Raw genomic sequence first — 42612 nt, 5'->3', positions numbered from 1 at the left:
GGGCGGAATGACGGATACAATATCGCCTTTCTAAAGTCAGATTTCACTGTTATTTCGTTTTACGAATGGCCCTGAATTCCTAAAAGGTGTGGTGACTTTTTAGTAGTGTGATCCATTTTTCACCCCAACCCCTTTTAATATGGGCGACTTTACCTAATAATATAAAGCCTTAGAGAAAGTACAAATTATGCAAGCGTTTAACGAAGTGGCCCTGTTTCCCCTCAATCCAATCCCACACACCACGCTCAACCAAGCGATTAAGCTCTTGAGTGATCGGTTCCGCTACCTTAAAGTCCATATCGGCAACCCAATATGGGAATACATCGGTGGTGTTGTAAATGCTCTCTAGCATCTCTGGTTTGCTTTTGATAAACGCATGTTCACCGTAATTCGATGCACTGTTAAACGCTGTCATGGAGGGTTCCTCAAATAGTGTGTTTGGTTCTTTTGCAATCAACTGGATTGCCTGAATACCCTTAAGACGATGACAAGGCTCAAAAGACGAAGCTTCCAGAGAAATCTTGTGACTAATTTAAATTAATCTCGCATCTCGACCACAATTTCAGTCTTGACCGAGTTCGCGATAAAGCAGTTTTTGTGCGCTAAATGATGCAGTTTGTCGAGCTGTTTGGCAGTTGGTATCTTAATGCCCGAAAACACAATGTCAGGTCGCAGAGTCACCTTAGTGACAGATGAGCGGCCTGATTCATCTTTCTCAAGTACACCAATCGCATCATCCACATAAGAGTCGATCACATACTTCTGCTTTGCAGCAATGCCCAAAAACGTCAGCATATGGCAGCTAGAAAGTGCCGCAATAAAGGCTTCTTCAGGATCAACGTTGGCCTCAACTGAAAACGGCAGTGGCACAACATGAGGAGAAGACGAAGCAGGTACAGTGATACCACCATCGAACTCCCACGTATGAGCGCGACTGTATTGGTTGTCGCTAAAGGCTTCATCTTCCACTTTTTGCCAGCGAATGACCGCTCCATATTCAGACATAATTAATTCCTTTTATATTGTGTAACGACTTAGCGGTCAGCAGGATGATTAACGCCATCATTGGTCACCACATCACCAATATCAAACGGGTTTACCCCTTCCAAACAACCGATGTTAAAACCGTATTCATTTGGGCTTGAGCGGCGTTGGTGATGGGTATAGATACCGCAGTTTGAGCAGAAGTAATGCTTCGCGGTGTTGGTATTGAATTGATAAAGCTTAAGATGCTCAGCGCCTTTCAAAATCTTAATACCATCCAACGCCAAAGAACCCACAATTGCCCCTCTACGACGGCAGATAGAACAGTCACAACGGCGCGGTTTTTCTATTCCGTTAGGTAGGCTGAGCTCTAATTCAACCGCACCACAATGGCAAGTTGCCTTATGAAAAGGTTTGATAACCGTATCTCCGACGATTTTCATTTTTATCTCCAATCACATCCTTATGTTGGTCGTATCATAACCAGTTCAATGTCCTCTGTCCGTAGCCGGGTGTTGAGTTCGAGATATCTGTCATGCGCTGCTTCTCGGCTAATCTAACTAGACTTTTCAACCAAATCGCCAAAGCGTTCAAACAGAAAATCCAAAAACAGCCGGATACGCTTAGGCTGATATTTCTTGCTGATGTACACCACATTCAAATCGGCGCTCGACACCGACATCGCGGTATTGAAGTTTTTCATGTAGCCATTAAGCAGAGTAACAAGGCGTTGGTTATTGATGTCGTCTTGCACATCCAACACCGATTTAAGCGCAATGCCCTCACCTTTTAATGCCCAGTAGCGAATCACTTCGCCATCGTCTGAAAATCGCTTCGGCACAACCGTCACCGACTTCTTCATATCATTGTCTTGGAAGTGCCATGTCTTGAGCTCTTCATTGCTACGCAGCATGGCTAAACAGTCGTGTTCGACCAAATCTTGTGGTGTTAACGGTGTTCCATGTTTAGCAAGATATTCAGGAGAAGCGCACAACACACGTCGGCTTGGTGATAAGCGTCTGGATATCAAACTGCTGTCGACCAGTTCACCATAACGAATCACGATATCCATGCCAGATTCAGCAATGTTCGAGAGGTTATCGTTCAAATACAGGTAAGGAATAACGTCCGGATACTGCTGGCAAAACTCCGAAAGAATAGGAAGAATGTACTGCTTTCCGATGTCTTTTGGCGCGGCAATTTTTAGCGAGCCTTTGACTTCTTTTACGCCATTTTGAATCAGGTTTTCGGCCTCACTGACGTTGTCTAAAATCTCCAAACATGCCTTGTGATACAACTCCCCAGAGTCGGTCAAAGACACATGACGCGTGCTTCGATTCAACAACTTCACACCATATCGCTCTTCCAACGCCTGAAGCCTTGCTGTCATGGTCGCAGGAGAAAGCCCTAACTCTCGCCCCGCCGCAGCTAACCCATGATGCTTAACAATGCTCACGAACATCGTCATATCTGAAAACTTGTCCATCCACCTCTCCTACTATTCAGTTAATCCGAATAATGATTTTATATTTTAGCCAATTATCAAATTTAGTCGAATAAATATAATGAACCATCAGCAAAACACGCAGGAATTCAGAACATGAACAACGAAATTACAAACCAAGAAAAGCACACATTCGTCATCATTGGTGGAACATCAGGTATCGGCAAAGCATTAGCAATGCAATTGAGAAACGAAGACAACACAGTACACATTGCCAGCCGACACACCGGCGTTGATATCAGCAATGAGACATCGGTTTGTGAATACTTCGAATCGATCGGTGCATTTGATCACTTGGTGATAACCGCGGGGTCATACGCTCCCGCAGGAAAAGTGACAGACGTTGCTATCGCAGACGCAAAAGCAGCATTTGATACCAAGTTTTGGGGAAGCTTAAACGTAGCTAAGCACGCCGCACGTTACATGACTCCAAACGGCTCAATCACGCTAACCACGGGCATGCTGTCGCGCAAAGTGGTTGCTGGTACTTACGTAAAAACCGCGATTAATGCCGCACTAGAGAGCGTAACTAAGGTGCTTGCCAAAGAGCTATCACCGATTCGAGTCAACGCCGTCAGCCCCGGCCTTACCATGACTGAAGCTTACAAAAACATGGACGATTCAGCCCGTTCAACCATGTACGACAACGCCAAAAACAACCTACCAGCAGGCAAAGTCGGAGAGGCTAAAGATATTGCAATGGGCTATCTATTCGCGATTAACAACCCATACGTAACGGGGTCAATCATCGACATCGATGGCGGTGCTCTACTCGGCTAACACTCCGCAAAGAAACAAAGAACAATCGTTAGGGCGTGTATGTAAACGTCCTAACAAACAAGAATTAACACAGGTACTTCACTATGAAACCAGAAGCGATCTATAAAGAAAAGATCCCATTCCAAGTTTGGATACTGACACTCGCAGCTTTTGCCATCGGCACCGCTGAGTTTGTTATTGCAGGCATCCTTCCACAAATTGCCACATCCCTTTCGATCACCGAAGGTCAAGCCGGATACCTAATCAGTGCTTACGCATTGGCTATCGTTATTGGTGGCCCGATCTTAACCATCTACCTCGCACGTTTTAACAAGAAGATGGTACTGATTGGCTTAATGGCTTTGTTCATCATCGGTAATATCTTGTCAGCCTTAGCTCCTAGCTACCCACTTCTACTTGCAAGCCGCGTTATCGCAGGCTTAGTGCAAGGCCCTTTCTATGGCATAGGTGCCGTTGTCGCGACCAATTTAGTGTCTGAGAAAATGGCAGGTCGTGCTGTTGGTCAGATGTTTGCTGGCTTAACGCTCGCTAACGTTCTTGGGGTTCCCGCAGGTACTTGGGTGAGCTTGCAATTCGGTTGGCACACCACCTTCTATACTGTGGCGGCACTTGGCACGATTGCGATGATTTCTATCCTGACATCTATCAAATCAACGGGTCACAGCGAAGCGAGAGACATCAAAACTCAGCTGTTGGCGTTCAAAAATCCAATGCTGCTTATCAGCTTGGCGATCACCGCTTTTGCTTGGTCTGGCTTCATGACGCTTTACGGCTACCTTGCACCTATCGCCATGCACATCACGGGTTACGGTCAAGAATCAGTAACTTGGATCTTAGTGATTGTTGGTGTCGGCTTAATCATAGGTAACACCTTGGGCGGACGCTCTTCAGATAAAAACCTAGGCAAAGCTTCAATGTTTTGGGCTGTCGCAATGATCGTGTCATTGGTGGTGGTTGGCCTTGTGGTAGACAACAAAATCCTATTCGTTGCAGCTGCATTTGTCTTTGGTATTGCATCATTTGCGAACGTTCCTGCTATGCAGCTTCGAGTAATGAACCACGGTGGCGAAGGCCAAGAGCTAGCAGCAACCGCGAATATCTCAGCGTTTAACTTGGCCAATGCCTTCGGTGGCTTCTTAGGCGGCATGGTACTCGACAGCCAACTAGGCGCAGGAATGATTCCATTCGCAGCCGTTGTTGTCCCAGTGATTGGTTTGTTGCTTATTGCAAAAGCCAACTGAGCTGAAAAGCCACAAAACGACTCTATCTTCAGCCCTGCGGAATCGAAATAGTGACCACCGCACGCTAAATCAATCAACACATGACCGACACAAGGTAAATACCATGAGCAAATTATTCGAAACAGCAGAACTCAAAGATCTAGAACTACAAAACCGTGTGGTTATGGCGCCCATGACACGCGCTCGTACAAGCCAACCTGGAAACGTGCCAAATGAAATGATGGCGACTTACTACCAACAACGAGCGAGTGCTGGACTCATCATCACTGAAGCGACACAAATCTCAGATGACTCTCAAGGATACTCATTCACACCCGGCGTTTACACACGCGAACAAGTGGAAGGTTGGCAAGGTGTCACCTCTGCCGCTAAAGAACAAGGCGCTGCGATATTCTGCCAACTATGGCATGTGGGGCGCGTGTCTCATCCAACCTTCCAAAAAGGTGAACTGCCAATCGCGCCTTCGGCACTGGCTCCGGTAGAAACTCAGGTTTGGATCTCTGATGAGAATGGAAACGGAAACATGGTGGATTGCATTCAACCAAGAGAAATGACCCAAGCAGACATCGATCGTGTTGTTCAAGATTTTGCTCACTCAGCGAAAAAAGCACTCGAGGCAGGGTTCAACGGAGTGGAAATCCACGGTGGTAATGGCTACCTCATCGATCAATTCCTAAGAACCAATTCAAATAAGCGCACCGACAACTATGGTGGCAGTCGTGAGAACCGACTTCGCTTTCTAATTGAAGTCGTGGATGCGGTAATTGAAGCGATTGGTGCTGACAAAGTGGGCGTACGTTTAGCCCCATTCATCACCTTCAAAGACATGAACTGCCCAGACATCGTACCAACGATTTTAGAAGCGTCAAAGGAACTGCAAGCTCGAAATATCGCTTATCTGCACCTATCAGAAGCCGATTGGGATGACGCGCCTGTGATACCTGAAAGCTTCCGTGTCGAACTAAGAGAGTTGTTCTCTAACACCATCATCGTTGCTGGCAGCTACACACCAGAACGCGCCGAAGAAGTGTTAAGCAAAGGCTACGCCGATCTCGTCGCATTCGGTCGCCCATTCGTTGCTAACCCAGATCTAGTTTCACGCCTACAAAACGGCAGTGAACTATCCGATCTCGACGGCGCCACTCTGTTCGGCGGCAACGAAAAAGGCTATACCGATTACCCAGCGTTGTAGTGGATTTTGAAGTGCTAACAATGCCTTAAGTTTTCTTTCAGGCAAAAGAAAGGCTCGCGTGACTAGTGCGAGCCTTATGCAGTTTAGGGGGTAAACCACAATCTGATATTAATTTGGGTAATTATTTAACTTATGAGCCAGTATGCACCTGTGCGCATTGATGTACTATTTTTATATGATTCATCGCGATAAATCAATCGATAAAAGTTAGAGTTTGGTCAATTTAAACCATACAGATTGAAATAATTTAGCGATCTACATCTCGAAAATCATCATAAAACCCATAAAAATCAGATCTATAGGCTTCTCATTTGCCAGTAGCCTTCACCATTGGTCGAGAGTTGGCTGTGTAAATAATCAAGCGTATCTGCGACTATTCCTGAAATGCCTTGTGGTGGGTTGAATAACAACAAACCACTGCCGATTAGGCGATCATCACCCTTAGGGTCTCGAAGGCGAAGCTCCGACTTAATCGGACTTGGCAGCAAACCATCTTTCACTGCAGTAACACAGTGATTCAGAATCAGTGAGCTCTTGTCATCCGTGTAAAGCGGGTACCAAATTAGTGCAGATACCTTATCAGATTGTTGATACGCCTTAACCAAGGCATCGATCACCGCGAGATATTCAGAATCGGTTTCATAGGGAGGATCGATAACAATCAGGTGATGATTATCGTGTTTTGCTACATCATCAGGCAGCGCTTTGAGCCCATCACCTGCGGTAATAGTGAGCTTGCTTGAAACATCAAAGTCACGTTGTAACTTCTCAATGTTAGTTTGCAGTAAATCAGCTTCATCTTGCTGAATGTCTGAAAAATAGAAACTATCTTGGCTGCGGCCTTGTTGGTAAGTGATGGCTGCTGAGCCCGGATAGAGAGAGATAAGTTGATTCGGGTTGTAGTATTCCAGCACCGACATAAAAGAAGCGAATGCTGGAGGAAGATAAGCTTTGTTTCGCCACAAGTACCCGACCCCTTCAGCGAATTCACCGGCGTGATTGCTTGGCGCTGTAGTGAGGTCATAACACCCTGTGCCTGAATGCGTGTCGATAACATTGAGGCGAGAGTGTTGCTGCATTAATGATTTAACCAGTGCACTCAATACTGGATGCTTGAGTGCATCACCGTGGTCGCCTACATGACATTGATGTCGATATTCCATTCCCTTGCCTCATTTCTACTGACGTCATATAAACATACTTCATATAATGAGGGCTTGCCTGCTCAATCCATTGTTTTTTGAAATAGCCTCTCTTTTAACTAACTGACTGACTCTTATAAAAAATAAAGCCCTTCGTCTTGCTACAAACGAAAGGCTTTGCTGAACTCACTCGTTAGTCAATGAGGACTAAGGCTGAGCGCTATCCAATTAGAAGACTTAAGCAATCAGGATACTAAGGATACTCACCCTCAACTTCTACTACTGGTTTCACCTGATAGTGACAAGGCTGCAATCCAAGTAATTTAGGTAGGGTGATGCCTACTGAAATAGAGGACCACGTACCGCTGACAATACCCACAACGAGTGCAATAGCGAAACCTTGCAGTGCCGCACCACCCAGTAGCCAAAGCGCAGATACGGTGATTAGCGTCGTTCCTGAAGTCACCATGGTGCGTGAGAAGGTCGCTTTAACTGATTCGTTAAGCAGGTTGTCAGTATCACCGTTTGGATTGCCGCGCAGCATTTCACGAACACGGTCAGCAATGATGATCGAGTCATTCAATGAGTAACCCAAAATCGCCAACACGGCCGCTAATACAGTCAGGTTGAACTCAAACTGAGTAAAGGCGAACAAACCTAAAATAAGCGTCACGTCATAGATGATCGCGGCAAGCGCACCCAGAGCCAAACGCCATTCAAACCGTACACTCAGGTACAGCATGATCATTAGGAAACACACCAATACCGCCAAGCCACCTTGGTCAACCATGTCTTGACCCACTTGAGGCCCAACCACGCTGCTGTTAAGCACTTTTACTTGGTCACTTACCGATGACAAAGCATCCACTAAGTTTGGTTGTGGGGCGTCTGTCAGTTGGCTGTAACGAATCGTCCAGCGATCCTGCTCTGCCATACCGACCACTTGAACGTCTTGTTGGAAAGCCGTGTCGAGCTTGGTTTTTAACGCATCTTTGGTTACTTGATCAGAGAGTTGAACCTCGGCAACCACACCGCCAGTAAAGTCCAAACCCCAGTTAAAACCTTTCACTGCCACCAGCATCACAGAGCTCATGAACAGCACAATAGAAATCACAGACATCACCTTACGAAGGCGAGTCATATTGCTATTTGAAAAATAGCGGTCTGAAATAGTCATTTTTGAAGTACTCATGCTTAAATCCTTACATCGTGGCGTTGGTCACGCCCCCAAACCAAATTGATGATCGCTCGTGAAGCAAAAATACCCGTAAACATACTGGTTAGAAGACCTAAGCCCAGTGTCAGAGCGAAGCCCTGAATCGGTCCATTACCAATGGTATATAGAGCCACAGCAACGATCATGGTGGTGACGTTAGCATCGAAAATTGACGAGAATGCGCTATCGAAACCACGATCGATAGAGCTAGCAAAGCTGCGCCCTTCTTTCATCTTGTCTCGAATACGCTCGAAGATAAGCACGTTGGTGTCCACCGCCATACCAACGGTCAGTACTAAACCCGCAATACCCGGCAGAGTTAACACCGCACCCGGTAGCAGCGCAATCAAACCAAACAATGTGGTCATGTTAACCACCAATGCACAGTTCGCGACCCAACCTAAGCGGCGGTACCATAGCGCCATAAACGTTAGCGTAAGGCCAAGGCCAAGAGCCAAAGCAGCAAAGCCGTTGGTTACATTTTCAGCACCCAAAGATGGGCCAATAGTACGTTCTTCAATGATGGTCACAGGCGCAGTCAATGACCCCGCACGCAACAGTAACGCAAGCTCTTGTGCGTCTGCCAAGCTGCCAGCGCCTGTGATTCTGAAGCGGCTACCCAGTTGAGATTGGATGTTTGCCACACTAATCACTTCGCTGTCTTGCTTGCTGTTGCCCGCTCTATCACGGCTGTATTCGCTGTACACCGTTGCCATTGGCTTACCGATGTTATGACGTGAGAACTCAGACATTTTCTTACCACCAGAAGAATCCAGCGTAATGTTGACTTCTGCACTGCCCATCTCACCAATGCCACTGCGAGCATCGATAATGTGCTCGCCACTCAACACTGCCTTGCGGTCGACTACCACACGGTTGCCGTCTGAATCTTTCAGGGTTTGAGTACTGCGAGTGGCATTGTCGTACACCGAATAGAACGCCAAAGATGCCGTTGCACCAATCACGTCTTTCGCAGCTGCAGGGTCTTGTACACCCGGCAACTCGATACGGATACGGCTTTCACCTTGGCGTTGAATCGATGCCTCCGTGATGCCTAGCTCTTCAATACGGCTGCGCATGATTTGCAGGTTTTGTTGAACCGTAAGGTTGCGTAGCGTTCTTTGCTCTTCTTCAGACTGAGTTAACGTTAGCGACTTGTCTGAGCGGTTACGTAGCCATTGTGGGAACTCTTGACGAATCAGCTTCTGGGCTTTTTCGAAATCGGCGTCGGTACGGAAATCAAACTGAACTTGGTTGTTCACCACTTTACCGCGGGCATAACGCACTTCGCTGGTGATCTCGTCGACCATCGCTTGAGCTTGCGCGTGATAAACCGGCTCCATATCCACTTCTAATAAGAACTGCACACCACCACGCAAATCAAGGCCTAACTGAATCGGCGCAAAACCCATGTCTGTTAGCCATTTAGGTGCTGCTGGTTCCATCGCTAGCGCAACCGTCGCGTTATCCAATAGGCGCTCATTCAGCACCTCTTTGGCTTTCGCTTGTTGTTCAGCATCTTCTAAGATCACGACTAAACGTTTGTCTTTTTGAAATGCAGATTTGGCTTGGATGCCTTCGCTCGCAAGGTATTGAGTACTTTGAGTCGCATCGATTGTCTGCTCAGAGCGATTGCTGATTTGAACCGATGCATTCTCGCCATACCAAGAAGGTAAAGCACTCAGAACCATGATGATAATGGTGGCGATAAGCACCGCGTATTTCCACTTTGAATAGTGGTTGATTTGTTTTCTTGGAATGCATTTTTTCACAGTCAAGATCTCTTCTTTTTACCAATCACCGTAAATACGTGCTCAAAAATAGCACCGGAAAATAGCACCGGAAAAAAGCAGTGAACGAGCACTTTAACCGGCTAGGTTGACCAGTTATTTACTACGATTGGTATAACTAATGTTTTGCGAACACGATCGATAGCTGGAACCAGAACAAGCTGATTGAACGGTAGTGATGCTAAAGCTGATGTCGCTATGTTTGTCTTGGTTAACTGGCGAGTTCAATGGGCACTAGGCGACCATCGATACGACCAATTTAGGGTCAAACGATTAGCTAAGAAGTTCTCGGAAATGCGAGTATTGGATGTTGCCCTCTTTCCACCCCGAAAGCCGGGAAGACGGAGAACTCACAATACTGGTCCAGTGCAGCTTGGAATCCAACAACGGCGTGTTGAAGAGCAGGGAAGCCAGTATTGAGGGGGGAGAGAAGTCAATCAGTAGATGATAAGCAGGCTCAAGATCGGCCACGCTTTCTTGCTCGTTACTGAGCATACGTCTGAAGTTTGCAGCTTGGAGGCTCGACTCAGTGTCGTGATAGTTGGAACTGTCACCAGAAGGATCGGTGCCAAACTGAGCTTTGTTGCACTCGAAGTAGCTCGACGGGTTATCCGTAGCGGCTTGTTTACACTGTTTTATCGAGGAAGATTGTTCATTCTGTGAAGATTGCTCTTGAGCCGAATGAATTTGAAATGGCTTAGAAGGGAACGAATAGCCGTTAGAGTTCACTAAGCCAAAGCTCAGTAAAAACAACATTAAGACTAATCGGGTACCTAATTTAAGCAATCTAATATCCAAACAACATTCTCGTAGATCGTCAATCTACAATACAAATGAAACGCTGTCTTGATTTAAAACATTTTTTTAGAAAATGATACGATGCAACCGATTAGGCACTCACGGCATTTAGATTTATATACCTCAAAAAGAGCTCAACAAAGCTTGGTGCATAGATATTATGAATGGTGTAAAAACAAGAAAGCCAAGCGGTGTGCGCTTGGCTTTGGGTTAAGTGTTTCTGTCTGCTTTAGGCTTTAGGCTTTAGGCTTTAGGCTTTAGGCTTTAGGCTTTAGGCTTTAGGACGCATGATGTTCTTAACCTTACGGCTATTTTCACCAAAGATGCGTTGGACAAGTTGATTCATATCTTCACGAGAAATTGAGTTAACCGTCGCTTTCACGTTAAACAAGGCTTCTACACCATAGTCGTGCAAAAGATAACGAGACACGAACCATGCTTGATCAACAACACTAGTATCTAAAGGCGTAAAGTCCGCTTCTAGTTGCTTGCCTGCCGCTCTAATCTCATCATTTGATACGCCCTTCAGAAGGTCTCCAATCACTTTATCAATCGCGACCTCTATCTTATCGGCATTTTTAGGGTCGATCAGCGCACCAATAAACCAGTCATGGCTTGTATCACCATCTTGCGATACACAGTAAGCATAAGGTGAGTAATCTAGACTTAAATCTTCACGTATGTACGCGTCTAAACGAGTAACAAGCAGGCGTTGCAGCATGTCTTCCATAAAGATATCTTTCGCCGTTTGCCCTCTTACTATTCCAGTTTGCTCGGAAGGCTCCGCAATGACTCTTAGCATGTACTCAGTGCTATTAGCCGTGTTGACCGACAAATCAATACGCGCTTTAGATGGGTGCTTGTACGCGACGTTAAAGTCAGGCACAACGGCTTTTTCCAATGGAATAGAAGCCAAGTACTGGCGAACCAGAGGTTTCAGTTCACTTGGATCAATGTCGCCCACAATAACCAGCTGATTATTTCGGAATTGACCAAACAACTGCTGATGAACGCTCTTTATCTCTTCAACAGAAACCGTTTCCACACTTTTACTATCGAGCAACACATGATCACTGTCCGCTTGATAGGTATTTTGGTTCATTGCATATCCGAACTGACCAGTAGGGCTTGCTAAGTAAGAATCTCGATTTTGAATGAATTCTTGCTTAACCGCCTCCAGTTGCTCTGGCGATACCTTGACTGATGTAACGATCGCGTTGAGTGCAGCAAAAGTTTCCGCTAAGCCATTACTGGTAAGCTTAAATTCGACGCCATGGTGAGTAAAATCGATAAACGGATAAACCTGAATATCTTCACGATCCAAATGCGCATTAAGCTCCGTTCCTGAAAAACTGCCAACACCACTTCTACCGATAGCAGCAAGAGCTAACTCTGACGCTGGATATAACTTAGGATCGAGTGCTGCCATACCACCTAAGCTTGTGTAATAAATACCTATGTCATCGCCTGCAAGATAGTCACGCATATACCACATATCGATACCATTGCTAAGCGTCCACTTTTGAACATATGGGTCTACATACATCTGTTCCACTAACTCAATATCGCCTTGCGAACTAGGAACAGCAAAAGCACTGCTGGTCACCGAAAACAACGGTTTGACACCCTTTTCGCTATAAGTTGCTTTCAAGCTCTCGATGGCTTGGGTAACCGCAGCTTTATCTTCACTTTCATTCATACCAACCACTACGAAATAGTCGCTAGAAAGCAAAGCCTTAATATTGGCATTAATCACATCAAGATCGAGATTTGCGACAAACTCTTCAAGGCTCGCTTCATAGTCTCGTTGTGATTGCACGATTTGTTCGTTCACTAAAGCCGTCGCTTTCTGGTTAGCGTGCTGTACGCTGTCCATATTGTCCCAATCGATCTCAACATTATCGAGTAAGTCTTGATAATAATGCTGTTCGCTAATTATCTCATTTTCAGAGACGCCATAATCACGCAGAGATGCCAATGTGGCGATTAGCTCCTTTTGAGTCACCTCACGAGCGCCGACAGGAAAGCCAACATCCACCAATGAATAGCGCTGATATTCCATAGAATAATGTTTGGAACTTATCCATTGAGTTGGCAAAGCCGCATCATTGAACTTGGTATTAAGTCGCTGCCTGATCAGTTGTTGTGCTGTCTCATCAAGCCAAAGTTGATGCTGTTGCGCGCGAGTGTCTACCGCACTTGCCCCTCGGTTGATCATCAAAGAGATACTTGGCGCTTCCGATTCTGCATACTCAATATAATCACCTTCATTAAAGGTGGTAATTCTTTGTTTTACTGGCTTGGGAGTTTGTCCTCGCTGCCAATCTGAAAACTTCTGTTCAATTAATGGAATGACGGTTTTTGTGTCAATGTCACCGGAGACAATCACCTCAACGTTCTGAGGTTGATACCAAGTCTGATAAAAGTTATTTAGCCCTTGGGAAGTCGCGCTGAGTACAGACTCTTTAGTACCAAGTGCATCTTGGCCTTCATACTGACCACCCTCAATGAAGTGGTCTAAAAACTGTTCTGCGAATGGCTTGTCGTCTAAGCGTGCATAACGGAACTCACCAAGAATCACACCTTTCTCTTTTTCGACTTCTGAACTTGATAGGTCCAGAGCATCACCAATGTCTCGCATCCACGTCAGGGCAGACTGTAATTGGACATTGTCAGGTAAATCTAATTGATACACAGTTTCTTGGTAAGAAGTGTAGGCATTGATATCAGCGCCAAAGCTAGCGCCTGCATCTTCGAATAGACGAATCACGTCATTTTGAGAGAAATTTTTACTGCCATTGAATGCCATGTGCTCCAAAAAGTGCGCATAACCTTCTTGTTGGTCAGTCTCTTGGAACGAACCCGCGTGCACAACTAAACGAACAGATACGGATTCTTCATGATCTGGATAAACGTGGTAGGTAAGGCCATTTTCTAGCTGACCTGATGTCCATGCCGGATCCGGCTGGATTAAGGTTTCGGTGATACTTGATGTTGAACTACAGCCAACCAAGGTGAGGCATACAGCCGCCGCTAAATAATATGTTTTCATAACAACCTCTTAATGTCATTCATCGACAATATACAGATTGAGTTAACGATTATTATTTAATATTGAACCGGATGAGTATCTTTGTGATCTAGATCTTTATTTTATAAATTGCACTCAGTTATATAAGGCGCAAATTACGAGCATTTAAAAGTCAGTAACTAGTTTAAAAGTGACAAGCTTGAAAGTGATGAATTAAAAAGTAACGAGTTTAAAGACTAACCCTAACCCAAATAAAAAAGCCAAATGACGGTGCATTTGGCTTAGGTTCGATATCTTAGATTTAAGGTTGAAAGCGACTTTTCTACAAGGTCACTCTCTCAATGGGCTTAACTTTTTGGCCTTAACAAGTTCTTCAACTGGTAGCTGTTATCTCCAAAAATTTCTTTAGCATACTCCGTCATATCTTTACTAGAAATTGAATCTGTCGTTCCCTGTAAGTCAAACAGTGCCTCAACACCGTAGTCATGAATTAAGTAACGTGAAATAAACCAAGCTTGTTGAGTAGGCTTATATTGAAGTGGCGTGAGGTCAGCCACTAGCTGTTTAGCAGCGGTTCGAGTCTCATCTTCAGAAATGCCTTTAACGGCTTCAGCAATAACTTTATCAATCGCCTGTTCAACCTGATCTAAGTTTTCAGGGGCTGTTAAGGAGCCCACCAACCAGTCGTAACTTGGCTCACTGTCTTGAGCGACCGAATACACGTAAGGTGCATAATCCAAGCCTAACTCTTCACGAACATAAGCCGTTAGGCGACTCGACAATACGCGCTGCAGCATATCATCCATAAACACATCTTTTGCTGTTTTATCCCGAGCTTGCTGGGAAATTACACGCAGCAAGTACTGACTGCTGTCTTCATTGTTGATCGATACATCTATTCGCTCTTCTGAATCCGTTTTATAAGCCACCTCATAATTAGGAGATTCAACCGCTTCTAGTGGCAATGAAGCAACATATTGGCGTACGAGGGGCTTAATTTCAGATGGCTTAATATCAGCAACGATGACAAGCGTATTGTCTCTTAACTTCTGAAAGAGTTGATGCTGTATATCAAGTATATCTTGAGGTGTAACAGCTTCAACATCTTCACTTTCCAACATGATATGACGACTACTATCTTGATAGCTGTTGCGATTCACCATCTGGGTAAACTGTCCCAATGGGGTTTCTAGGTAGGCAGTACGACCTTGCGTGAATTCAGACTTCACTGCCTCAAGCTGATCGCTGTCGATTTTAGGTTCGGTCACAATGGTATACAGTGCAGCCAAGCCTTCTGCGAGCGTCTTCTTCTTAGTGTTTATTTCCAACCCGTGATGAGTGAAGTTAATGAAGGGGTAAATTTGGATGTCTTTACGTTTCAAATGGGAATTTAATTCCGAGCCACTGAATTTACCAACGCCACTGCGATTCGAAGCTGGAATTGCCACCTCTAGCGCAGGAAATAAAGAAGGATCTAGGGCTGACTTACCACCTTCACTGGCATAATAAACGCCAACATTATTACCCACCTCAGGGTTTCGTAAATACCAAACCTCGATACCATTGCTCAATGTCCATTGCTGTAAGTTAGGATCCTCACTCACCTGAATTTGTTTCACAATGTCGCCTTGAGATTCTGGCACGCTAAACGCAGAACTTGCGGTAACGAGCAGTGGTTTGTTACCCGTCTTTTTATAGGCTTTTCTGACATCTTTTAGCTCATTCTCCATGGCTTGAAGATCTTCCTTAGAAGATAAACCTAACCCCAAAATGTAAGGGCTAGAAAGCAAATCATCTAAGTTATCATTCACGGCCTCGAGATCCGTATTCGCAAGAAACGTTTTCAAACTCGACTTATAATCAAGCTGTGATTGAACGGGTTGGTTAATCACCAATGCTGTCGATTTACCATCAGCATGAGCCACAGCATCCATTTGATCCCAGTTTAGTTGAATATCGTCAAGGTTTGCTTGGTATTGCTGAAGCACACTCGCCAACTCATATTCACTTACGCCATAATCACGCAAAGAGGCGAGAGTAGAAACAAACTGCTGCTGACTTTGCTCTCGGCTACCAACAGGAAAACTGACCGTAGTAATCGAATACCTTTGGTACTCTAATAAGTAGGGTGTTGAAAAAACCCACTGCACAGGTAACGCAGCGTCAACAAAGTCAGAATTCAACCTTTGTTGGATAAGTTGTTGAGCAATATCATCTAACCAAAGCTGATGTTGTTGCTCATGGCTCTGTGTCACTCTTTCCCCACGATCAATGACTATCCCGATGCTCGGAGGCTCGACACCAGATCCATACGCCACAAAATCTTGAGTATTGTAATCCACTGACGTGTTCTTCACGGGAACCGGTGTTGTGCCTCTTTGCCAATCAGAGAAAGTGTCTTCAATCAAAGGGATCACTTCTGCCAGTGTGATATCACCAGAGACAATCACTTCAGTTAACTGAGGTTGATACCAAGTTTGGTAATAGTTCTTTAATTCTTGAACATTCGCATTAGAAACGGATTTTTTATTGCCGATGGGATCGTTACTTTGGTAAGTCGTCCCTTCAATCAGATGATCGTAGAACTTAAACGAGAGGGGCTTATCTTCAACTCGCGTGTATCGAAATTCCCCAAGTATCACACCTTTCTCTTTTTCAATTTCAGCTTCGGACAGCAATAAACCATCGCCAATGTCTCTAAACCAAGCCAGCGCTTTATCTAGGTTCTTATTGTCAGGCAGATCTAATTTATAGAGGGTTTCTTGGTAAGAGGTATAAGCATTTAAGTCTGCACCAAAGCTGGCACCAGATTGCTCAAATAGCTCGACCACCTCATTTCCTGAAAAGTTCTTGCTGCCATTAAACGCCATATGCTCAACAAAGTGGGCGTACCCTTTCTGTTGTTCGCTCTCTTGCAAAGATCCGGCATGCACGAGTAAGCGTACCGAGACCGGTTGTTCTTGGTCAGGGTAGACATGGTAGGTTAATCCGTTATCTAACTCTCCTTTGACCCAGTATGGATCGGATTTCAATAACGTTTGTTGTTGAGGAGTAGAGCTGCAACCTAGCAATGTGGAGCTCAATACGACGACTAAATAGTATGCTTTCATAACGATCTCTTTGAAGGGCTTTCCTCCAATATATCCGATCGCAATAGCATAATAATTTTATATAAATTCAGTCATTTAAATTTTGAGAGACAATCTGAACATGCATGAAACTGTCAACTTTATAAATTACACAAGCTGATAGTCATAGGTTATAGATCGGGTGATTTCACATCCCTTAAAACTGATTTATTAAATTCCCTTAAACAGGTTTCTCACATCCCTTTAAAAAGAGCTTGCGAGGCACGGCTGATCGGTAACTTCTCTCCTTACACATAAGTCGACATCTGACCGGACAGCCCTTTCTTCACCTTATCAATAGCGGATACTTTAACCACCACCGAGCGGTGGATCTGCCAGAACTCATCAGGGTTAAGCTGCGCTATCAACTCTTTTAGTGACACACGAAGAATAAACTCCTCTAGCGAGCCGCCTTGGCCCTTTTTAAATATAGACACGTACTTGCCTTCCGCTTTGAAGTAAGCCACATCATCGACTGCGATTAGGTGGATGTCTTCCCCAACACTGGCTTTGAGCCACGTTAGATGTTTCTTCTGCTGTTGGTAAAGGGGCTGCGATAGATAAGGAGGCTGCGTTTGCTGTGACGTCGATTGTGATAACTGTTGAAGTTGAGCCATTAACGCCGTGATATCGGGCTGTTCTGGCGTAATACCTGATTGTGTTTGATTGCTCGACAGACGTACTTGAACCTTCTGACAGGTAGCGAGTAGACGCTCTTCGTTGATTGGCTTCAGCAGGTAATCCATAGCATTGTATTCAAAGGCTTTAACTGCGTATTCGTCATAAGCCGTAATGAACACAATCAATGGCGGCGAATCTAGCTTGTTGAGTTGTTTCGCTAGTGATATTCCATCCAGCTCAGGCATACGAATATCGAGAAAAGCCACGTCGGGCTTAAGCTGCTGAATACTCTGCATCGCCTCCAAACCGTTTTGTGCCTTACCGACGATCTCTAACTCCGGCCAAACCTCAGCCAAACTCTTGTCGAGATGGTGCCTTAACAGTGCTTCATCGTCTGCGATAATCGCCGTTACGCTCGGCTGTATTGCTGGGTTGTTCATGGTTAGTCCTTTAAATTCACACTGTAAATCGTCTATTTTTCGTCACTGTTCTGTGCTTTCTGGTCTGTAATTCTAAGCGGCTGCGTCAGTCAGTGGTAACAAGATCGTAGAGACTACCCCTCCCTCAGCTTGTTCAGTAATCGTTAGGCTCGCCTTATCGCCATAAAGGGTTTCAATTCTTTGACGAATATTGCTTAACCCAACACCATGCCCCGTATTCGCAGAGGGCGTTTTCAACCCAGCGCCATTATCAGCCACTTCAATTTTTAGCTGCTGGGATTGTTGAGTAATACGAATATTCACTTGGCCACCAGCGGCTTTGGGTTCAATACCGTGTGTGAGTGCATTCTCGACCAAGGGTTGAATCAAGAACGGTGGAATCACCTGCAATTCACTAATCTCGTGTGTTTCAATCGAGAACGTTAAGCGCTCCCCCAAGCGTATCTTTTGGATATTAAGATAAGCGTCTAACAAGTCGACCTCTTGTGCGATGGTCGATTGCTCGGTGCGGCTGTTTTTCAAAGTCACACGCAGCAAGTCAGTCAACTTTTCGAGCATCAGTTTAGCTTTAGCGCTATCACTCTCAATCAACACATTGATGGTCGCAAGTGTGTTGAACAAGAAGTGCGGTTCAATTTGGCTTTGCAGTTGCTTAAGCTGACTCAGCACCACAACCTTCTCTTGATCGGCCTGACGACGCTTGGCCACTTCCAATTCGTTATCAGCGCGTAGTTGTTGCTCTCGGGTATAGAAGTAGTAATAACAAACCGAACAGAAGATCACACCGAGCAAGACTACGGATTTAAGGTCAGAGATATTGGCTCCAAAATATCCGTTCAACCAATAGTGCGCGTTCAAGGTACCAAAGGTCATCGCGAACACCATTGAGATACCCACTTCAAGCGTTCGTGATGTCCTCTTGAACAACTTCACTAGGATGAAAGAAGAACCCACTGCGCTGTAACCAAAACCAAAACTGATCGCGAGGTTAACCACAAGGTCTCCGCCCCAAATCGTTTGAGTGGTGATAGCAATGACGAAACAAAACAGAGTGGTCAGCGTGAAGCTTTTAATCCATGAAAACTGACTGTTTGAAGAAGTGTTCATTAAAATCGTCCTTTGATATTTAAAAGAATCATATGACTATCGGGTAAGTTGGCGTAAGCAGAATCACTTTTACCGCCTAGAAAGCGTGCAGCAAGTTCCAAATCCAACGATGAATGGCCATTATCTAACGCCTGATAGTTGAGCCACTGGGTAGCAATAAAGCCGCCGTCTTGAGGAGACAACATGACGTCGAATGTCGGCGTGATATCTTCGAGCCAGCCATGTGTCGAATCCAAAGACCAGTGAAACATGATGCTGTGTTGAACCAAATTGGCGTGTTGATAACCTTGAGCGTAAGAACCAGCCAGTGATGCTGTCATCGGATTAACCGACAAAGACTCGGCACTTTCTATGGCACTTTGCCACTCAGAATCACTCCACGCTCGGCTATCAAACCAGTATTCCAACACCACATTGTGGCCAGTGTCATTGGCCCATGTTAATCCTACTAACGCTTGATAAGCCTCGCCCTGCTCTTCAAGATAAACCGGTTTAAGCAGTGAGTTAGGCTGACCGTAGCCAAGGCTTTGTCGTTGATAGACCACCGAGCCATGAAACTCCCAAGCGAGGTTCAACACCGACACTAAACTCGCCCCAAGCAAGCCGTGACGTACATCGTCATAATAAGCGACCCATTGATATTCGTGATCGCCCACCAGGTTATAACGACGCAGCCCAAAGCCTTGTTGTTGGTTCTGCTTTTCGAATTCATTTACGTCTTGAGAAGTCCATGACGAATCGCTGTAAAGCAGTGTCCATTCTCCCGTCATATCGAACAGTGACGCCGAGGCCACACCCGCGCCCTCTTCTGCGACAATACCCACTGGGTTTTGTCGATACGGCTTGATGATGTCTAACGGTCGATAGCCATAACCCACGCCCCAATCCAAACGAACCTTACCAAGCGTAATATCAAGATAGTGGTCACCGATTAATGAATTCGACAGCTCAACACCACCTTGCCAAAACAACTCACGCACAATGAATTCAGACTCAAAGCTCGCGTCTTGTTCTTGAGGGTTATTGCTTAGAATATCATTGGCTTTCACTGCGAACAGACCAAGCCAATTGCCATATCCAACCTCTAGATCCAGCAAGCCATTGAATGACTGACGATTATCAGACGCTAAAGGGCTGAATGGCGACTCTCTCGATTCAACGGCTTCTGCACTGAGTTGCCAGTCCCACGCCAAACTCAGGTCATCCGCTTGAATCGGGTGACTCACACAAGACAAGGCAAGTAAAGTAGCGATTGAAGACTTGATGTGGAATAGGCGATTGGAAGCTTTCATGACGCTCACCTACAGCCCAGACACGCTGTTACGCGATAGGTAGGCAGGGTTGTAATACTTGTCTTCCAAGCTTTGCTCAATCACTTCGCTATACTCAATCACGGTTTTCTTGCTTGGCTGAATCTTATCGAGCAAGGTCATCGATACCACTGTTGGTAATCCATCACGCACGCCTTCGGTAAACCAAGCTTGTTTCGCCAACTTTCCTGAACGCAGATAAAGATCCGCTTTAACTGGAAACGCTCGGTCTGCCGTTAACCACAGATCAATCGACTGGTAACTCGCACCCTTGGTTTTCGCCGTTAGCTTTAGATGATGAGTATCGAGCGTCTCGCCAGTCGGCATCTCAACTTGTTGCTCGGCAACCCACTCACCTTGGTAGTCTTCGCTCCAAGTGAGTGTCGAGATATCGCCCACCGAGGCTTCACCCAACAATTTTTGCATCGGTGTGATACGAATTGGGCGACGAGATTTCGGCATCAGTAGCCAATAATTATCTTCTATCATCAGCATCTTTTGACCAGCCTCAACGGCTGATTTAAAGACCACTAATGACTCTCGGTTTGGCCTTGTGTAGACGTTGTATTCACGGGTTTTGTCCAGTTGCTCGTCTTGATACAGCGCCACCAAAGACACTACCTTAGAGGCTTGTGCGCTGTTCAAACGATAGCTGTCTGCCTTGGCAATCATCTCAGTGACTTGTTGTGAATCAACCGCCCAGCTTGGTGTCGATACTAAAACCAGAACCAATACAGAACCTAAAACAGTGAGTAAACGAGTAAATTTATACATAAACCAGCGCCTCCGTGATTGGCTTATTCACGCCTTTGCGAGCAGAGAAATAAGCTGCCAGCGAACATATCGTCAGCACACCTAAAGTAGCGTAACCAACCAATTCTAATGAGAAGTAAATGTTGAGTGGGTAGCCTTCGGTTCGACCCGGAGGTGGTGGCATTTGGATATCAACCACCAGCAATAACACCGACACTAAGCCACTCACTAATGCGCCTATCGCGCTGCCAATCACAGCCAGCAATCCCGCCTCTTTTAAGAAGCCTGTGACGATTTCAGAGGGGTAACTCCCGAGTGCCGACAAGGTGCCGATTTCACGAGTACGTTCTGTCACCGACATGGTCATAGTGTTAAACAAAGACACGAACACCACCAATGCCATAACAGCACCCATGATGCCGAAGATCCGGTCGTAAAGATCTTTAACCTTGGTGTAGAAAAACGCGCGATCTTGCCACGGAGTGATCTCGATCTCTGTGCCTTGATCGTTTTGGCTAGCGCTATTTCGATCTAAAGTCGCTTGAACGCGTTGTTGAACGGTCGAAGTCTTGCTTGTTTCAAATAGGAACACCGACAAGGTGCTGACTTTGTCTGAGGCCAAAAGCTCTTGGGCTGTGGTGATGTGTACGTAAAGCTGACGCTTATCCAACTCAGGAACCCCTGTCGAATAAATACCCTGCACCTTAAAATCAAAAGCGTTCAAAGCACCGTCACTGGTGGTCGCGAGCAGTGTCACCCAATCACCAACCGCAACTTTGAGGTTACGAGCAAGGTCAGTTCCCAGCATCACTTGTGGCTCTTGGCTGTCGTATCTTGGAGATCTCACATCCGACAGGGTTTGCCCGCTGCGTACATCAAGGAATGGTCCTTTCATGTCGAACTCACGCTCATTAACGCCCGTTCCCATAAAGATGGTCGATTTGCTGCCGTTAGACACCAAACCGCTGAAGTAGACTCGCGGCTGCACACCACGCACATCACTGTCACCAATAATGCTCTTGGTGAGCGCTTGAACATTATCGAGACCATTGCTCAGCGGCATGTCTTCATCTTGCTCAAAATAACCGGTGTGCTCAAAGTAAGATGACCAGTATCTCGAGCGGTCGATTCTCTCAAAGATTCGTAGGTGTAAAGCCCGTAACCTCCTGCCGACGTCAGCGCAAATACCGCAATGGCGATAATCAATACCGAAAGCAGACTGCGGCGACCATTTCTTAATAAATTAAGCCACGCCAAACGCACCGAAGTTGGAAGTAAAAACGTGCTCATGCTTTGTGTTAACTTGCCCATGAGATCGCCTCCGTAGTTACAGCTTGTGGAGCTAGTTGTCCGTCGATAAGTTCAATTACTCGATCGCAGCGCTGCGCCATTCTTGGGTCGTGCGTTGCGACGATAAAAGTCGTGCCCATTTCGTGGCCGAGCTCTTTCATAATGTCGATCACAAGGTTCGCAGTGTGACTGTCTAGGCTCGCAGTCGGCTCATCGGCAATCACCAAGCTTGGGTTGTGAATCAACGCTCTGGCTATCGCAACACGTTGCTGCTGACCGCCTGAAAGGTTGTCTGGACGGTGATGAACGTAATCTCCTAGCCCAACACGCTCTAACATCTTTTGCGCTCTGGTCTGTTGTTCTTGTTTCGAGCATTGGTTCAACATCAATGGGTAAGCGACGTTTTCGAGCGCGGTCATCACAGGAACCAGATTGAAGCGTTGAAACACAAACCCCAACGACTGACGACGAAAACGTGCAGCGGCTATTTGCTCTGTCGGATACGCTTTTCCATCAATATTGATCTCGCCTCGGTAATCCATATCCAACAATCCAACAATATTCAAAAGTGTGCTTTTGCCAGAACCTGATGGCCCACACAGCGCCACCATTTCACCGCGCTGGATGTGCCCGTCGACCCCGTTTAGTGCATCAACACGTTGACCGCCCGTGACATATGCTTTGCCGATATCTTTAAATTCAATCATTTCGTTGTCCTCTTATTACCAATCCATTATCAAGCTATCGCAAGCCGCAATTGAGCTTTCACAGCTGTTATTTGGCTTTGGCAACTGTTACTTGGCTTTCGCTATTAGGGCCTTCGCCGTCATAGTTTCGATGTTGCCAGCATCAGCAGTTTCCATTTGTTCTAGCCACACCTGTGCTTGCTTGAAGTCTTCAGCACGAATCGAAGCGGTAATGGCGTAACGGTAAATCCACGAGGTCGCAGCGAAGTGTTGTTGTTGGAAATCATCTTCCGCAAGTAACGAGAGGAACAAGTCATAACCACGATCGAAATGGTTAAACATGTCTGGCAGAGAGGTGTAAGTAACGGCGGCCATTGCGCGAGTTAGGTAAGAATCTGGCAGCCCTTGAACACGAGGTTGCTCATGAATCGGTTGGTCTTCGTCTTTAAGCAGCACCAGTGATTTATCAATGGTTGATAAGCCCTTTTCGACATAATTCATCTTGTTCCAAGGTAAGAACGCATCACGCCCCATCAGGGTTTCTGTGCTGCCTAGATAAACCAAAGTCAGTGGCGTAGCACCATCTTGTTGTAACGTGTCATTCAAGCGTTCATACGCTACTTCAACCAAGTCTTCATTGCCTTGCGCGGCTTGGTTGTAGATATCAAGAACGTCTGAACTTGGGTTAGCCTGCGCCAAAGTGGGTGCGAATGAAACAAGTGCAATCAGTAATGAACGCTTAAGCAGAGAAGTGGTAGAGCCTGAATTAAATGAGTGTGAAGTAGTCATGATTTCTATTCCCTTTCAAATGTTGACGTTGAAAAGTTAACGAGAATTTGTCATGCCGTTTTATCAATGCGACGAATGGTAATTACGAGGAGTGAATGGTTGAGAGGCGGTGTGAGTGGGCAGAGAAAAATGAAAAGGGCAGTATCTCGCATTTTCAATTAACTTAAAAAATGCTGCGGGCGATTTTAAGCGAAGTGCATAACGAATTTAGCTCGATTAAATTATTAATCAAACTGATTTTCAGCTATCTTAACTACTTAATTGACAATAACGCGTTTAACAGATAATACTCACAACACGCCCTCGTTATGTTCAATTGCCATTTCGTTTTATACAAATATTAAGGGGCAAGGATGGCCAAAGACTTTTACAATAATTTGGATTTGAACCTGTTACGCACTTTCCTAGTTATTTACCAAGAAAAAAACCTTCAAAAAGCATCAACACGCCTTCATGTATCGGCCCCAGCACTAAGTAAGTCACTCAATCGACTACGTCATCATTTTGATGACCAATTATTTTTAAAAGTACCTAGAGGGTTAAGCCCGACACCATTCTCTGACAACCTGGCACAAAAGATCGCCCCAACCTTCGACACTTTGAATAATAACATCAAGTCACTTCAAGAATTTGCACCGAGTGATCTTAATGGAAAACTCACAATTGCGATCTCTCCATTTCTATTACACGCAATAGGGAAAGATCTCTTTACTGAAATTCATCAACAAGCTCCTAACGTTGAGCTTCATTTAGTTAACTGGTCAAAGAGTTCTCTAGAAGATATTTCTATAGGCACAAGTAAACTCGGCATCAATTACGACCTTCCATTATCTAGGAAAGATATTGCGTGCCAGTTGATAACCAAAGACCAGTTTCGAGTCTATGTGAGGAAAGATCACCCCATACAAGATCGCATTGAGTTTTCCGATGTTCAAAATTACCCAATTGCGACGCTTATCGCTGCCGATTGGAACTTAAAAGAATCCTTTGCTGAAAAGATTATTCGAGAGGTTGACATAACACTTCAACCGAACATCGTTTTCCGTTCGGAGCTCCCATCTGCGATCTTGGAAACCATTTCTGAAACCAACATTTTATTCCCTTCAACAGGGTATATTCATATCGAACGATACCCAAACCTTAAAGCCTTGAGCCCTATAGATACAGAGCAGAACTTAGTAAAAGACATACTGGTCTATTACCCAATAAAAGATAAAAATGACCCAACGCAACAATGGCTGCTAAGTATCATTACCCAGCTTCTCGAAGATTGGGATAAATAACCTATTTACGGTATCTGTGTAAGCAACCTCTTGAGGAAAGATGCCTTTGCGAACCACCTTGCAATCAAAACATCGCTATTAACCATTGGTTAATAGCGATGTTCCTTTTGGCCATTAGCACAAAAATCCGGCACCCATTATTCTCTTCATCAACGGCAAGAACGCCAACTTAACCGCATAGACGCGTAACTAACGTTCAAACTCTTTGAGAAGCTAATTAATGAAAAAAACCATACTAGCCACAACTATTCTTTCAATGATTTCATTCGGAACATTGGCACAACAAGTAAATGTTGTTGAAGCAAATAAGCAAACTAATGCTTTGATCGAAAATCAAATTTCAGCAATTGACGCATCGGTTCTAGCCCAGCTTGAAGCACAAGAAAGCTCTGTCGCTGTTGTCGATGGCAACTTATATCAGAAAGACAGTGAAGGCGGTTGGGCAATGGTTGGCGCGACCTCTGCGGCATTAGTTGCAGGGTTATTCAGTGGTTCTTCAAGCAACACATCGGGCTCGAACGGTTCTGACTTACCTGGTAACTTACCTAATATTGACGCTGTTAACCCAGTAGAAAACACACCAGTAAACCCAATTGAAGCAACACCAGATGCTGACAATGGCCGTCAAGTTGACCAAATTGCAGACAACATGTGGCAAGTATCGACTCACGGTGAAGTCGATGGCTACCTAAGCATTGAAAACGGTACTGTTTACGTTCGCGACAGCGACCACAACCTTGTGACGGAATGGAAACCAACACTAGATCACCCGATTCAAATCGACCCAGCAAACCCAATTGAAGCAACGCCAGACGCTGACAATGGCCGTCAAGTTGACCAAATTGCAGACAATATGTGGCAAGTATCGACTCACGGTGAAGTCGATGGCTACCTAAGCATTGAAAACGGCACGGTTTACGTTCGCGACAGCGACCACAACCTTGTGACGGAATGGAAACCAACACTAGATCACCCGATTCAAATCGACCCAGCAAACCCAATTGAAGCAACGCCAGACGCTGACAATGGCCGTCAAGTTGACCAAATTGCAGACAACATGTGGCAAGTATCGACTCACGGTGAAGTCGATGGCTACTTAAGCATTGAAAACGGTACTGTTTACGTTCGCGACAGCGACCACAACCTTGTGAAGGAATGGAAACCAACACTAGGTCACCCGATTCAAATCGACCCAGCAAACCCAATTGAAGCAACGCCAGACGCTGACAATGGCCGTCAGTTAGCTAAAGTAGGTGACAACGTTTGGATGATTACAACACACGATGCAATCGATGGTTACGTCATTGATGAGCGTCACCATAACGATGGTGTGAAGGTTTACGACGAAAACGGAAAGCTAGTCAATCACATCACTGGTGACATCAGTACAGATGGTGGTTACATCGAATCAACTAAAGGCGGTGAAATTCACATTACAGTCGACAGAGAGTCAGGTCGAATTGATGGTATTTACTTGAATGATGTAGCTCAACAAACCGTCGACAACATCAAGAGCCACATTGGTTCAAACCCTAACTTTAAGAAAAACATTCAACAACTTAAAAACCGCGTAATGAACGCTCGCGGCTAATTTAAATGAACAGTAAGCCCTGACCGATACAGGGCTTACTTCTATCCATAATAGGGACATCATTTACCGAGACATTTGTTTTGCTTATACAAGCCTTTCGCAACGTAATTTTTTTCACTATTCCACTTTCTATTTTAGTCGCGAGTAACATCGCCTACAGTGCCGAACCCTATACTGCTACCCACATAGCATCAAATACCGATGACACGTTTGACTATGTCGAATTTGTAAATCAAACATTCGACGTCACCATGAGCCAAAGTAACTTCTTAGGCGACTATTCAAACCAATACGTCTTTACACTTAATGCATCCCACAATATCAATGATGAATGGCGTTTATTTGGTTCCGTCGACTCCGACCAATTTGGTGATATAGGACTCGGGTATTCGTTCTTCTTATTTGATGAAGTCTACAATGAGGTATCAGCTTCCATTGGTGGAAATACAGATAAAACGGGAGTGTACACCACGGGTATATTTTCAGCTTTCAAATACCAAAACACCGTTTTCTTCTCAAACTTTGACGCTCAATACATCGATCGACAAGATCTCTCAAGTTCAAATTGGGATACGCGAATCAGGCACGAGCGTATCTATTTGAACAAGTTAGTTGGTGCGAGCTACGAAGTTAATAACTGGCTAAATTTATCAACTTCATATGGCCATGATAAACAGCACTACAATAAGTTATCATTCAAAAACATTGACTATGATTATCGTGAAACACAGAGTCAGGCCGATAGCTACATTAACCTTGGTTTCACACTCAATCTATGGGGTGTAAAACCGTATCTATCGCATCATTTTGATTTAAATAATTCAGATTGGAATTACTGGGATTTCAGCCTTTCTTTTGATTTCTAATATACAAAAAGCACTAGAACTAATTAATTTAGAAGGCTACAAGCTCACAAGAGCCTGTAACCTTTTTTGATCTTCAGTTACATGGACTTGTTCTGATTTTAATTTTTATCCGTGAGTCATTTTTGTGGCAAGTGCAAAGCGATTCCAAGCATTAATCATGATTACTTGCATCATAGACTGTGCGAGTAATTCATCTCCTAATAAGCTTAGACATTGCTGATAAGTCGCATCCGAAACACCCGAATTCGAAATCAGCGTCATTTCATCCGTTAGAGTCAAAATTGCGCGCTCAGTGTCATTGAAGAGTGGCGACTCTTGCCATGCTGCGAGAGCAAACAGCTTTTGCTGAGAGATATCGATCTTCAACGCTTCATCTGTGTGCATTTGAATACAGTAAGCACATTTGTTGATAATGGATGCTCTGATTTTGATCATCTCTTTTAGCTCACTAGATAACTCCACGTCAGATAAATAACCTTCGATAGATAGCATTGCATTTAAAGCGTCAGGTTGAACTTGCGCGAGATCGATACGTTTTAACATTTGGGCACCCTAATTTGATTGATGAATATCGCTATCAATGCGACAACGTTATTGTGCACAATTCGAAATATAAGCAGAATACACATATTATATGAATCAGTTATGCACAAAACGCAAAGGTGAGCATGTGTTAGATCTAATCAAAATATTTGACCAAGTCGTGGAATCTGGAAGTTTTTCTAAGGCAGCTCAGGCTCTCAATATGGCTCCATCTTCGGTCGCAAGAAATATAGATAACCTCGAAAGTAAGATTAAATCTTCGCTTTTTAAACGCAGTACACGACAGTTAATACTGACTGAAGAAGGTCAATATTTTTACCAAAAATCAGCCAAAATCTTACAAGATAGCAATAGCCTGTTAGAAGAAATGCAAGGAAATCAAGGCATTCCAGAAGGGTTACTGCGAGTTTCGGTTTTTGAAAGCTTTGGTAATTTGTGTCTTACTCCATTAATTCCAGAGTTCCTTGAGCGATACCCTAAGATACAAGTTGAGTTAGAGCTGGATAACAACGTGGTCGATTTAAATAGTGAAAATATTGATGTCGCTATCCGTATTGGTACACCACAAGACAGTCGACTCAAGGCTCGTAATCTACTGACCAATAACGCATCATTGGTCGCAGCCCCGTCGTATATTGAAAAGTACGGAACTATCGATAAACCCGAAGAGTTGCAAGATCACAACTGTTTGCTGATAAGCCATGAACGGCAAAAAAACTATTGGTACTTTAAGAAAAATGCAGTTAACAAAAAAGTGTTAGTGACAGGCAATTTGATATCAAAAGGCGGCTCACCTCTTTTACATGCTGCGCTTAGCGGAGTTGGCGTTCTTTTACTGTCTGACTGGATGCTAAAACCGTACTTAGAAAATGGACAGTTAAGGGAGTTACTCCCTCAATGGACCTCAATGCACAGTGAGCAAGGGAGTGGCGAAATATTCGCAATATATAAGAATACTCAATATCCAAGACCTCATGTACGCTTGTTTATTGATTTTTTAGTTGAAAAGTTAGAGTCTTTGAAGCGCGTTCCGCAGCATTAATCTCACGTAGTCTAACTAGATTACAGGCGCCGCTTTGCCCGTACATCGATGTGGATCAGTCGCGAAATGTGTTCGATAGCACATATACCAGACAAAAAAATAGCCGCTCAATGGCGGCTATCTTGTCATGGTCTCAATTATTACATCTAAATCAAGGGGGCTTAATTTCTAAAGAAAAAGCACACTAGCATCGACTGGTTATTTGTCTAACTTAAAAAAGCTTAGTTCTGAATTGAGTTCTTTCGTTACTTCAACAACGCTTTGGTTTGCTTGAGCTGATTGATCAATGCCTTCAATATTTTGTTGAACCAGTACGTTCATATTTTCAAGTTGTGTCGATATATCTGTCGTAACGGCACTTTGCTCTTCTGATGCCGTAGCAACGATGGCATTCACTTCTGAAATACTTAAAACCTTTTCTGATATCGAATGAAAAGATTGAGCAAGCTCATCAGTCGTAGACTTTGTTAGGCGCATCAGTTCAACGTTTTTCACCATAGATTCATCCGCTTGCTTAGATTGGTCTTGTAACTGCGCAATGATCTCTTGGATATCGATAGTGGACTGCTGAGTTTTCCCAGCCAAAGCTCTTACTTCATCAGCAACAACAGCAAACCCTCTTCCTTGCTCACCGGCTCTAGCCGCTTCAATCGCGGCATTAAGCGCTAACAAGTTGGTTTGCTCAGAGATGTTCTTAATTACCTCAACAACACTGCTGATACGCTCTGAGTGCTCTCTAAGTAAATTCACGACCGTTTGAGTTTCTGATATTGATTCAGAAATTTCTTCTGTCGTGTCAGTTGAGTTTTTCAATGTTCCATGGCTTAGCTGAATAATGTCATTCGCTTCCATCGCTGACTGCTCAGCTCTTTGTGCGTTGTCTGCAACATCTCTTGCTGTTGAAGATAACTCAGTCGCGGCCGTAGCGATTTGCTCTACCGATGATAATTCATTCAAAGAGTTACTCTGGGATCTCTCTATCAGAGCTAAAGACTCTTCTTGCTTTTGGTTAATTGAATTCATGCTTACACCTGCCTGTGACAGGATATCATTCAATTTTGCAGACAGTTGAGACAAAGAATCTGAAATAGTGTCGAGCTCATTTCCACCCTCTTTCAACTTAACGTCCGATAAACGTCCATTCTCAAGGGCTTTAATCCAATTTACGATCAATGGTAAATTTCTCAATTCTCTTTTCACTAGGAAATAAGATGAACCAGAAGCAACGATAGAAGAAAAAAGAACCAACCACCATGAGAAAGAAGAGTTGGATTCTAAAACTGAATCAGAATGGGCTAATTCTTCCTTAGCGACGTCCAATTGCAATGAGATCAATTCACCAAGAACACCTCCCATATCATCGACAAGGAGATAAAGCTGAGTGATCATCTCAGAATCATCAATCATCATATTTCTATGTTTATCAAGAATTAATGGTACTTCTCGCTCTACCTTATCTATTTTAAGTTGAAGCTCTTTTGCCAACCCCTCTTCTTCTCTTGTTAGCTGCGTTGCCAGATAATGAAGGAATAGCTCATGAGCCTCTTTCATCGCAACAGAAACACCAGAATAAAAAGCCGCCTGCTCTATCATTCCCACATGGTATTTATTCGCCGCATCAATCACGCTTACCGCATACAAATCCGAAATTCTTTTCAAATCAGATAACGGAATGACTCGGTCCTCGTACACAGAGTGAAAACTGTCCATAACCTCATTTGAGGTAGCTTCGCTTTTTAAGTTGCTTACAACTAAAAAGATAGAAAAGAGCAGTGGAACTAGAAGAAGCTTTGTTGATATTGATTTCATATAATCCTGAAAAATAATGCATGGGAATTTACTAATAATGACTATCATATCACGTTTTTTTATTATTTTATCATTGACTTATAAGCCAACCACCTAAAAAGACCAGTTCAGGCAGTGATTATTTCTCAACTATTTTGTAATGGAATAGCAACATAACTTGATCAATTAAACAATTCACAGCATAGAGTGAAGTGAAATTGATACAGATCTCGCAGCACACGAACGGTGCTGATGGACTTTCAACCAAAACAAGCTTACAACCACTTACATTGTTGAAAAATATGTTATTTTTCTTTTTGATTAAAAATAAAAAATAGCCGCTAGTTAGCGGCTATTTTGTCAAAACAGAACGAAGCTTCGACGACTTTTAGTCTCTCTACTTAATCTCGTCTACTATTCAAATTCTTCTATTTCTTAGTTTCTTCTACTTTTTCGTCTCTTCTACTTCTTAGTCTCTTCAACTACGGCTTTCATCAATACCGAGGTATCCATGCGGCCTTGTCCTTGGGCAGACAGTGTCTTGTAAGCGTTGTTGGTTTTTTCGGTCAGTGGAAGTTGGATGCCTTGGCGCTCAGCTTCATCTAAGCAGAAACCTAAGTCTTTGATCATCCAATCAATGGCGAAGCCGAAATCGAACTTGTCTTGCGCCATTGTGGTCGCGCGGTTTTCCATCTGCCATGAACCTGCTGCGCCGTTTTTAAGGCAATCAACCAGAGTTGGGATATCCAAACCTGATTTTTCAGCAAGTACCAAGCCTTCAGATAAACCGTTCAATACACCCGCGATGCAGATCTGATTAACCATTTTTGCGCGTTGGCCTTGGCCGACTTTACCCATCAGAACTGACGACTTACCGTAAGCTTCGAACACAGGTTGAAGGTCGTTGAAAAGCGCTTGTTCGCCGCCACACATGATGGTTAGCACGCCGTTTTCTGCGCCCGCTTGGCCACCAGACACTGGCGCGTCCATAAAGCGAACACCAGCTTGCTTCGCTGCCACTTCAAGCTCTTCAGACAGCACAGCAGACGTTGTAGTGTGGTCGACAAGAATCGCGTTTGGCTTCATTGCTGCCAATGCGCCTGTTTCGCTAGTTGTCATACTACGTACGTCGTCATCATTACCTACACAAACCAATACCACGTCAGCTTCTGCGACACACTCAGCCACAGATTCTGCCGTTTTACCTTGGTGTTTATCAGCCCAGTCTAATGCTTTGTTGTGAGTGCGGTTAAACACCGTTACTTCAAAACCGGCTTTGACTAGGTGGCCTGCCATTGGGAAGCCCATAACGCCTAGCCCGATAAAACTTACTTTCATTTCTTTCTCCTTTTATTTGACCAAGTCATCGCTATGAAAAGATCGAACACTCTCAATCAACGCATCAATAAGCAGGGTCAAAGCCTTTGGCTGATATTTTCTTTCTTTGTACACTAAATACGCTTGGCGATCACCCCGATGATACTCAGGGAGCACTTGAATCAAATTCATCTCAGGGGATACATGACGAAAAGGCAATGAAGCAAGCCCCAAACCTTTTTGCGCTGCGGCCGCCACCGCATGAATATCGTTGACGATGAACTTGGGTTTAATCGTGATCATCTGCTCTAAGCGGTCGGATTTGTAGAGCGGCATATCAAACACATCATCAACGTTGATCCAGTCTTGAAGCTCTAGGTCGTCCGGCTTTTCAATCGTCTCACGCGAATCTAAGTATTCTTGGCTCGCGAAAAATCCGTGTTTGGCTTTGAAAAGTGGACGAGCAATCATGCCTTCCATCTCTGAGATCTTAAACGTGATCAGTAAGTCACGGTCGGTCTGCGGGATAAACTGTTGCTGGCTCAAGGTAAGATCGAGCTGAACGTTCGGATATTGAGTGAGGAATTGCTCTACCATCGACCTTAAAAAGCCACTATAGAAGTTGTGAGGTACGGCGAGCTTTATCTTGCCTTGAATAGCGTCACGCTCTTCTAGCAAGCTATTAAAGCCCTGATGAATCGACTCCATGCCGCTGCTCAGTGCAGAAAAGGCCGCCTCGCCGTCTTTGGTGGCCACCAGCTCACGACCTTTCTTTTCTAAAAGTCGGATATTCAGGCGATCTTCCAATGCGGTTAACCGACGCGACATAGTCGACACTGGGAGTTGCAGCCGTTTAGAAGCCGATAGCAAAGAGCCCTCTTCAACCACTGCACAGAATAAGAACAGATCATCAATGTTTCCAAATATGGAATTCATACTTCTATATGTGCCTATTTTTCTCATTAATGGATAGATGTAACCTTATCTCATCAACAACAGAAAATCACGGGAGAACACAGTATGAACAACAAGCAATTTTGGGTAACCGCGATTTTATCCTCCCTGACCATGGCGACTATCATGTCTGGGTTAATTTCTGGCTACAAAATGGGATTCAGCCCCGAGTGGCCGCCAATCTGGCTGCAAAGCTTTTTCATTGCTTGGCCGTGTGCTATCACGCTCAACCTCACCGTGCTTCCTTTGATCAGAAAACTCTCAGCATGGATTTGTCGCCCGAGAGCGCTTTGCATACCGGAGGTCACGGAACGATGATCAAGGGCTTATGCTCTAGGAGCTATGATCTAGAAGCTGCCATCAAGGGGCTGCGATCAAGGGGCTGCGATCAAAGAGTCATGCTCACGGATAAACGTCTGAATTATGCCCATAAAAAAACCGAGCACTAGGCTCGGTTTTTTGTATTCTACATTCTACTCACAAGAGCAAAGCTATCAATTATAGATTGATATTACAGCTCAGCGTTGTGGTAAACCTGCTGAACGTCATCACAGTCGTCAAGCATGTCTAAGAACTTCTGGAATTTCTCAGAATCTTCTTCAGCTACTGGCGTAGTTGTTTGAGGAACGAAAGTGATTTCCTCAACGTCTAGCGTTAGGTCTGGGAACGCAGCGTTTAGTGCTGTCTTCGTTTTGAAGAACTCAGTCGTTGGAGCGAATACAGTGATAACACCGTCTTCTAGCTCAACGTCAGTCACGTCTACGTCTTCCATCATTAGCGTTTCTAGGATGATCTCGTCATCTTCGCCTGCAAACTGGAATACAGCTTGGTGAGCGAACATGTGAGAAACAGTACCTTCAACACCGATTTTCGCGCCAGTTTTAACGAAACATTGGCGAACGTCTTGGAAAGTACGGTTACCGTTGTCAGTTAGACAGTCAACGATTACGCTTGTGCCACCTGGGCCAAAACCTTCGTAACGAGCTGGTTGGAAGTCTTCACCGCCGCCGCCGTTCGCTTTATCGATCGCTTTGTCGATAACGTGAGCGGGTACTTGGTCTTTCTTCGCTTTAGCAATCAGGTGCTTAAGAGGTAAGTTCATGTCTGGGTCAGAGCTGCCGTTCTTAGCCAGTACGTAAATCTCTTTACCGTATTTAGAATAAACTTTAATTTTTGCGCCTGCAGTTTTCGCCATTGAGGCCTTGCGCACTTCAAAACTTCTTCCCATCGGGATCTTCTCTCTGATTCAATTAACGGTGCAAATTCTAGCAAATTACTGTGTCATTTCAATTCAACAGCTTTGCTGGGTAAGGTTTGTCTGCGTTTATGCGACACCCATTACTCGTTTGTATTTTTCTACAGACTGATCAAACCAAGCCTTTTCTTCTGGATCACCTAGCTTCATTGCTTCTTCAACAATGGCTTCAGGGCCACATTTCGCTTGCTTCAGTTTCCAAACAAGAAACGATGCTTGCTTATCCAGTTCGATTTTATTTTTCTCACTGGGTGGAAGGAGTGAAAGGTTGATAGACATTATTAGCCTTCGTCTGTAATACGCTTGGCCGAGAAATATATCATAGAGCAGCCTCATAAAACCAATACTATGAGCAATAGAAAGGGTTTATGAGACAAGAAACCAAGCAAGTCGCTGATGCAGGTCAAGCTAAGTTTGGGAAAATGTGCTTAGTAAAAAGGCAAAAACGGAACGTCTGTAAAGAATGAGGCAATTCTAAAACTTCAAACAATAATATGAAAAACAGATAGAACAGGTGTCACTGTCACAACTAAAAAGGATTGTTGCCTTTAAGGATTTTGGGACTTAGTTTGAATTAGATTTTAAAATCAACTATTTAATCACGATTTATACAAAACAAGTCTAATTCTTTGAAAGTAATATAGTAATCTCCAAAGAAGTGAATTAATTAAGTAAAAAAGCTAACTCCGGAGTGGGGATGATGTATCAAGAATTTATGCAAGGTGACCCGGTAGGCTTCACCAAGAATTCCTTAAAAGACAACCAGTTGATTGCAAAACTGATTCAAGACACCAAATGTGGCAACCATACAGTCAACCTAACTTCACCACAGTATTTAATCTGTGGCGCAAATGTTTCTACAATAAAACTTAGCCATGACGACGATAATATTAGTTTGGAACTAAGCCTAAATGTAAACAAGTCATCGGCTCGTGAAGTTGAAGGAGTTCTTTCAAGACTATCTTATCGCTCTTCGACCTATAAGATAAGCAAACTAATGTATGTTTTACCCAATTCCGGTGAACGATATTTTGTACACAACAATCTGTCTTGGGAGTCCAATCAAGGTTGCAGTTTCAGAATGTATAAAGATCGGGTTGAAGTTGTGCTCCCACGAGTGGTTTCTTCGGATGAACCGTATTGCCAGGAGCTAAATGATCAAATTGACGGGAGCAGATCAAAATATTAGGAGCGATGCTGACATTTTGCCGCAGCACTACAGTTGAATGGGAATCTAAATATAGTTTCAATGAAGATACGCAAGTAGCATTTGAATATATAAAATCTAGATCAAAAGAAAAGTTCTCTAATCAGATAAATCCAATGAGAAGAGACGAAAAAGCATGGAAAGAGTTCCTGCTACACTGTATGACTAGCAATTTAACGATGAAAGAACTCATTAACTCTGGAATCTATCAAGCAATAGCTAACCTGCGAATGACACCAGTTATTGATGAATGGTCGTTGATTAGATTAGTTGCAGCCCTAGAGGGATTAGCCTCTCAAAATGAAACCATAATACCTCAACGGTTGTGGAAGATCTTAAGGCGTGATTTTGTTACTAAAGTAAAATTAACTCTTGGTTCAAGTACACAACAAATCAATATTGATAAACTAACCAGTAACATTAACAACTCTGATCGAATTATTAATCAACAATCACTAAAAAACAGAATAAAGTATCTTATGGAAGAACTTCAACTAACTTCCTATTATAAACGCGAAGAAAACTCAATTAACAAAGTTATAAATACTCGCAACAAGATTGTGCATAATGGATGGGATAGAGACCTCGATGAGCCAATCTGGGATATGATTGTGACCATGAGAAACACGAATTATCTATTGGTTATTAGTAAACTTAACTATCAAGGTTCATTCTGGTTCTGTTTTAAAAATGAAAAACAAACACTAGAAATGAATAGATGAGTTTTTGTACGCAGAATACAACCATTAAACTTTCACCTAAATTTAAAGTTTAATGGTTGATAGATTCTTGGTGAACCAAAACGCTTAAACTGACTACTTGGTTTAGTTTTTGAATGGATTTGCTCTACTCCGGCAACAGATAGCGCGTGCTTCTGCCACCAGAACCAGATTTGACTAAGCAGCCATGCTCAATCAAAGCGTTCAAATGACGTGTTGCAGTGGCACTACTTACCTTCGCTACCTTTTTATATTGACTAGCATTTATACCTTCTGAAAAATCACCATCGAGCATCCTATTCAACACTTTTACTTGCTCTGCCGTAAGCTTGGTTTGATCAACACATCGCCAATAATTGGTCTTATATACAGTTTGGTCGACCTCAGCGAAAACGCCTGTAAACGTCTCGTCTAACGTATCTAAGAACCACATCAACCATTCGCTAATATCGAGTCCCCCTTTCTGGGTTCGCTCCAATATCTCGTAGTAATGCTTGCGGTTAGCGAGAATCCCCACCGACATCGCATAGAAACGTACCGACTGCTGCTCGGCCTGTGCTAACGCCAAGTCAGTCAACAATCGAGTAATACGGCCATTACCATCATCTAACGGGTGTAAAGTGATAAACCAAAGGTGGGTTATCGCTGCTCTCAGTAACGGATCGAGTGATTCATCGGAAAGTGAACCATTAAACCATGTGATAAACACATCTAACTCAGCATCAAGAATGTCTCGGCTAGGTGCTTCAAAGTGCACGGTTGGGCGGTCAATTCTTCCTGACACAACTTGCATCGGAGTGTCACCTCTTAGCTGACCTCCGACTACAGGGTTAAACATGGTGTAACCTTGAGGAAACAGTCTATCGTGCCAATGTAAAATCCGATCAAGCGCTAGTGGCTCTGTTAGGTTCTGCACCGCATCCAACATAATTTCAGCCAGGCCATCGGTTTGTTCTGTCGTAGGAAAAGGTCGATCTTCACTGACACCGAGTTTATTGGCTAAAGAAGATCGGACCGAGAAAGCATTAAGCTTTTCTCCCTCAATCGCACTGGAATGGACTATGTTCGCTAATAAGGTGTCGAGCATGGTTTGGGATTGATCCGCAGACTGTGAGGCAATCTTGCCCAATAGAATGCCCTGATTAAGCCGTACTTCTCTTAACCTCACGCCTATTTTCTGATTATCCCAAACAAAGTTTGGCCAATTATCTTGCTGCCAAATCCACATATTACGCCCCATGATGCGAAAGTATCACTTATTCAACTCATACTATGAGCTGTTTAAGGTAATTATTCAACTCACATTATGAGCTGAATAATCAGATAATCGCATCACAGAGATAAGAAAGACAGCTCCTCGAAACCCAAAAGTCTATTCACTCACCGCGAACACATCGCAACGTGAGGCGCAGATGAAGTCATTTTTGTGCAGACCTTTGATTGAGTGGCTCCACCAAGTGACGGTGACTTTGCCCCACTCCAGTAAGATCGAAGGGTGGTGAAACTCTTCTTCCGCCAATTCTGACACTTTGTTGCTGAATGCCCACGCTTGTTTGTAGTTCTTAAACTTAAACACCTTCTCAAGCTGTGGGATGCTGTCTCTCTCGATGATTTGCCAGTCAGACAACTCCAACAATAAAGACTGTTGCTCGTCTTTACTTAGGGCAATCGCGTCGATACTGCAGGCTTCGCATTGTTGTTCATTCAACATGTGTTGGTTCCTTGGGTTCAAAAAGTGGTGGTAGTAGCCCCGCGTCGATGGCGAGATCAGCTTGCTGTAATAGGTTTTCCTGACTGATTTGGAAGAGCTCAGACAGCTCGTCGATCACGTAATACTTCGGCTGCATGATGTCGATGCGATAAGGAGTTCTTAACACCGTTTGCAGATCGAACCGCTCACGAACCGCCAAATCACCACCCAATGCATACATGGTTTCCGCCGGAGACGAGAGAATACCACCGCCGTAAATTTTCAGTTTTTGTCCCTCTTTTACTAAACCGAACTCAACCGTAAACCAATACAAACGGGCAAGATAGGCGCGCTGTTTAGATGTGGCGGCTTGGCCTAGTTTTCCATAATGCTCAGTGAAAGCCGCGAAATCGGCATTGGTGAGCATGGCACAGTGGCCGAAAATTTCATGAAAGAAATCAGGTTCTTGTAAGTAATCGAACTCATCTCGCGTTCTCAGAAATGTCGCAACTGGGAATTTTTTATTAGCGAGCAAATCAAAGAATCGGTCGAAATCGATCAATGCGGGCACAGGCTGAACCTGCCAACCTGTTGTTTCCATTAGCACTTTGTTTATCTCTGGCAGCTGGGGAACTCTGTCTAATGGCAGATCCAGCAGGGTCAAACCGTGCAAATAAGCATCGCATGCGCGGTCATTAATGACGTCCAGTTGCCTTTTCACTAAGTCGTGCCAAATGGCGTCTTCTTCGAGGCTCCACTCAACCCATCCCTCTTGGCTCACGGGCTTAGAATGATATTGAGTCATTACACACCTCCTTTCGAATGTCTCACTTTAAGCCTATCTCTACTCCTTATATCCGCCAATTTGCACGATTTTTCGAAACGGGCATTCGTGTAACATTTTATTTACACAATTCCGACAACCCCTTATTTTGCTGATCTTTTGACTTTGTAAAACCTAAATACCAGACTGAAATCGTTAACTTTTTGTTAAAGGTAAAGGAATGCACGAGAGCAATAAGCCAATTTGGCAACCTAGCGACCAGCGTATCGCACACGCTAACGTAACCCGATTTATGGATAACCTCGATCAACAGGGCGTATTCGAGCGGAAATTGAAAAACTACACGGAGCTTCATCAATGGTCTGTAGAGCAACCGGAGTCGTTTTGGCAGAACATGTGGCAGTTTTGTGGAATGGTGGGTTCGCAAGACTGTATTAACAAGGCAGAAAGCGAGCACATCAAAACTCAAGGTGAAAGTCGCTGGCAGCAGCCGAAATCGAATCGCGATGCGGTGTGGTTTCCTAATGCTCAAGTTAATTACGCCGAAAACTTACTGCATCCAGCAAAAACGTTGCCAAACGAGCTTGCGATTTGGTTTGAGAACGAACGTGGCGAACAGCAAAGCTACACATGGCAAACCTTGTGTGAGGAAGTCTCTAGCGTTCAACAATGGCTCGTGGATTGTGGCGTACAACAAGGCGATGTAGTCGCCGCTTATACTCCTTATCTGCCGCAAACCGTGGTCGCGATGTTGGCAACCACCAGCTTAGGGGCGATTTGGACGTCAACCTCGCCTGATTTTGGCGTCGAGAGTGTGATTGAGCGATTTGGCCAAGTGAAACCCAAGGTGCTGTTTACCTGTGATGGCTACACCTTCAATGGCAAAACGTTCGATATGACGGACAAGAACCGTGAAATCATCAAACACTTAAACGAATTAAAACAGGTGTGTCAGGTCGGCTATTTGAAACCGACTCGTGATTTAGAGAAGAAAAAAGTTGAACATGATGTGTCGATTCTAAGCTGGCACAGCATCATTAATCACTATCAGACAAAAGCTCTTCGATTTGTGCGTATCGGCTTCAATGAACCATTATTCGTACTCTACTCTTCTGGCACCACCGGCAAGCCAAAATGTATTGTGCATTCTGTTGGCGGCACCATCATCAACCACCTAAAAGAGCATCAACTTCACTGCGATATTAAACCAAGAGATCGCGTGTTCTACTACACCACTTGTGGTTGGATGATGTGGAACTGGCACGTCTCTGCGCTCGCCAGCGGGGCTTGTTTGGTGATCTTTGATGGTAGCCCGGTTTATCCGCAACCTAGCGTTCTGTGGGATTTAGCGCAGCGAGCTGATGTATCGACATTTGGCACCTCAGCCAAGTACCTAGAAGCGATTGAGAAAGCGGAACTCTCACCGATCGACAGCCACTCTCTTCCCCACTTAAGAACACTGTGCTCGACGGGTTCAGTGCTCTACCCTGAGCAATTCGATTACGTCTACAAACACATCAAGCAAGACCTACATTTGGCGTCTATTTCTGGCGGCACGGATATTTGTGGCTGCTTTGTTTTAGGCAACCCTATCTCGCCGGTGTATCGTGGTGAGTGCCAACAGGCAGGGCTCGGCGTCGACATCAAGGTGTTCAATTCGTCTGGTCACAAGGTTAATCATGAACGTGGCGAACTGGTGTGTACAAACTCCCTACCCAACTTCCCCGCAGGCTTTTGGAATGACACCGGAGAGCGCTACCACAGCACCTATTGGGATAGGTTCGATAATGTGTGGCATCACGGAGATGAAGTAGCACAGAGCGAACATAGTGGCTACCTGTTCTACGGACGAGGCGACACCACACTCAACCCCGGTGGCGTGCGAATTGGTACCGCTGAGATCTACCAGCAAGTGAACACTATTGAAGGCATTGTTGATTCGATAGCCGTCGGTAAAGACATCGACCGCAACGAGCAGATATGGCTGTTTGTCCAACTGCAGCAAGATGTGAGTCTAGATGAAACGTTACTGACAGCCATCAGAAGTAAACTCAAATCATCCTGTTCACCAAGACACGTGCCAAGCCAGATATTTGCGATCAGCGACGTGCCAAAAACACGCTCTGGCAAACTGGTGGAGCTGGCAGTGAAACAGGTCATCAATGGTAAGAGTGTAGAAAACCTCGGGGCTATCGCTAACGCCGAGGTTTTGGAAGAAATAAAGCGCGTTGTTTCGCTTTAGCTTTAGCCTTAGAAAGTGGCTAACTATCTCCAATTTTCACTTGGCTGTCAGATAACATCTAGAGTAAAGGCAGCCGATTGAAAACTAAATCGAAGCCACTCTTTGAGCTCATGAACCCTCTCATCTGTTTGGCTTCGTGCCTTTTCTAAAGATCTTAATGCGATCTGAACGTCATATTTAAAACAAAATTTGAAAATTAATCATTTTATAGCCAGAGATAATATTCACTAAAGACGAATCATTTATACAAAAAAAGAGTCCACTACTGGATTGTATCCAAGCTTATGGATATTTAATCGAATTACAATAACTCCCGTTTCCACAGCTCCATTTCTAGTGAAATGATAATTTGATAGCTATCACATTTAGAACAGTTATTTTCCCATACTATCTCGGCATGTTAATTACTTAAGAGTAATTAAAAAACTAGTCACTCCTATTAATAAGCTTGAATTTAATTAGAAACAAGCGGTTAATCCCTACGTAAAATAAATAAAATCATTATTAAATGATCGGAGACATTATCATGCGCATAGTATTAGCTTTAGGCGGTAACGCTCTTTTAGCAAGAGGCCAAGCATTAACGGCTGAGAACCAACGTGAAAATATAATCAAATCAGCGGCGAGTATTGCTGCGATAGCACGCGAGCATGAGATTGTTATCGTTCATGGTAATGGCCCACAAGTAGGTTTGTTGATGGAACAAAACGCGGCTTATAGCGAATATTCGCCAGAGACGACACCATACCCAATGGATGTACTCGGCTCTCAAACCTGTGGCATGGTGGGCTACATGTTACAACAAGAGCTCAGAAACATTGACCCTGAATTAGACGTAGCGACGCTAGTCACGCAAACTGAAGTATGCAAAAAAGACCCTGCGTTTGCTAACCCGACTAAATTTGTTGGCCCTGTATATACAGAGCAACGAGCTAAAGAGTTAATGGCTCAAAGCACAATGCAGTTTAAAGCTGATGGCGAGTACTACCGACGCGTTGTGCCTTCTCCTATGCCAAAAAGCATTGTTGAAATTCAGCAAATTGAAACTCTTCTAGATACAGAAAATCTTGTTATCGCTTGTGGCGGCGGCGGTGTTCCCGTGAGTATTGAACAGGGTAAGAGTACTGGCGTAGAGTGCGTCATTGACAAAGATCTTACGGCCGAACTACTCGCTGAAAAAATCCATGCCGACTTATTTATTATCTTAACCGATGGTTCGATTTTCCGTAACTATGGTAAAGAAGACCAAGCAGAAATGAAGCAAGCAACGCCTGCTGGTTTAGCAGAATTTTCATTCCCTGCCGGTTCTATGGGACCAAAAATTGATGCCGTTTGTAAATTCGTTGAAGCTGGCCTGGGTAATGCGGCGATTGGTTCATTATTTGATTTAGATAAAATAATTACCAATGAAGCTGGTACTCTGATTACAAAAGGCGAAGGTATTGTTTATTACTAAGATTATCGAGTGATAAACACCGGCGTTTTTCAAGGTAGTTGTCATCATTCGCTTGTTTACTAAGCAGCTTCTC

Annotated in this window: 38 protein-coding genes and 1 pseudogene; 12 read left to right on the top strand and 27 right to left on the bottom strand. The window is 44.2% G+C overall.

Annotated features, from left to right (window positions below; genetic code table 11):
* Positions 1-202: 202 nt before the first annotated feature.
* From ACED28_RS17935 to ACED28_RS17920, 4 genes and pseudogenes are all read right to left on the bottom strand, one after another.
* Positions 203-415 (bottom strand): annotated as a pseudogene (locus ACED28_RS17935) (aspartate aminotransferase); the annotation flags it as partial.
* A 122-nt stretch (positions 416-537) separates the two neighbouring features.
* Entirely contained in the window at positions 538-1005 is a 468-nt protein-coding gene (locus ACED28_RS17930) for an OsmC family protein (RefSeq protein WP_371710396.1), read from the bottom strand.
* A gap of 29 nt (positions 1006-1034) precedes the next feature.
* Entirely contained in the window at positions 1035-1427 is a 393-nt protein-coding gene (locus ACED28_RS17925; RefSeq protein ID WP_371710395.1) for a GFA family protein, read from the bottom strand.
* 113 nt (positions 1428-1540) lie between these two features.
* Positions 1541-2470, bottom strand: coding sequence for a LysR family transcriptional regulator (locus ACED28_RS17920; protein ID WP_371710394.1), 930 nt, complete (start codon positions 2468-2470; stop codon positions 1541-1543).
* Between the two features lie 114 nt (positions 2471-2584).
* Between ACED28_RS17920 and ACED28_RS17915 the strand changes: the two genes are divergently transcribed.
* From ACED28_RS17915 to ACED28_RS17905, 3 genes are all read left to right on the top strand, one after another.
* Positions 2585-3268 carry an SDR family oxidoreductase gene (locus ACED28_RS17915; protein WP_371710393.1) on the top strand — a complete coding sequence of 228 codons (684 nt, stop codon included), beginning with the start codon at positions 2585-2587 and terminating at the stop codon, positions 3266-3268.
* Between the two features lie 83 nt (positions 3269-3351).
* Positions 3352-4509, top strand: a complete 1158-nt coding sequence (locus ACED28_RS17910) for an MFS transporter (protein ID WP_371710392.1) — start codon at positions 3352-3354, stop codon at positions 4507-4509.
* A 103-nt stretch (positions 4510-4612) separates the two neighbouring features.
* Positions 4613-5701, top strand: a complete 1089-nt coding sequence (locus ACED28_RS17905; protein ID WP_371710391.1) for an alkene reductase — start codon at positions 4613-4615, stop codon at positions 5699-5701.
* Between the two features lie 296 nt (positions 5702-5997).
* Here the strand turns inward: ACED28_RS17905 and rlmJ are convergent, their stop codons facing one another.
* The 14 genes from rlmJ to ACED28_RS17835 all read right to left on the bottom strand — a co-directional run bounded on the left by rlmJ (position 5998) and on the right by ACED28_RS17835 (position 23802).
* A complete protein-coding gene (rlmJ, locus tag ACED28_RS17900) occupies positions 5998-6864 on the bottom strand; it encodes a 23S rRNA (adenine(2030)-N(6))-methyltransferase RlmJ (protein WP_371710390.1) in 867 nt (288 codons plus the stop codon).
* 232 nt (positions 6865-7096) lie between these two features.
* Positions 7097-8035 (bottom strand): protein translocase subunit SecF, encoded by a 939-nt coding sequence (secF, locus tag ACED28_RS17895; RefSeq protein WP_017098826.1) that lies wholly within the window; start codon positions 8033-8035, stop codon positions 7097-7099.
* Positions 8036-8037: 2 nt separating this feature from the next.
* The gene (gene secD, locus ACED28_RS17890) at positions 8038-9837 is read right to left on the bottom strand and encodes a protein translocase subunit SecD (protein ID WP_371710389.1); all 1800 of its coding nucleotides are present in this window, start codon (positions 9835-9837) and stop codon (positions 8038-8040) included.
* Positions 9838-10122: 285 nt separating this feature from the next.
* Entirely contained in the window at positions 10123-10605 is a 483-nt protein-coding gene (locus ACED28_RS17885; RefSeq protein WP_029405832.1) for a hypothetical protein, read from the bottom strand.
* Between the two features lie 313 nt (positions 10606-10918).
* Complete coding sequence (locus tag ACED28_RS17880) at positions 10919-13699, bottom strand: M16 family metallopeptidase (protein WP_371710388.1); 2781 nt, start codon at positions 13697-13699, stop codon at positions 10919-10921.
* Between the two features lie 326 nt (positions 13700-14025).
* On the bottom strand, positions 14026-16788 hold the full coding sequence (locus ACED28_RS17875) for a M16 family metallopeptidase (RefSeq protein ID WP_371710387.1): 2763 nt from the start codon (positions 16786-16788) through the stop codon (positions 14026-14028).
* 266 nt (positions 16789-17054) lie between these two features.
* Entirely contained in the window at positions 17055-17867 is an 813-nt protein-coding gene (locus ACED28_RS17870; protein ID WP_371710386.1) for a LytR/AlgR family response regulator transcription factor, read from the bottom strand.
* A 72-nt stretch (positions 17868-17939) separates the two neighbouring features.
* Entirely contained in the window at positions 17940-18974 is a 1035-nt protein-coding gene (locus tag ACED28_RS17865; protein ID WP_371710385.1) for a sensor histidine kinase, read from the bottom strand.
* Positions 18974-20266: a hypothetical protein gene (locus ACED28_RS17860; protein WP_371710384.1), complete on the bottom strand. Its 1293-nt coding sequence runs from the start codon at positions 20264-20266 to the stop codon at positions 18974-18976. The genes ACED28_RS17865 and ACED28_RS17860 overlap by 1 nt, the downstream gene beginning before the upstream one ends.
* Before the next feature lie 9 nt (positions 20267-20275).
* The gene (locus tag ACED28_RS17855) at positions 20276-21058 is read right to left on the bottom strand and encodes an outer membrane lipoprotein-sorting protein (protein WP_371710383.1); all 783 of its coding nucleotides are present in this window, start codon (positions 21056-21058) and stop codon (positions 20276-20278) included.
* A complete protein-coding gene (locus tag ACED28_RS17850) occupies positions 21051-22100 on the bottom strand; it encodes an ABC transporter permease (protein WP_371710382.1) in 1050 nt (349 codons plus the stop codon). The genes ACED28_RS17855 and ACED28_RS17850 overlap by 8 nt, the downstream gene beginning before the upstream one ends.
* Complete coding sequence (locus ACED28_RS17845; RefSeq protein WP_371710381.1) at positions 22091-22348, bottom strand: hypothetical protein; 258 nt, start codon at positions 22346-22348, stop codon at positions 22091-22093. Before ACED28_RS17845 ends, ACED28_RS17850 begins: the two co-directional genes overlap by 10 nt.
* Positions 22336-23034 (bottom strand): ABC transporter ATP-binding protein, encoded by a 699-nt coding sequence (locus tag ACED28_RS17840; protein WP_371710380.1) that lies wholly within the window; start codon positions 23032-23034, stop codon positions 22336-22338. Before ACED28_RS17840 ends, ACED28_RS17845 begins: the two co-directional genes overlap by 13 nt.
* An 87-nt stretch (positions 23035-23121) precedes the next feature.
* A complete protein-coding gene (locus tag ACED28_RS17835; RefSeq protein WP_371710379.1) occupies positions 23122-23802 on the bottom strand; it encodes a hypothetical protein in 681 nt (226 codons plus the stop codon).
* A gap of 353 nt (positions 23803-24155) precedes the next feature.
* Here ACED28_RS17835 and ACED28_RS17830 point away from each other — a divergent pair, with 353 nt between their 5' ends.
* The 3 genes from ACED28_RS17830 (at position 24156) to ACED28_RS17820 (ending at position 27542) form a co-directional block, all read left to right on the top strand.
* A complete protein-coding gene (locus ACED28_RS17830; RefSeq protein ID WP_102445577.1) occupies positions 24156-25085 on the top strand; it encodes a LysR family transcriptional regulator in 930 nt (309 codons plus the stop codon).
* Positions 25086-25305: 220 nt separating this feature from the next.
* Positions 25306-26676 (top strand): hypothetical protein, encoded by a 1371-nt coding sequence (locus tag ACED28_RS17825; RefSeq protein ID WP_371710378.1) that lies wholly within the window; start codon positions 25306-25308, stop codon positions 26674-26676.
* 80 nt (positions 26677-26756) lie between these two features.
* On the top strand, positions 26757-27542 hold the full coding sequence (locus ACED28_RS17820; protein ID WP_135383514.1) for a hypothetical protein: 786 nt from the start codon (positions 26757-26759) through the stop codon (positions 27540-27542).
* Positions 27543-27647: 105 nt separating this feature from the next.
* Here the strand turns inward: ACED28_RS17820 and ACED28_RS17815 are convergent, their stop codons facing one another.
* Positions 27648-28085, bottom strand: coding sequence for a carboxymuconolactone decarboxylase family protein (locus ACED28_RS17815; RefSeq protein WP_371710377.1), 438 nt, complete (start codon positions 28083-28085; stop codon positions 27648-27650).
* Between the two features lie 127 nt (positions 28086-28212).
* On the opposite strand from ACED28_RS17815, the gene ACED28_RS17810 reads away from it, so the two are divergent.
* Entirely contained in the window at positions 28213-29127 is a 915-nt protein-coding gene (locus tag ACED28_RS17810) for a LysR family transcriptional regulator (RefSeq protein ID WP_371710376.1), read from the top strand.
* Positions 29128-29325: 198 nt separating this feature from the next.
* Here the strand turns inward: ACED28_RS17810 and ACED28_RS17805 are convergent, their stop codons facing one another.
* The 3 genes from ACED28_RS17805 to ACED28_RS17795 all read right to left on the bottom strand — a co-directional run bounded on the left by ACED28_RS17805 (position 29326) and on the right by ACED28_RS17795 (position 33168).
* Positions 29326-30936, bottom strand: coding sequence for a methyl-accepting chemotaxis protein (locus ACED28_RS17805; protein ID WP_371710375.1), 1611 nt, complete (start codon positions 30934-30936; stop codon positions 29326-29328).
* A 441-nt stretch (positions 30937-31377) separates the two neighbouring features.
* A complete protein-coding gene (locus ACED28_RS17800) occupies positions 31378-32253 on the bottom strand; it encodes an NAD(P)-dependent oxidoreductase (RefSeq protein ID WP_012601274.1) in 876 nt (291 codons plus the stop codon).
* Between the two features lie 12 nt (positions 32254-32265).
* The gene (locus ACED28_RS17795) at positions 32266-33168 is read right to left on the bottom strand and encodes a LysR family transcriptional regulator (RefSeq protein WP_371694797.1); all 903 of its coding nucleotides are present in this window, start codon (positions 33166-33168) and stop codon (positions 32266-32268) included.
* A gap of 84 nt (positions 33169-33252) precedes the next feature.
* Here ACED28_RS17795 and ACED28_RS17790 point away from each other — a divergent pair, with 84 nt between their 5' ends.
* The gene (locus tag ACED28_RS17790; protein ID WP_012601276.1) at positions 33253-33504 is read left to right on the top strand and encodes a DUF2798 domain-containing protein; all 252 of its coding nucleotides are present in this window, start codon (positions 33253-33255) and stop codon (positions 33502-33504) included.
* Between the two features lie 193 nt (positions 33505-33697).
* Here ACED28_RS17790 and ACED28_RS17785 read toward each other — a convergent pair whose 3' ends face one another.
* A complete protein-coding gene (locus ACED28_RS17785; RefSeq protein WP_009846045.1) occupies positions 33698-34414 on the bottom strand; it encodes a YebC/PmpR family DNA-binding transcriptional regulator in 717 nt (238 codons plus the stop codon).
* Between the two features lie 96 nt (positions 34415-34510).
* Positions 34511-34720, bottom strand: a complete 210-nt coding sequence (locus ACED28_RS17780; protein ID WP_004732615.1) for a DUF3283 family protein — start codon at positions 34718-34720, stop codon at positions 34511-34513.
* A 418-nt stretch (positions 34721-35138) separates the two neighbouring features.
* On the opposite strand from ACED28_RS17780, the gene ACED28_RS17775 reads away from it, so the two are divergent.
* Entirely contained in the window at positions 35139-35630 is a 492-nt protein-coding gene (locus ACED28_RS17775) for a hypothetical protein (protein WP_371710374.1), read from the top strand.
* 5 nt (positions 35631-35635) lie between these two features.
* A complete protein-coding gene (locus tag ACED28_RS17770; protein WP_371710373.1) occupies positions 35636-36370 on the top strand; it encodes a HEPN domain-containing protein in 735 nt (244 codons plus the stop codon).
* Positions 36371-36494: 124 nt separating this feature from the next.
* On the opposite strand, the gene ACED28_RS17765 is transcribed toward ACED28_RS17770, so the two are convergent.
* The 3 genes from ACED28_RS17765 to phhA form a co-directional block, all read right to left on the bottom strand.
* Positions 36495-37595: a Fic family protein gene (locus ACED28_RS17765; RefSeq protein WP_371710372.1), complete on the bottom strand. Its 1101-nt coding sequence runs from the start codon at positions 37593-37595 to the stop codon at positions 36495-36497.
* A gap of 144 nt (positions 37596-37739) precedes the next feature.
* Positions 37740-38078: a 4a-hydroxytetrahydrobiopterin dehydratase gene (locus tag ACED28_RS17760; RefSeq protein ID WP_102257696.1), complete on the bottom strand. Its 339-nt coding sequence runs from the start codon at positions 38076-38078 to the stop codon at positions 37740-37742.
* On the bottom strand, positions 38068-38862 hold the full coding sequence (gene phhA / locus ACED28_RS17755; protein ID WP_012601282.1) for a phenylalanine 4-monooxygenase: 795 nt from the start codon (positions 38860-38862) through the stop codon (positions 38068-38070). The genes ACED28_RS17760 and phhA overlap by 11 nt, the downstream gene beginning before the upstream one ends.
* 199 nt (positions 38863-39061) lie before the next feature.
* Between phhA and ACED28_RS17750 the strand changes: the two genes are divergently transcribed.
* Together ACED28_RS17750 and ACED28_RS17745 are read left to right on the top strand one after the other, a co-directional pair.
* A complete protein-coding gene (locus tag ACED28_RS17750; RefSeq protein ID WP_371710371.1) occupies positions 39062-41083 on the top strand; it encodes an acetoacetate--CoA ligase in 2022 nt (673 codons plus the stop codon).
* 526 nt (positions 41084-41609) lie between these two features.
* A complete protein-coding gene (locus tag ACED28_RS17745) occupies positions 41610-42539 on the top strand; it encodes a carbamate kinase (protein WP_012601290.1) in 930 nt (309 codons plus the stop codon).
* Positions 42540-42612: the final 73 nt, after the last annotated feature.

The organism is Vibrio sp. 1F253 (genome assembly GCF_041439295.1).
GTDB classification, from domain to species: Bacteria; Pseudomonadota; Gammaproteobacteria; order Enterobacterales; family Vibrionaceae; genus Vibrio; species Vibrio tasmaniensis_A.
This window is presented reverse-complemented; position numbering and strand designations above follow the sequence as displayed.

Bases quoted from the DNA above. Each gene is read 5' to 3' on its own strand.
- ACED28_RS17930 (WP_371710396.1), bottom strand. From the start codon at position 1,005: ATGTCTGAATATGGAGCGGTCATTCGCTGGCAAAAAGTGGAAGATGAA.
- ACED28_RS17925 (WP_371710395.1), bottom strand. From the start codon at position 1,427: ATGAAAATCGTCGGAGATACGGTTATCAAACCTTTTCATAAGGCAACT.
- ACED28_RS17920 (WP_371710394.1), bottom strand. From the start codon at position 2,470: ATGGACAAGTTTTCAGATATGACGATGTTCGTGAGCATTGTTAAGCAT.
- ACED28_RS17915 (WP_371710393.1), top strand. From the start codon at position 2,585: ATGAACAACGAAATTACAAACCAAGAAAAGCACACATTCGTCATCATT.
- ACED28_RS17910 (WP_371710392.1), top strand. From the start codon at position 3,352: ATGAAACCAGAAGCGATCTATAAAGAAAAGATCCCATTCCAAGTTTGG.
- ACED28_RS17905 (WP_371710391.1), top strand. From the start codon at position 4,613: ATGAGCAAATTATTCGAAACAGCAGAACTCAAAGATCTAGAACTACAA.
- rlmJ (WP_371710390.1), bottom strand. From the start codon at position 6,864: ATGGAATATCGACATCAATGTCATGTAGGCGACCACGGTGATGCACTC.
- secF (WP_017098826.1), bottom strand. From the start codon at position 8,035: ATGAGTACTTCAAAAATGACTATTTCAGACCGCTATTTTTCAAATAGC.
- ACED28_RS17885 (WP_029405832.1), bottom strand. From the start codon at position 10,605: ATGTTGTTTTTACTGAGCTTTGGCTTAGTGAACTCTAACGGCTATTCG.
- ACED28_RS17880 (WP_371710388.1), bottom strand. From the start codon at position 13,699: ATGAAAACATATTATTTAGCGGCGGCTGTATGCCTCACCTTGGTTGGC.
- ACED28_RS17875 (WP_371710387.1), bottom strand. From the start codon at position 16,788: ATGAAAGCATACTATTTAGTCGTCGTATTGAGCTCCACATTGCTAGGT.
- ACED28_RS17870 (WP_371710386.1), bottom strand. From the start codon at position 17,867: ATGAACAACCCAGCAATACAGCCGAGCGTAACGGCGATTATCGCAGAC.
- ACED28_RS17865 (WP_371710385.1), bottom strand. From the start codon at position 18,974: ATGAACACTTCTTCAAACAGTCAGTTTTCATGGATTAAAAGCTTCACG.
- ACED28_RS17860 (WP_371710384.1), bottom strand. From the start codon at position 20,266: ATGAAAGCTTCCAATCGCCTATTCCACATCAAGTCTTCAATCGCTACT.
- ACED28_RS17855 (WP_371710383.1), bottom strand. From the start codon at position 21,058: ATGTATAAATTTACTCGTTTACTCACTGTTTTAGGTTCTGTATTGGTT.
- ACED28_RS17850 (WP_371710382.1), bottom strand. From the start codon at position 22,100: ATGCCGCTGAGCAATGGTCTCGATAATGTTCAAGCGCTCACCAAGAGC.
- ACED28_RS17845 (WP_371710381.1), bottom strand. From the start codon at position 22,348: ATGGGCAAGTTAACACAAAGCATGAGCACGTTTTTACTTCCAACTTCG.
- ACED28_RS17840 (WP_371710380.1), bottom strand. From the start codon at position 23,034: ATGATTGAATTTAAAGATATCGGCAAAGCATATGTCACGGGCGGTCAA.
- ACED28_RS17835 (WP_371710379.1), bottom strand. From the start codon at position 23,802: ATGACTACTTCACACTCATTTAATTCAGGCTCTACCACTTCTCTGCTT.
- ACED28_RS17830 (WP_102445577.1), top strand. From the start codon at position 24,156: ATGGCCAAAGACTTTTACAATAATTTGGATTTGAACCTGTTACGCACT.
- ACED28_RS17825 (WP_371710378.1), top strand. From the start codon at position 25,306: ATGAAAAAAACCATACTAGCCACAACTATTCTTTCAATGATTTCATTC.
- ACED28_RS17815 (WP_371710377.1), bottom strand. From the start codon at position 28,085: ATGTTAAAACGTATCGATCTCGCGCAAGTTCAACCTGACGCTTTAAAT.
- ACED28_RS17805 (WP_371710375.1), bottom strand. From the start codon at position 30,936: ATGAAATCAATATCAACAAAGCTTCTTCTAGTTCCACTGCTCTTTTCT.
- ACED28_RS17800 (WP_012601274.1), bottom strand. From the start codon at position 32,253: ATGAAAGTAAGTTTTATCGGGCTAGGCGTTATGGGCTTCCCAATGGCA.
- ACED28_RS17795 (WP_371694797.1), bottom strand. From the start codon at position 33,168: ATGAATTCCATATTTGGAAACATTGATGATCTGTTCTTATTCTGTGCA.
- ACED28_RS17790 (WP_012601276.1), top strand. From the start codon at position 33,253: ATGAACAACAAGCAATTTTGGGTAACCGCGATTTTATCCTCCCTGACC.
- ACED28_RS17785 (WP_009846045.1), bottom strand. From the start codon at position 34,414: ATGGGAAGAAGTTTTGAAGTGCGCAAGGCCTCAATGGCGAAAACTGCA.
- ACED28_RS17780 (WP_004732615.1), bottom strand. From the start codon at position 34,720: ATGTCTATCAACCTTTCACTCCTTCCACCCAGTGAGAAAAATAAAATC.
- ACED28_RS17775 (WP_371710374.1), top strand. From the start codon at position 35,139: ATGATGTATCAAGAATTTATGCAAGGTGACCCGGTAGGCTTCACCAAG.
- ACED28_RS17770 (WP_371710373.1), top strand. From the start codon at position 35,636: ATGCTGACATTTTGCCGCAGCACTACAGTTGAATGGGAATCTAAATAT.
- ACED28_RS17765 (WP_371710372.1), bottom strand. From the start codon at position 37,595: ATGTGGATTTGGCAGCAAGATAATTGGCCAAACTTTGTTTGGGATAAT.
- ACED28_RS17760 (WP_102257696.1), bottom strand. From the start codon at position 38,078: ATGTTGAATGAACAACAATGCGAAGCCTGCAGTATCGACGCGATTGCC.
- phhA (WP_012601282.1), bottom strand. From the start codon at position 38,862: ATGACTCAATATCATTCTAAGCCCGTGAGCCAAGAGGGATGGGTTGAG.
- ACED28_RS17750 (WP_371710371.1), top strand. From the start codon at position 39,062: ATGCACGAGAGCAATAAGCCAATTTGGCAACCTAGCGACCAGCGTATC.
- ACED28_RS17745 (WP_012601290.1), top strand. From the start codon at position 41,610: ATGCGCATAGTATTAGCTTTAGGCGGTAACGCTCTTTTAGCAAGAGGC.